The 57,671-nt window shown below is 58.4% G+C and carries 47 protein-coding genes and 1 tRNA gene (1 of these 48 only partly in view); 26 read left to right on the top strand and 22 right to left on the bottom strand.

The genetic code is table 11. The features are described 5' to 3' along the window. Window positions 1-44: 44 nt before the first annotated feature. The 3 genes from fruA to fruB are packed head-to-tail and all read right to left on the bottom strand — an operon-like array spanning window position 45 to window position 3,825. A complete protein-coding gene (gene fruA, locus MKS11_RS14070; protein WP_004201641.1) occupies window positions 45-1,739 on the bottom strand; it encodes a PTS fructose transporter subunit IIBC in 1,695 nt (564 codons plus the stop codon). A 16-nt stretch (window positions 1,740-1,755) separates the two neighbouring features. Next, complete coding sequence (gene fruK, locus MKS11_RS14075) at window positions 1,756-2,694, bottom strand: 1-phosphofructokinase (protein WP_002912941.1); 939 nt, start codon at window positions 2,692-2,694, stop codon at window positions 1,756-1,758. Next, entirely contained in the window at window positions 2,695-3,825 is a 1,131-nt protein-coding gene (gene fruB, locus MKS11_RS14080) for a fused PTS fructose transporter subunit IIA/HPr protein (RefSeq protein ID WP_004201642.1), read from the bottom strand. It lies immediately after the preceding gene. 336 nt (window positions 3,826-4,161) lie between these two features. On the opposite strand from fruB, the gene setB reads away from it, so the two are divergent. After that, window positions 4,162-5,343 carry a sugar efflux transporter SetB gene (gene setB, locus MKS11_RS14085; RefSeq protein WP_165708034.1) on the top strand — a complete coding sequence of 394 codons (1,182 nt, stop codon included), beginning with the start codon at window positions 4,162-4,164 and terminating at the stop codon, window positions 5,341-5,343. A gap of 34 nt (window positions 5,344-5,377) precedes the next feature. Here the strand turns inward: setB and MKS11_RS14090 are convergent, their stop codons facing one another. Further along, a complete protein-coding gene (locus tag MKS11_RS14090; protein ID WP_211773127.1) occupies window positions 5,378-6,514 on the bottom strand; it encodes an HlyD family secretion protein in 1,137 nt (378 codons plus the stop codon). Window position 6,515: 1 nt separating this feature from the next. Further along, on the bottom strand, window positions 6,516-6,860 hold the full coding sequence (locus tag MKS11_RS14095; protein WP_017899321.1) for a DUF3302 domain-containing protein: 345 nt from the start codon (window positions 6,858-6,860) through the stop codon (window positions 6,516-6,518). A gap of 213 nt (window positions 6,861-7,073) precedes the next feature. On the opposite strand from MKS11_RS14095, the gene MKS11_RS14100 reads away from it, so the two are divergent. After that, entirely contained in the window at window positions 7,074-8,006 is a 933-nt protein-coding gene (locus MKS11_RS14100) for a LysR family transcriptional regulator (RefSeq protein WP_032456409.1), read from the top strand. A 2-nt stretch (window positions 8,007-8,008) separates the two neighbouring features. Here the strand turns inward: MKS11_RS14100 and MKS11_RS14105 are convergent, their stop codons facing one another. Further along, window positions 8,009-8,263, bottom strand: a complete 255-nt coding sequence (locus MKS11_RS14105) for a YkgJ family cysteine cluster protein (RefSeq protein WP_004201647.1) — start codon at window positions 8,261-8,263, stop codon at window positions 8,009-8,011. A 147-nt stretch (window positions 8,264-8,410) separates the two neighbouring features. Here MKS11_RS14105 and yeiP point away from each other — a divergent pair, with 147 nt between their 5' ends. Next, complete coding sequence (gene yeiP, locus MKS11_RS14110; RefSeq protein ID WP_002912951.1) at window positions 8,411-8,983, top strand: elongation factor P-like protein YeiP; 573 nt, start codon at window positions 8,411-8,413, stop codon at window positions 8,981-8,983. Between the two features lie 71 nt (window positions 8,984-9,054). Here yeiP and uxuA read toward each other — a convergent pair whose 3' ends face one another. Next, window positions 9,055-10,245 carry a mannonate dehydratase gene (gene uxuA / locus MKS11_RS14115; RefSeq protein ID WP_094334362.1) on the bottom strand — a complete coding sequence of 397 codons (1,191 nt, stop codon included), beginning with the start codon at window positions 10,243-10,245 and terminating at the stop codon, window positions 9,055-9,057. A gap of 207 nt (window positions 10,246-10,452) precedes the next feature. Between uxuA and MKS11_RS14120 the strand changes: the two genes are divergently transcribed. The 9 genes from MKS11_RS14120 to yejF all read left to right on the top strand — a co-directional run bounded on the left by MKS11_RS14120 (window position 10,453) and on the right by yejF (window position 22,109). Next, entirely contained in the window at window positions 10,453-11,919 is a 1,467-nt protein-coding gene (locus tag MKS11_RS14120; RefSeq protein WP_048295214.1) for a mannitol dehydrogenase family protein, read from the top strand. A 120-nt stretch (window positions 11,920-12,039) separates the two neighbouring features. Beyond that, entirely contained in the window at window positions 12,040-13,017 is a 978-nt protein-coding gene (locus tag MKS11_RS14125; RefSeq protein WP_043520310.1) for a GTP-binding protein, read from the top strand. 37 nt (window positions 13,018-13,054) lie between these two features. Continuing rightward, entirely contained in the window at window positions 13,055-13,768 is a 714-nt protein-coding gene (locus MKS11_RS14130; protein ID WP_004201651.1) for a phosphatase PAP2 family protein, read from the top strand. Between the two features lie 427 nt (window positions 13,769-14,195). Further along, the gene (gene mepS / locus MKS11_RS14135) at window positions 14,196-14,765 is read left to right on the top strand and encodes a bifunctional murein DD-endopeptidase/murein LD-carboxypeptidase (protein WP_004201653.1); all 570 of its coding nucleotides are present in this window, start codon (window positions 14,196-14,198) and stop codon (window positions 14,763-14,765) included. A gap of 187 nt (window positions 14,766-14,952) precedes the next feature. Then, window positions 14,953-16,515 (top strand): cyclic di-GMP phosphodiesterase, encoded by a 1,563-nt coding sequence (locus tag MKS11_RS14140; protein WP_017899315.1) that lies wholly within the window; start codon window positions 14,953-14,955, stop codon window positions 16,513-16,515. Window positions 16,516-16,583: 68 nt separating this feature from the next. Continuing rightward, on the top strand, window positions 16,584-18,389 hold the full coding sequence (locus MKS11_RS14145) for an extracellular solute-binding protein (protein WP_211773126.1): 1,806 nt from the start codon (window positions 16,584-16,586) through the stop codon (window positions 18,387-18,389). A gap of 9 nt (window positions 18,390-18,398) precedes the next feature. Then, entirely contained in the window at window positions 18,399-19,493 is a 1,095-nt protein-coding gene (locus tag MKS11_RS14150) for a microcin C ABC transporter permease YejB (protein ID WP_211773125.1), read from the top strand. Continuing rightward, window positions 19,493-20,518: a microcin C ABC transporter permease gene (locus MKS11_RS14155; protein WP_048325169.1), complete on the top strand. Its 1,026-nt coding sequence runs from the start codon at window positions 19,493-19,495 to the stop codon at window positions 20,516-20,518. The genes MKS11_RS14150 and MKS11_RS14155 overlap by 1 nt, the downstream gene beginning before the upstream one ends. 1 nt (window position 20,519) lies before the next feature. Beyond that, entirely contained in the window at window positions 20,520-22,109 is a 1,590-nt protein-coding gene (gene yejF, locus MKS11_RS14160; protein ID WP_211773123.1) for a microcin C ABC transporter ATP-binding protein YejF, read from the top strand. A 3-nt stretch (window positions 22,110-22,112) separates the two neighbouring features. Here yejF and MKS11_RS14165 read toward each other — a convergent pair whose 3' ends face one another. The 3 genes from MKS11_RS14165 to rsuA form a co-directional block, all read right to left on the bottom strand. Beyond that, window positions 22,113-22,457 (bottom strand): YejG family protein, encoded by a 345-nt coding sequence (locus tag MKS11_RS14165; protein ID WP_002912974.1) that lies wholly within the window; start codon window positions 22,455-22,457, stop codon window positions 22,113-22,115. A gap of 330 nt (window positions 22,458-22,787) precedes the next feature. Beyond that, the gene (locus MKS11_RS14170) at window positions 22,788-23,984 is read right to left on the bottom strand and encodes a Bcr/CflA family multidrug efflux MFS transporter (protein ID WP_004201661.1); all 1,197 of its coding nucleotides are present in this window, start codon (window positions 23,982-23,984) and stop codon (window positions 22,788-22,790) included. Then, complete coding sequence (gene rsuA / locus MKS11_RS14175; protein WP_004201662.1) at window positions 23,981-24,700, bottom strand: 16S rRNA pseudouridine(516) synthase RsuA; 720 nt, start codon at window positions 24,698-24,700, stop codon at window positions 23,981-23,983. The genes MKS11_RS14170 and rsuA overlap by 4 nt, the downstream gene beginning before the upstream one ends. Before the next feature lie 147 nt (window positions 24,701-24,847). Here rsuA and MKS11_RS14180 point away from each other — a divergent pair, with 147 nt between their 5' ends. Both MKS11_RS14180 and rplY read left to right on the top strand, forming a co-directional pair. Beyond that, window positions 24,848-26,605, top strand: a complete 1,758-nt coding sequence (locus MKS11_RS14180; RefSeq protein ID WP_017899311.1) for a DEAD/DEAH box helicase — start codon at window positions 24,848-24,850, stop codon at window positions 26,603-26,605. Between the two features lie 136 nt (window positions 26,606-26,741). Continuing rightward, the gene (rplY, locus tag MKS11_RS14185) at window positions 26,742-27,026 is read left to right on the top strand and encodes a 50S ribosomal protein L25 (protein WP_004201664.1); all 285 of its coding nucleotides are present in this window, start codon (window positions 26,742-26,744) and stop codon (window positions 27,024-27,026) included. A 58-nt stretch (window positions 27,027-27,084) separates the two neighbouring features. Here the strand turns inward: rplY and MKS11_RS14190 are convergent, their stop codons facing one another. Then, the gene (locus tag MKS11_RS14190; protein ID WP_017899310.1) at window positions 27,085-27,972 is read right to left on the bottom strand and encodes a LysR family transcriptional regulator; all 888 of its coding nucleotides are present in this window, start codon (window positions 27,970-27,972) and stop codon (window positions 27,085-27,087) included. Between the two features lie 103 nt (window positions 27,973-28,075). On the opposite strand from MKS11_RS14190, the gene MKS11_RS14195 reads away from it, so the two are divergent. Next, entirely contained in the window at window positions 28,076-29,362 is a 1,287-nt protein-coding gene (locus tag MKS11_RS14195) for a serine hydrolase (protein ID WP_064187880.1), read from the top strand. Between the two features lie 19 nt (window positions 29,363-29,381). Here MKS11_RS14195 and MKS11_RS14200 read toward each other — a convergent pair whose 3' ends face one another. Then, window positions 29,382-29,978 (bottom strand): NUDIX domain-containing protein, encoded by a 597-nt coding sequence (locus tag MKS11_RS14200; RefSeq protein WP_211773122.1) that lies wholly within the window; start codon window positions 29,976-29,978, stop codon window positions 29,382-29,384. 81 nt (window positions 29,979-30,059) lie between these two features. Here MKS11_RS14200 and MKS11_RS14205 point away from each other — a divergent pair, with 81 nt between their 5' ends. Further along, the gene (locus tag MKS11_RS14205; protein ID WP_211773121.1) at window positions 30,060-30,827 is read left to right on the top strand and encodes a DeoR/GlpR family DNA-binding transcription regulator; all 768 of its coding nucleotides are present in this window, start codon (window positions 30,060-30,062) and stop codon (window positions 30,825-30,827) included. A gap of 14 nt (window positions 30,828-30,841) precedes the next feature. Here the strand turns inward: MKS11_RS14205 and yejK are convergent, their stop codons facing one another. Then, entirely contained in the window at window positions 30,842-31,849 is a 1,008-nt protein-coding gene (yejK, locus tag MKS11_RS14210; RefSeq protein WP_004144267.1) for a nucleoid-associated protein YejK, read from the bottom strand. A gap of 186 nt (window positions 31,850-32,035) precedes the next feature. On the opposite strand from yejK, the gene MKS11_RS14215 reads away from it, so the two are divergent. The 5 genes from MKS11_RS14215 to eco all read left to right on the top strand — a co-directional run bounded on the left by MKS11_RS14215 (window position 32,036) and on the right by eco (window position 36,155). Next, complete coding sequence (locus MKS11_RS14215) at window positions 32,036-32,263, top strand: YejL family protein (RefSeq protein WP_004195346.1); 228 nt, start codon at window positions 32,036-32,038, stop codon at window positions 32,261-32,263. An 18-nt stretch (window positions 32,264-32,281) separates the two neighbouring features. After that, window positions 32,282-34,042: an LPS biosynthesis-modulating metalloenzyme YejM gene (gene yejM / locus MKS11_RS14220; protein WP_048295224.1), complete on the top strand. Its 1,761-nt coding sequence runs from the start codon at window positions 32,282-32,284 to the stop codon at window positions 34,040-34,042. A 76-nt stretch (window positions 34,043-34,118) separates the two neighbouring features. After that, window positions 34,119-34,195 (top strand) — tRNA-Pro (locus tag MKS11_RS14225). Window positions 34,196-34,380: 185 nt separating this feature from the next. Beyond that, window positions 34,381-35,490: an AI-2E family transporter gene (locus tag MKS11_RS14230; protein WP_211773120.1), complete on the top strand. Its 1,110-nt coding sequence runs from the start codon at window positions 34,381-34,383 to the stop codon at window positions 35,488-35,490. A 173-nt stretch (window positions 35,491-35,663) separates the two neighbouring features. Continuing rightward, window positions 35,664-36,155, top strand: a complete 492-nt coding sequence (gene eco, locus MKS11_RS14235) for a serine protease inhibitor ecotin (protein ID WP_004201671.1) — start codon at window positions 35,664-35,666, stop codon at window positions 36,153-36,155. A 55-nt stretch (window positions 36,156-36,210) separates the two neighbouring features. On the opposite strand, the gene mqo is transcribed toward eco, so the two are convergent. Then, a complete protein-coding gene (gene mqo / locus MKS11_RS14240) occupies window positions 36,211-37,845 on the bottom strand; it encodes a malate dehydrogenase (quinone) (RefSeq protein ID WP_049093638.1) in 1,635 nt (544 codons plus the stop codon). A gap of 280 nt (window positions 37,846-38,125) precedes the next feature. Between mqo and MKS11_RS14245 the strand changes: the two genes are divergently transcribed. Further along, a complete protein-coding gene (locus MKS11_RS14245; RefSeq protein WP_227686111.1) occupies window positions 38,126-39,364 on the top strand; it encodes a SulP family inorganic anion transporter in 1,239 nt (412 codons plus the stop codon). Here the strand turns inward: MKS11_RS14245 and mgtE are convergent. The 6 genes from mgtE to MKS11_RS14275 form a co-directional block, all read right to left on the bottom strand. Beyond that, complete coding sequence (gene mgtE, locus MKS11_RS14250) at window positions 39,327-40,763, bottom strand: magnesium transporter (protein ID WP_004201674.1); 1,437 nt, start codon at window positions 40,761-40,763, stop codon at window positions 39,327-39,329. The two genes, MKS11_RS14245 and mgtE, sit on opposite strands and share 38 nt — an antisense overlap. Before the next feature lie 148 nt (window positions 40,764-40,911). Then, window positions 40,912-42,555, bottom strand: coding sequence for a multidrug ABC transporter permease/ATP-binding protein (locus MKS11_RS14255; protein WP_017899303.1), 1,644 nt, complete (start codon window positions 42,553-42,555; stop codon window positions 40,912-40,914). A 74-nt stretch (window positions 42,556-42,629) separates the two neighbouring features. After that, window positions 42,630-43,283, bottom strand: a complete 654-nt coding sequence (alkB, locus tag MKS11_RS14260) for a DNA oxidative demethylase AlkB (protein ID WP_117131131.1) — start codon at window positions 43,281-43,283, stop codon at window positions 42,630-42,632. Next, complete coding sequence (gene ada, locus MKS11_RS14265; protein WP_153650832.1) at window positions 43,283-44,347, bottom strand: bifunctional DNA-binding transcriptional regulator/O6-methylguanine-DNA methyltransferase Ada; 1,065 nt, start codon at window positions 44,345-44,347, stop codon at window positions 43,283-43,285. Before ada ends, alkB begins: the two co-directional genes overlap by 1 nt. Before the next feature lie 73 nt (window positions 44,348-44,420). Beyond that, window positions 44,421-45,473 (bottom strand): FAD:protein FMN transferase ApbE, encoded by a 1,053-nt coding sequence (gene apbE / locus MKS11_RS14270; RefSeq protein ID WP_004201678.1) that lies wholly within the window; start codon window positions 45,471-45,473, stop codon window positions 44,421-44,423. Between the two features lie 103 nt (window positions 45,474-45,576). Next, window positions 45,577-46,680 carry an OmpK36 porin gene (locus MKS11_RS14275; RefSeq protein ID WP_032453553.1) on the bottom strand — a complete coding sequence of 368 codons (1,104 nt, stop codon included), beginning with the start codon at window positions 46,678-46,680 and terminating at the stop codon, window positions 45,577-45,579. A 772-nt stretch (window positions 46,681-47,452) separates the two neighbouring features. Here MKS11_RS14275 and rcsD point away from each other — a divergent pair. After that, the gene (rcsD, locus tag MKS11_RS14280; RefSeq protein ID WP_211773118.1) at window positions 47,453-50,110 is read left to right on the top strand and encodes a phosphotransferase RcsD; all 2,658 of its coding nucleotides are present in this window, start codon (window positions 47,453-47,455) and stop codon (window positions 50,108-50,110) included. A gap of 15 nt (window positions 50,111-50,125) precedes the next feature. Beyond that, window positions 50,126-50,776, top strand: a complete 651-nt coding sequence (gene rcsB, locus MKS11_RS14285) for a response regulator transcription factor RcsB (RefSeq protein WP_004201684.1) — start codon at window positions 50,126-50,128, stop codon at window positions 50,774-50,776. A 45-nt stretch (window positions 50,777-50,821) separates the two neighbouring features. Here the strand turns inward: rcsB and rcsC are convergent, their stop codons facing one another. After that, a complete protein-coding gene (rcsC, locus tag MKS11_RS14290) occupies window positions 50,822-53,662 on the bottom strand; it encodes a two-component system sensor histidine kinase RcsC (RefSeq protein WP_064178368.1) in 2,841 nt (946 codons plus the stop codon). A gap of 131 nt (window positions 53,663-53,793) precedes the next feature. Then, on the bottom strand, window positions 53,794-56,427 hold the full coding sequence (gene gyrA / locus MKS11_RS14295; protein WP_065903297.1) for a DNA topoisomerase (ATP-hydrolyzing) subunit A: 2,634 nt from the start codon (window positions 56,425-56,427) through the stop codon (window positions 53,794-53,796). A 146-nt stretch (window positions 56,428-56,573) separates the two neighbouring features. Between gyrA and ubiG the strand changes: the two genes are divergently transcribed. Both ubiG and nrdA read left to right on the top strand, forming a co-directional pair. After that, window positions 56,574-57,302, top strand: coding sequence for a bifunctional 2-polyprenyl-6-hydroxyphenol methylase/3-demethylubiquinol 3-O-methyltransferase UbiG (ubiG, locus tag MKS11_RS14300; RefSeq protein WP_004201690.1), 729 nt, complete (start codon window positions 56,574-56,576; stop codon window positions 57,300-57,302). A 344-nt stretch (window positions 57,303-57,646) separates the two neighbouring features. Next, a protein-coding gene (gene nrdA, locus MKS11_RS14305; protein WP_004201691.1) for a class 1a ribonucleoside-diphosphate reductase subunit alpha crosses the window boundary here: on the top strand, window positions 57,647-57,671 show its 5' portion. It continues 2,261 nt past the right edge of the window; the window shows 25 of its 2,286 coding nt (coding positions 1-25); the start codon lies at window positions 57,647-57,649; its stop codon lies beyond the right edge, outside the window.

A 57,671-nucleotide genomic window follows, 5' to 3' on the forward strand; every position in this document is an offset into this window, starting at 1 on the left:
TAAAAAAAGGGCCGAACAGTCGGCCCTTTTTTATTGCGGAGAGATTATGCCGCTTTTTCGACTTCCGCTACCTGCGCTTCCGGGCGTTTCAGCACCGCGTAGGAGAGGCCCGCCACCAGCGTCCCGGCGACAATCGCCAGCAGGTAGCCCAGCACTGGCGTAATCGCCCCCGGGATCAGCAGAACAAACAGCCCGCCGTGCGGCGCCATCAGTTTTGCGCCAATTGCCATCGAGATAGCGCCGGTTACCGCGCCGCCGACGATACAGCAAGGCAGCACGCGCATCGGGTCACGGGCGGCAAAAGGAATCGCCCCTTCAGAGATAAAGCACAGGCCGAGAACCAGCGCGGCTTTGCCCCCTTCCCGCTGCCCTTTGTCGAACTTATTGCGGGCAACCAGCGTCGCGACACCCATCGCCAGCGGAGGCACCATACCGGCCGCCATGATCGCCGCCATCGGCGCGTAAGTCTGGGTACTCAGCAGGCCAACGCCGAAGGCATAGGCCGCTTTGTTCACCGGGCCGCCCATGTCGGTACACATCATCGCGCCGAGGATCGCGCCCAGCAGAACCGCGTTGGCGGTGCCCATGGTTTGCAGCCAGTGGGTCAGCCAGGCAAGGATACCGGCGACCGGTTTACCGATCAGGTAGATCATCGCCAGGCCCACGATCAGGCTGGAAACCAGCGGAATGATCAGGATTGGCTTCAGCGCTTCCATACTCTGCGGCAGTTTCAGCTTAGTGCTGATGGCTTTCGCCACGTAACCGGCAAGGAAACCGGCGATGATCCCGCCGATAAAGCCGGAGCCGCCGCTGACCGCCAGCATACCGCCGATAAGACCCGGGGTCAGACCCGGACGGTCGGCAATAGAGAAGGCGATAAAGCCCGCCAGCACCGGCACCATCAGCGCGAAGGCCGAGCCGCCGCCGATTTGCATCAGCGCCGCCGCCAGGGTGTCTTTTACTTCAAACGCTTTGATCCCGAAGGCAAAGGAGAGCGCGATACACAGGCCGCCCGCCACCACCATCGGCAGCATGTAGGAGACGCCAGTCAGCAGGTGGCGGTAGGCGCCCGCCGACTCTTTTTTACCTTCGCCAGCAGCCTGAGGTTTCCCGGAAGGCTGGTACGGTTTGGCTTCCACCACCGCTTTGTCCAGCTCCTGGGCGGTTTTCTTCAGCGCCAGACCGGTGGTAGTGCGATACATCGGCTTGCCGGCGAATTTCGCCAGGTCGACTTCGATATCAGCGGCGACGATCACTAGATCCGCCTCGGCCACCTCTTCCGGGGTGATAGCATTGCCCGCGCCGACGGAGCCGCGAGTTTCCACTTTCACCCACCATCCGCGTTTTTTCGCTTCGGTTTCAATGGCTTCAGCGGCCATAAAGGTATGGGCAACGCCGGTCGGACAGGCGGTGACCGCGACAATACGTTTCGGTCCGCTGGTGGCCGCCGGGACTGCCGCGGCGGCAGGCGCCGCGTACGGCGTCGCATGGCCCTTGGCTTCGCTCAGGAACAGCTCCGGGTGCGCCACGGCGCGATTAATATCGCCGAGGAAAACCTGTTTGCCGTTCAGCGCGCTGTCAGTGGGCAGCGCCGACCCGAGAACAATCACCAGTTCGGCGTCGTTGGGGTTATCAATCAGTTCAAGGTGCGCTTTTGGCGCGGCGGCGCCCAGCAGGGTTTTCGCCATATAGGCGCGCGCCTGTCCGAGTCCGGCATCAATAATCAGCAGCGTTTTCATTATGCCTCTCCTGCTGTCAATTAAAGGGTTGTAAGTCGACGCGCGCCATCATCGCGGCCAACTGGGTACGGTCGGTGATCCCTACATTGCTCTGGCTGACGGCCAGGGCAGCGACAGCGGTCGCCAGGCGCAGGGTATGTTCGCTGGATTCACGCATCAGCAGGCCGTAAATCAGGCCGCCGACCATCGAATCGCCGGCGCCAACGGTGCTGACCACTTCGACTGAAGGCGGCTTGGCAATCCACTCGCCGGAGGCGTTCACCCACAGCGCGCCCTCTTCGCCCAGGGAAATCACTACGTGAGCGATCCCCTGCTCGCGCAGCGCATGGGCGGCGTCGATAACGTCTTTCATCTCCGGCAGCTTACGGCCAGCCCAGATTTCCAGCTCACGACGGTTCGGTTTCACCAGCCACGGCGCCGCTTTCAGTCCGGCAACCAGCGCTTCGCGGCTGCTGTCGAAAATGATGCACGGGCACTGGCTGCGCAAACGGGTCATCCAGTCGGTAAAGGCCTCCGGGCTGACGCCGGACGGCAGACTGCCGCTGACGCAGACCATATCGAACTGCCCGAGCCAGCTCAGGGAGTCGTTGACGAAGCGTTCCCAGTCGCCCGGGGTCACTTCAAAGCCGGAGAAGTTGAAATCGGTCACTTCGCCATCTTTTTCCGTCAGCTTAACGTTGATGCGGGTCCGGCCCTGCACCACCTGGAAACGGTTGGCGATCCCCAGCTCGCTGAACAGCTGCTGAAAGCCATCCTGGTTGTCTTTCCCCAGGAAGCCGCCGACGGTGACGTCAATGCCAAGATCTTTCAGCACTTTCGCCACGTTGATGCCTTTCCCGGCGGCGTGCAGGCCGGTGGTACGCACCAGGTTCACTTCACCGCGCTCGATCTCCGGGGTGAAGCCCACCAGATCGTACGCCGGGTTTAAAGTAATGGTTGCTACACGTCTGCTCATTTATGCGCCCTCCCCAAGGCCTGCGGCGATCGCTTCGCCAATCGCATCCAGCGCTTGTTGCGCATCTTCACCCTGCGCGGTAAAGCGCAGACGGTGACCTTTTTTCACACCCAGCGCCACGACCTTCATCAGGCTACGACCGTTGGCCGGCTTGCCGGAACCGTCGAGGTTAGTGACGGTGACGTCACTGGAAAATTGTTTAATGGTGTTGACCAGCATGGTGCCCGGACGGGCATGCAGGCCATGCTCATTGCGCACCACAAATTCGGCGCTCAGCACATCTTCGGCAATCGCGTCGTCGCTGGTCAGCAGCGCCAGCACGGTGGCGGCGTCGGCTTTCAGCAGATGGTCAGCTTTCTTGTCCAGCAGCAGCTTGCTCAGGCGGTTCAGCACCGCGGTTGGCTGCTCGTCGGTCATCGCCACCGTGACCAGCAGGGAAACCGGCTGATCGTCGCGGGTGAAGGCGGTGGCGGCGCGGCTGACCGCCACGGCGCTGCGCAGATTGCCTTCAGCGCTGTCGTTCAGCCAGATGCCCTGACCGAGGTTCAGCGGCGTATCGTTAATGACGTGGCTAACGAAGGCGGAATCCACCGCGCCTGCTTCTTTCAGACGCGCGGCGTTCAGCGCCTGCAGGGTCAGCAGATCGCTGGCCGCGACGTCGAGACTGAGGGTCTCGTTGTCCAGCTTCAGCGCTTCGCTCTGTTTCTCTCCCATCAGCAGCGCACGCAGCTCTTCCGCGGTGGTGGCGGACTGCAGCTGGGCGGCGACGGCGTCATCGCTCAGCACGTGGGTCAGCTGACGCAGCAGGCCGAGGTGTTCATCTGAGCTGGCGGCAATCCCGATCGCCACATAGGCGGTCTGCCCTTCGCCCCAGGTGACGCCCTGCGGGAACTGAAACACCTGAACGCCGGTCTTCAGCACCTGATCACGCGTATCCGTCGTGCCGTGCGGGATCGCGATCCCGTTGCCGAGGAAGGTCGAGGTCTGCTGCTCGCGCGCCAGCATGCCGTTCACGTAGCCATCGGCCACGTTGCCGGCGCTGACCAGCGCGGCGGCGACCTGCCGGATGGCCTCTTCTTTATTACCGGCCTGCTGGCCGGGATGAATATCCTGCACAGATAACTGGAACATGGTTCTCCTCTCCTGCTGAATTGAATCGTTTCAGCTAACTTGAGAAAAAAGGCGCCATCTGACGGTGAACGATATGTCGAATGACGCTGAAAAGTTTCAAGAATTTTGTACCTTTCTTGCTCAATGCGCAAGGTACGTCAGCGACTTGATTGCAGAACTTAGAGGTACTGCACACTTTTGCTGAAGCCCTGGCGCCTGGCTGGGGTAAGCGTCAGCTTTTTGCTGAACCTTGTATTTTGAAACGCCTTTTTAATTATTCGTGCCATACTACTGTTTATTTTCAGCCAGCAGGCGTAAACTCCGCGCCGTCTCCTGAAACTACAGAAAACCAAACACATGGAAAACCGAAGCGCCGCCCTTCCCCGACGCGGATTCGATGTCATCTCTTCCGCCTTCCTGATCGTCGCCTTTCTGACGGGCATTGCCGGGGCGTTGCAGACGCCGACCCTGAGCCTGTTTCTGACCAATGAAGTACACGTCCGCCCGGCGATGGTGGGTTTCTTTTTTACCGGCAGCGCCGTCATAGGCATTCTGGTCAGTCAGTTCCTCGCCGGACGTTCTGACCGTCAGGGCGACCGCAAGCAGCTGATTGTCGTCTGCTGCCTGCTGGGAGTGCTGGCCTGCGTGCTGTTTGCCTGGAACCGGAACTACTTCATTTTGCTGTTCGTCGGCGTCTTCCTCAGCAGCTTTGGTTCGACCGCCAACCCACAGATGTTCGCCCTCGCGCGCGAGCATGCCGACAAAACCGGCCGCGAAGCGGTGATGTTCAGCTCCATTTTGCGCGCCCAGGTTTCCCTGGCATGGGTGATTGGTCCCCCGCTGGCCTATGCGCTGGCGATGGGGTTTGGCTTTACCGCGATGTACCTCAGCGCCGCGGCGGCGTTTATCGTCTGCGGGATAATGGTCTGGCTGTTCTTGCCCAGCATGCGCAAAGCGAAGGCGGTGGCGACCGGCCGGCTGGAAGCCCCGCGCACGCACCGCCGCGATGCGCTGTTGCTGTTCAGCATCTGCACGCTGATGTGGGGCACGAACAGCCTGTACATCATTAATATGCCGCTGTTTATCATTAACGAGCTGCATCTGCCGGAGAAGCTGGCCGGCCTGATGATGGGTACCGCCGCCGGGCTGGAAATCCCCACCATGCTGATTGCCGGTTACTATGCCCGGCGCTTCGGTAAACGCTTTCTGATGCGCCTCTCCGCGGTGGCTGGGGTGCTGTTTTATGTGGGCATGCTGACGGTGCATACGCCGGGGCTGCTGCTGGCGATGCAGGTGCTGAACGCCATCTATATTGGGATCCTCGCCGGGATTGGCATGCTTTATTTCCAGGATTTGATGCCCGGGCAGGCAGGCGCTGCCACCACCCTCTACACCAATACCACCCGCGTCGGTTGGATCATCGCCGGCTCACTGGCGGGCGTGGTGGCAGAGATCTGGAGCTATCATGCGGTGTTCTGGATTGCGCTGGTCATGGGGATCGCCACGCAGGCCTGCCTGTGGCGGATCAGGGACGTCTAGATAAGGTTGCCCGGCCGGAGCCGGGCAATGGGGATTAATGATCCAGATAGAGATAATGCAGCCAGCTGGTCATGCGCAGCAGCACTTTGCGCATAATCGACACATGGGCAAAATAATCGGTATACACCGCCGCCTGGGCGCTGACCCCGTCCGGTAAATGTTCCACTTCCGGATGGGGATCGAGGTCGATCAGCACGTAAATGCCCTCTTTCCCTGCCCCGGCGTTCAGTCCTTGCAGCGCGCCGCTGGCCTGGTAGCTGCCGTCCGGGACGGTCGGCAACACCCGCGATACCTTACCGCTGTAGACGCTGCCCGGCAGACCGTTAAACACCACCTCCGCGCTATCCCCGGCCGTCAGACGCAGGACCGAATTCTGGCGGAATACCGCCACCACCTGGCGCTTTTGCTGGGGAATAAACACCAGCACCGGCTTGAAGGGCAGACGCACCGCGGTCATCCCCGGCCGCGCCAGAAGCTGGGTGACGTAGCCGTCGCTCGGCGCGCGAATCACGGTTTGCGCCAGATTATACTCCGCTTCAAGGATCTGCGATTTCAGGCTGGCAAGATTGGCATCCAGCCCGTGGTAGCGTCCGGATACCTGCTCTCGGGCGTTTTGTAATTGCGCTTTCGCCGCCTGCAGTACCGCCGACTGGATCTGCACCTGCTGCCTGGCATGGGTCACATCCTGTTCCGAAAAAGGATTCACCGGCATGGCCGCTCCCTGGGCATAGCGCTGGTAGTCGCGGGTGACCCGGTCGTACTCCGCCTGCGCCTGCTGTACTCTGGCGCTGGCATCGTCAATGGTTGCCTGCTTCGCCCGCAGCGTGGCCTCCTCGGCCGCCAGATCGGCTTTCAGCTTGTTCAGCCGTGCGCGGTAGCGGGTATCGTCGATGCGAAACAGCAGTTCGCCCTTCTTCATTAACACATTGGTTTTACTGGTCACCTCCACCACCTCGCCTGATACCTGCGGCACCATCGGAATGGAGACGACAATTTTTTGCGCTCGCATCGTATAGGGGTGGTTATAGTTCATCGTTAATATTAGTGCACCGACGATCACTATTCCGCCTAATATAGCGGTGGGGATCGTCCATTTATTTACTGGAATGCGAAATATTTTAAACACGCCCCAGGCAATGGCGACATAGCAAAGGATAATTAACAGATCCATATTATTTCTCGCTATTCTCCACCGACGCCTGCTGGCTGTTTTTTAATGCCGCTTCAAGTAACGCAATGCGTTTCTCCAGCTCCGCTCGCTGCTGATGTCCTTCGGTCTGTGAGGCCATCCCCCAGCCACGATCAGGCCGGTACAACGTGGCCCAGATCCACAGAAAAGGCCAGATAGCATGCAGGGTAAACAGGCTTATCCAGCCTGCTACATGAATCGCGTCCTGATGGGGATGCTGGCGTTTTTGCGCGATGTGATAGGGAATATCGTGGATAATAATAACTCCATAAAACAATATGAGAAATACCAGTATTAATACAAACAAAGCAAAATAATTAAGCAGCATGGTGCATATATACTCAGTAAGCCAGCGGGAAGATCGTTATTTTTAATCACGTCGAGAACCACAAAAGAAGCAATAAAACGCACAGATTTCCTTAAATAAACGACTGTTCAACGCAAAGGCCATCATACGTTCAGCGGATCAATAAATCACATGGCAATTCAGCCAAACTGGTATATCATTTTTGATATACTATTAATATCAGGCAGCGATAAGATGTTGAAAGACTTTAAAATGGACGAGCTGAGGATCCTCTGCGCCATCGCCGAAACCGCCAGCGTAAGCCGGGCAGCCCAGCGCCTGAATATGCCCCAGTCTAACGTCTCACGGACGCTGACCAGCGTGGAGCGGAAAGTCGGTCTGGCTATTTTTCTGCGCACCGCCAGGGAACTGGTGCGTACCGAGTTCGGCGAGCAATTTATTCACGCCAGCAGCGCCGTTCTTGCGCAGCATGAGCAGCTTATCAACCTCGCCGACCGTTATAAGAACACACTGCAGGGCGTTGTCACCCTTGGCGCGCCCATCGGCATCCACCAGTTTCTCGGGCGCTATATTCTGCCAGCGCTAAGAAAAACGCTGCCGGAGCTGCAGATCAATCTGGTCACCCGCAACGCCAGCGAGCGGGAACAGAAATACGGCGCCATTTTCAATAGCGACTGCGATCTGCTGATAAGCCCCTTTAAGCCACAGAATGAAAACCTCATCGCCCGCCCGTTTACCCGCTTTCGTACCGGCGTCTTCGCCTCCCCGGATTACCTCACGCAACACCCTATCGCCGAACCGGAGGCGCTGGTGGATCATGAGTGCATCACCCTGCGTATGCTGGGCGGCAGCGACAATATCTGGACCTTCAAAAGCAAAAACGGCAAACCGCTTAATCTCACGGTAAAGGGGGGATTCGTGTGCGATAACACGCTGCCGGCGGTGGAGCTGGCGAAGCTGGGGATGGGGATCGTTTATGCGCCCTACTATTCACTCGCCACCGAGCTGGCGGCAGGACAGTTGGTTCCCTGTCTGAAAAAGGAGCGCTGTATCGATCTGCAGGCCTGGCTTATCTACCAGCGACGGGACATTCTTCCGCTGCGCGTCCAGGCGCTGCTGGACGGCCTCAGCGTCCATATCAAAAACCTGTCTCATTTGCTGCTTTAAGCTCAGGGCGCGGTGGCCAGCTCAAGCGCCAGCAGCCAGGTAATGGCTTCATCACGATGAGTCAAGCACATCTCCGGCGAGGGCTGCAGGCTGGCGCACACCTTCGGGCGCAGTGGGGAACCGAAAATGAGGCACAGATTGTGCTCGGAGAGCTGAATACAGCGAGTGTTGGCCGGCTTGCCCTGCGGCATGCCGGGGATCGGCGATGATATAGAGGGGGCGATGCAACATGCGCCACAATCAGTACGACATTCCACAACCCAGCTCCCGAACGCTCATTTTGCGCCACAGCCTAAACGTTTTGCCAGAAGATAGCAAAACTCGCGAATTCCACTTGCCTGAACGCCCGGGCGCGAGTAGTTTTACGCGATATTTTTGACTCGTTAAGTGACAGGATTACTGCAATGCCAAGAGCGAATGAAATTAAAAAAGGTATGGTGCTGAATTACAACGGCAAGCTGCTGATTGTGAAAAATATCGATATTCAGTCACCCAGCGCCCGCGGTGCTGCGACACTGTATAAAATGCGCTTCTCCGATGTGCGTACCGGCCTGAAAGTAGAAGAGCGCTTCAAAGGCGACGATATCGTCGATACCGTGACCCTGACCCGCCGTTTCGTTGACTTCTCTTATGTCGATGGCAACGAATACGTGTTCATGGATAAAGAAGACTACACCCCTTACACCTTCACAAAAGAGCAGATCGAAGAAGAGCTGCAGTTTATTCCGGAAGGCGGCATGCCGGATATGCAGGTGCTGACCTGGGATGGGCAACTGCTGGCGCTTGAGCTGCCGCAGACCGTGGACCTGGAAATTATCGAAACCGCGCCGGGGATTAAAGGGGCATCCGCCAGCTCCCGCACCAAGCCCGCCACCATGAGCACTGGCCTGGTGATTCAGGTGCCGGAATACCTGACCACCGGTGAGAAAATCCGCATTCATATCGAAGAGTGCCGCTATATGGGCCGCGCGGATTAATCTTCCGTGACGAGTTGACCAGAAAAAAGGACAGCCGCTGGCTGTCCTTTTTATTATCCCCATTGCCGCGATTACAGCAGTTCAGGGTATTTGGTCATCTTCAGCGCCAGCTCCACGCCGCGTACTTCCGCCATCCCCTTGAGACGGCCAATCGCCGAATAGCCTGGGTTGGTTTTCTTGCGCAGATCGTCGAGCATCTGATGACCATGATCCGGACGGAAGGGGATCGGGCGCAGATCGCCGGCCTGTTTACGCCGCTGCTCTTCACGCAGAATCGCATCCACCACCGCCACCATATTAACGTCGCCGCTAAGGTGCGCCGCCTCGTGGAAGGTTTTCGGGTTCGCTTCACGGCAGGTGGAGCGCAGATGGGTAAAGTGAATGCGATCGCCAAAGGTCTCCACCATCTTCACCAGATCGTTATCGGCGCGGACGCCATAGGATCCGGTGCACATGGTAAAGCCATTATTAATGCTGTCCACTGTCTCTTTCAGCCACTGCATATCTTCAATGGTCGAGACGATACGCGGCAGGCCAAGGATCGGCCGCGGCGGATCGTCCGGATGCACAGCCAGACGGATCCCCACCTCTTCGCACACCGGCACGATGGCCCGCAGGAAATAGGCCATATTTTCGCGCAGCTGCGCTTTATCGATGTGGTCATATTCCGCCAGACGCGCGCGGAACTGGTCGAGGGTGTAACCCTCTTCCGCTCCCGGCAGGCCGGCGATGATATTGCGGGTTAGTTTCTCAATGTCCGCTTCGCTCATCGCCTTGTAATACGCCTCGGCCTGGCGCTGCTCTTCTTCGCTGTAATCCGCTTCCGCCCCCGGGCGTTTGAGGATATGCAGTTCAAAGGCGGCGAAGGCGATCTGATCGAAACGCAGCGCCCGGGAGCCATCCGGCAGCTCATATTCCAGATCGGTGCGCGTCCAGTCGAGGATCGGCATAAAGTTGTAGCATACGGTATCGATGCCGCAGGCCGCGAGGTTGCGGATGCTCTGCTGATAGTTGGCAATCCAGGTCGCATACTGCCCGCTGTGGGTTTTAATATCCTCGTGCACCGGAATGCTTTCGACCACCGACCAGGTCAGCCCTTTCGCCGCTAACAGCGCCTGACGCGCTTTAATCTCGTCGACCGGCCAGACCTGACCGTTTGCAATATGGTGCAGCGCAGTGACGACCCCGGTCGCTCCTGCCTGCCGTACATCATCAAGCGATACCGGATCGTTCGGCCCATACCACCGCCAGGTTTGCTCCATCGCTATGCCCTCACAAAAGTTGTTATACCAATAATGGCGACACTCATGACGACTACCATACATGTTTCTCAGCAGGCTGCAAACAGTGCCGGCGCATTGATTGATCCAGCTCACAGTCAGCGGATAATTTCGGCTTACCAATTTAATTTCCTGTCATATAACTTTAGACTGGCAATGTTAATAAGCAGTTAAACAGGTGTGTAAAGAATGACAACAATTGCAACCGCTACGCTACCGGAAAACGTGCAACGTCCTCAGTACGATCGCAGCCAGCTCCGCTCGCGTATTGTCCATTTCGGCTTTGGCGCGTTTCATCGCGCGCACCAGGCGCTGCTGACCGATCGCGTGCTGAATAACATCGGCGGCGACTGGGGGATCTGCGAAATCAGTCTGTTCAGCGGCGATACGCTGATGAGCCAGCTGCGCGAACAGGACCACCTGTTTACCGTACTGGAAAAAGGCGCCGACGGTAATCAGCCCATTATTATCGGCGCAGTGCACGAATGCCTGAACGCCAGGCTCGATTCGCTGGCGGCGATTATCGAGAAATTCTGCGAGCCGCAGGTGGCGATTGTCTCGCTGACCATCACGGAAAAAGGCTATTGCATCGATCCGGCGACCGGCAAGCTGGATCCGACGCATCCGCGCATCGTTCACGATCTGGAAAATCCGACGCTCCCGCAGTCGGCTCCCGGTATTTTAGTTGAAGCGCTGGCCCGCCGCCGGGAACGCGGCCTGCCGCCCTTTACCGTGCTCTCCTGCGATAACATTCCCGATAACGGCCACGTGGTGAAAAATGCCGTCCTCGGCATGGCGGAAAAACGCAGTCCGGCGCTGGCGAGCTGGATCGCCGACAACGTTAGCTTCCCGGGCACCATGGTGGATCGCATTGTTCCCGCCGCCACCGCCGAGTCGCTGGCAGAAATCGCCGCCGTGCTGGGAGTGGAAGATCCCTGCGCCATCAGCTGCGAACCCTTCATTCAGTGGGTAGTCGAAGACCACTTTGTCGCCGGGCGCCCCGCCTGGGAGACGGCAGGCGTGCAGATGACCGACGACGTGCTGCCCTGGGAGCAGATGAAGCTGCGGATGCTCAACGGCAGCCACTCTTTCCTCGCCTGGCTTGGCTATCTGGCAGGTCATGCGCACGTCAGCGACTGCATGCAGGATGAGGTCTTCCGCCGCGCCGCCCGCCAGCTGATGCTTGACGAACAGGCCCCGACGCTGACCATTACCGGCGTCGACCTGGCGGCCTATGCCGACAGCTTAATCGCGCGCTTCAGCAACCCGGCGCTCAAACACCGTACCTGGCAAATCGCCATGGACGGCAGCCAGAAGCTACCCCAGCGCATGCTCGATGGTATTCGCGTGCATCTTGAGCGCGGCAGCCGCTGGCCGCTGCTGGCCCTCGGCGTGGCCGGCTGGATGCGCTACGTCAGCGGCACGGACGATGCCGGTCAGGCCATCGACGTGCGCGATCCGCTGGTGGACAAGATCCAGCAGCGGGTGGCGCAGAGCGATGAGCAGCAGCGTGTTGACGCCCTGCTGGGTTTGGAGGAAATATTTGGCCGCGACCTGCCGCGCAACGCCCTGTTTGTCGCCGGGATCCGCGCCGCCTGGCAGCAGCTGGCGATGCACGGCGCCCGCGAGGCAGTTGCCCGCGCGCTCGATTCTTAACAATATTTGCGCTTATGCGGACAGAATTCCCTTCTGTCCGCCTCAGGACTTCTCTTTTCCCTCTTTTTTCGTCAGGATAGGCATAACTGTTACAACATTACATTTATCCTGGAGAAAAGAGTGACCAGAACCAATTTGATCACCGGCTTTCTCGGCAGCGGTAAGACGACCTCGATTCTTCATCTGTTGGCGCAGAAGCCTGCGGATGAAAAATGGGCCGTACTGGTTAACGAGTTTGGCGAAGTCGGGATAGACGGCGCGCTGCTGGCCGACAGCGGCGCCCTGCTCAAAGAGATCCCCGGCGGCTGCATGTGCTGTGTCAATGGCCTGCCGATGCAGGTCGGACTGAACACCCTGCTGCGCCAGGGGAAACCCGATCGTCTGTTGATCGAACCTACCGGACTTGGCCATCCAAAGCAGATCCTCGATATTCTCACCGCGGCGGTGTATGAACCCTGGATCGATCTGCGCGCGACCCTGTGCATCCTCGATCCGCGTCAGCTACTGGACGAGAAAGCGGTCAACAACGACAACTTTCGCGACCAGCTGGCGGCGGCGGATATCATCGTGGCCAATAAAAGCGATCGGGAAACGCCCGAAAGCGCTCAGGCGTTTGCCGACTGGTGGCAACGCTGGGGCGGCGAGCGCCGCCAGGTGTCGGCGACCCAGGGGAATATCGACCTCGCCCTGCTTGATGAACCCCGGCGCAACACCGCCCCACTGCCGGCGAGCGCGGAGCACGCCCATCGCCATCCTCCAACAGCCGGTCTCGCCGCCCTTAGCCTGGCGGAACACCAGCGCTGGCGCCGCCACCTTAACAGCGGCCAGGGCTATCAGGCCTGCGGTTGGATCTTCGACGCGGAAACGGTCTTTGACACCATCGCCCTGCTGGAGTGGGCCCGGCTGGCGCCGGTGGCGCGCGTCAAAGGTGTGCTGCGCATTGCCGAAGGGGCGGTGCGGATCAACCGCCAGGGTGAGGATCTGCATATCGAGACCCTCAGCGTTGCCCCGCCCGATAGCCGCATCGAGCTTATCTCCGCTAATGAAGCCGACTGGAACGCGCTCCAGACCTCATTGTTGAGGCTTCGTTTAAGTTAAGGCGGCTAAGGTTGCCGCCGACTGTCACAAAATCGCAATGGCTATGATGAAAAACCGAATTCCTTTAATCTTGTTGCTAAACATCGCGGGTGTGGCGCTATTTTGCTCCTGGTATCTGCCAGCCAACCACGGCGCGTGGGCGCCTGTTGACTCCGCGATCTTCCATTTCTTTAACCATGGCGTCAGCGTCAGCCGCGCTTACGCCTGGCTGCTGGCGATCATCAACAATCGCGCCTTCGACGCCTGCTCGCTGCTGGCGATGGGGTGCCTGATGCTTAGCTACTGGCTCAAGGCGCCAGCGGCAGGCCGTCGTCAGATCGCCATTATGGGCCTGGTGATGCTGCTGGCGGCGGTGATCATCAACCAGCTGGCGCAGCACCTGATGCCGGTTCAGCGCGCCAGCCCGTCGCTGTTTTTCAGCGATGTGACCCGCGTCAGCGACGTCGTTAACTTCCCCACTAAGGATGCTTCCAAGGACAGCTTCCCCGGCGATCATGGGATGATGCTGCTGATCTTCGCGAGCTTTATGTGGCGCTATTTTGGTCGCCGCGCGCTGGCTGTGGCGCTGGTGATATTTGTGGTCTTTGCTTTCCCGCGGGTGATGATTGGCGCCCACTGGTTCAGCGATATTGCCGTCGGCTCGCTGACCGCCGTGCTGATTGGCGCGCCCTGGGTATTGATGACTCCCCTGAGCGATAAACTGATCGCCTTTTTCGATCGCTACTTACCCGGTGGAATATCAGCCAAATAATGTCTCCGGCAGTCGCCAGACTCATTATCTATAAGGGGACCTTTTGGGTCCCTTTTTTTCAATTGTCCTTTTTTTCTACATCACGTTCATCTTCTTGTCACATTAATCCCGTGACAAATGAAGGAATTGTCTGTTTTTTGCCCGATATTGTCGCTATTTTGGCCTTTCCCGATGATTCACTTTTTGTCACCAAAATACTTATAAGAAATCGCGCAAAACCGCTCGCCATGCGGCGTTTGATAGGGTAATCTCGTTCTCGTTTTGCCTTTTCCGCAACATTAATTCAAGGCGTGAATAAAATTGTGCGTGACTGCACAAATTTAAGCTTAAGGAATTGTCTCATTGCGGATGGGTATTTAGGCTCTAACACGTTTGGCATTTTTTATAACGACATTGTCGTTAAGGACAACAAGGGAAAATAAACAGCATGGTCAAATCTCAGCCGATTTTGAGATACATCTTGCGGGTAGCCCCCGCGATTGCAGTAGCGGTTCTGCTTTCCGCGTGTAGTTCAACAAGTACCGCCAGGAATATGCATTCTGAGACGCATGCTGTGGGTAGTGGCGATTTATCATCACTGCAAGCCTCTCAGGATGAATTTGAAACGATGGTCCGTAACCTGGACGTGAAGTCCCGTTTAATGGATCAGTATGCCAGCTGGAAAGGCGTGCGTTACCGCCTCGGCGGCAGCACCCGCAAAGGTATCGACTGCTCGGCGTTCGTGCAGCGCACCTTCCGCGAACAATTTGGTCTGGAACTGCCGCGTTCAACTTCTGAACAGCAGGAAACCGGAAAATCGATTTCCCGTACCCAGCTGCGTACCGGCGATCTGGTTCTGTTCCGTGCCGGTTCTACCGGCCGCCATGTAGGGATCTACCTCGGCAACAACCAGTTTGTTCACGCCTCTACCAGCAGCGGGGTGACTATCTCCAGCATGGATGAGCCATACTGGAAAAAGCGCTACAACGAAGCGCGTCGAGTCCTGAGCCGCTCGTAAACTGTCCTCTACCGCCGCCGGTTATCCCTTGGCTGGAAGCGGGATAAAAAACACTGCCCCGGCAGTGTTTTTTTTTGCCACCTGATTCTGAACGACGCAAAATAAGCTATGTCTTTTAAGTGGGAATGAGAAAAACGACGACTGACAACCCGTTGCTGCGCATCAATAACACGGAAAGACTATAGCTATGCTGACTCGCTACTTTTCGCCCCAGCGTAAAACCTGGATAACCAGCTTGTGCGTGGGAGTTATCGTCGCGCTACTGGCCGGCAGCATTCAGTTTATGGTGATTTACCATAACCGGGCGGAGCGTTTCGACGCCATTATCAACAACGTTAATACCTATCTGAAGAGCTACTTTCACGACCTGCGGCAGACCATCGACGGCCTGCAGCCGCTGGTGGACCAGCCCTGCGAGAATATTGACTCCGGGCTCACCTCCCATGCCGCTTTCAGCCCTAACGTCCGCGCCTTTCTGCTGGTCAAAAACGGCGTGGCCTTTTGCTCCTCGGCAACCGGCGCCATGGATACCCCCCTCACCCAGCTGATCCCGGCCATTGATATCCGTAAACCCCTTGATATGGCCATTTTGCCGGGCACGCCGATGATGCCGAAGAGCGCGGCGCTGGCGTTGTGGGTAGGAAAACCTGGTGATAAAAACAGCGGCATTTTCGTGTCGATTAACGCCAATCTCACACCGTATATCCTCTATTCTGCACGGCAGAATGATTTCAGCGGCATTGCGCTGGCCATCGATCACACCGCCATCTCCACCTTCAGTAACCGGCTGGTGGATCCGCAAACGCTGCATAACGCGCCGATCCGCCAGACACAGATCGAGGGTTTACCGCTGAAGGTCTACCTGTATGCCAACAGCTGGCTGGCGGAAAATACGCAGTTTGCTCTGCTGCTCGGAGTGGTGTGCGGCCTGCTGGCGGGGCTACTCTGCTATTACGTGCTGACGATCAAATCGGATCCGCGAAAATCCATTCTCCTGGGGATCAAAAACAACCAGTTCTACGTCGTCTATCAGCCGGTGGTGAATGCCCAGACTCTGCATATCAGCGGTGTCGAGGTCCTGATGCGCTGGCGCCATCCGGTGGTGGGCGAAATCCCGCCCGACGTTTTTATTAACCTGGCCGAAACCCAGCAGATGATCGTGCCGCTAACCCATCATCTGCTGGCGCTGATCGCCCGCGATGCTGCGGTGTTGAAGCGTATTCTGCCGCGCGGCGTCAAGCTGGGGCTGAATATATCTCCTGCCCATCTGCAGGCCGACAGCTTCCGCGACGATATGCTGCGCTTCGCCGCCGCGCTGCCCGCCGGCCATTTTCACGTGGTGCTGGAGGTGACCGAGCGGGCGATGATTGATAAAGAAAAATCGATGGCTAACTTCGCCTGGCTCCACCGCCAGGGATTCGAAATCGCGATTGATGATTTTGGCACCGGGCATAGCGCGCTGATCTACCTTGAGCGCTATAACTTCGACTATCTGAAGATCGATCGCGGTTTTGTGCAGGCGATCGGCACCGAAACAGTTACCTCGCCAGTGCTGGATGCGGTACTGACCCTCAGCCGCCGGCTGAAATTAATGACCGTCGCCGAAGGGGTGGAGACCCAGGAGCAGGCGGAGTGGCTCCGCGCTGAGGGGGTTCATTTCCTGCAGGGGTACTGGATCAGCCGGCCGCTGTCGCTGGCGGCGCTGGTGGCCGCGCACGATGAACCCGCGAACTATTTCACAACGCGTTAAGTCTCACTTATGATGCGGGAACAGAAGTCGGCCATGGGGGCCGGCTATGACGGGGTATTCTGCCGCCTATGTATGCGCGACTTTTTCTGCTTCTGCTTGCTCTGTTTAGCCTGAGCGCTAACGCGCAATCCATTCAGGAAAGCGTCGCCTTCGCGATTATCGGCGAGCCCAAATACGCCGCCGGTTTCAGCCATTTTGATTATGTCAATCCACAGGCGCCGAAAGGTGGCACGCTCACCCTGGCGGCAATCGGCACCTTCGACAACTTCAACCGCTACGCGCTGCGCGGCAATCCCGCGGTACGAACTGAGGCGCTCTACGATCCCCTGTTCACCACTTCGGATGATGAGCCCGGGAGCTATTATCCGCTGATTGCCGAGCGGGCGCGCTACGCCGGGGACTATTCATGGATGGAGATCGCTCTCAACCCCCGCGCCCGTTTTCACGACGGCACGCCAATCACCGCCCAGGATGTCGCTTTTACCTTCAAGAAGTTTATGACCGAAGGGGTGCCGCAGTTCCGCCTCTTTTATAAAGGCACCACCGTGAAGGCCATCGCGCCGTTGACTGTGCGTATCGACCTCGGCCAGCCCGGTAAAGAGAATATGCTGAGCCTGCTGAGCCTACCGGTGATGCCCGAGGCGTTCTGGCGCCATCACAAACTTAGCGACCCGCTGTCAAAGCCACCGCTGGCCAGCGGACCCTATCGCATCAGCGCCTGGCGGATGGGACAGTATATTACCTATTCCCGGGTCACCGACTACTGGGCGGCCGACCTGCCGGTCAACCGCGGTCGCTGGAACTTCGATACGCTGCGCTATGACTATTATCTTGACGACAACGTCGCTTTTGAAGCCTTTAAAGCCGGGGCCGTTGACCGCCGGGAAGAGACGGTCGCCAAAAACTGGGCTACCCGCTACGTTGGCCGCAACTTCAGCCGCGGCTACATCATCAAAGAGGAGTATGCCAACACCTCGGCGCAGGATACCCAGTGGCTGGCGTTCAATATCCAGCGCCCGGTATTCGCCGATCGCCGGGTGCGGGAGGCCATTACCCTGGCATTTGATTTTGAATGGATGAACAAAGCGCTGTTCTACAGCGCCTATCAGCGCGCCAATAGCTATTTCCAGAACACCGAATATGCCGCCCGCAGCCTGCCCGACGCGGCCGAACTGGCCCTGCTGACGCCGATGAAAAACGAACTGCCCCCCGAGCTCTTCAGCCAGGTTTACCAGCCGCCGGTCTCCCGCGGCGATGGCTTTGACCGCGCCAACTTACTCAAAGCCGACGCCCTGCTCAACGCGGCAGGCTGGACGGTGAAGAACCAGCGCCGGGTTAACGCCGCCACCGGCAAGCCGCTGCGCTTTGAGCTGCTGATGCCGGCCGGAAGCAATGACCGCTGGGTGCTGCCGTTCCAGCACAACCTGCAGCGCCTGGGGATCGTCATGGATATTCGTCAGGTGGATAACTCGCAGTACAGCAACCGCCGCCGCAACCGCGATTACGACATGATGCCAAGCCTGTGGCGTGCCATGCCCTGGCCGGGGACCGACCTGCAAATCTCCTGGGCGTCAGACTATATTCACTCCAGCTACAACGCGCCGGGGGTGCAGAGTCCGGTGGTAGATAAACTGATTGCGCAGATCCTGCAGTGGCAGGGTAATAAGCAGAAGCTGATCCCGCTCGGCCGGGCGCTGGACCGCGTCCTCACCTGGAACCACTATATGTTGCCGATGTGGTATATGGCGCAGGACCGCACCGCGTGGTGGAATAAATTCTCGTTCCCGAAAACCCGCCCCATTTATTCGTCCGGCCTTGATACCTGGTGGTATGACGCGAACAAAGCGGCCACCCTCCCCGCGGACAGACGCTAAGGACATACCATGGGCAGTTACCTGATCCGCCGTTTGCTGTTAGTGATCCCCACCCTGTGGGCCATCATCACCATTAACTTTTTTATTGTGCAGATCGCCCCCGGCGGCCCGGTCGACCAGGCCATCGCCGCCATCGAATTTGGTCAGCGCGGCGGAATGCCAGGCGCCGGCGACGGCGGGATGGGCGCCAGCCATGCCCGCACCGGCGCCGGCAATATCAGCGAGGGGCACTATCGCGGCGGGCGCGGCCTCGATCCGGAAGTCATCGCCGAGATCACCCACCGCTACGGCTTCGACAAACCGCTGCACGAGCGCTACCTGAAGATGCTGGGCGATTATCTGCGCTTTGATTTTGGCGACAGCCTGTTTCGCAGCGCCTCCGTGCTGCAGCTGATTAAAGACAGCCTGCCGGTCTCGGTGAGCCTCGGGCTGTGGAGCACGCTGATCATCTATCTGGTCTCCATTCCGCTGGGCATCCGCAAAGCCGTCAGCAACGGCAGCCGCTTTGACATCTGGAGCAGTACGCTGATTATCATTGGCTATGCGATCCCCGCCTTTCTGTTCGCCATCCTGCTGATCGTGATTTTTGCCGGCGGCAGCTATTTCGACCTCTTCCCGCTGCGCGGTCTGGTCTCGCCAAACTTCGACACCCTGCCGTGGTATGAAAAGATCCTCGACTATCTGTGGCACATCACCCTGCCGGTGCTGGCGACGGTGATCGGCGGCTTCGCCGCCCTGACCATGCTGACCAAAAACAGCTTCCTCGACGAGATCCGCAAACAGTATGTGGTTACCGCCCGCGCCAAAGGGGTCGGGGAGAAACAGATCCTCTGGGGACACGTGTTCCGCAACGCCATGCTGCTGGTGATCGCTGGTTTCCCGGCCACCTTTATCAGTATGTTCTTTACCGGCTCGCTGCTGATCGAAGTGATGTTCTCGTTGAATGGTCTGGGGCTGCTGGGCTATGAAGCGACGGTCTCCCGCGACTATCCGGTGATGTTCGGGACGCTCTATATTTTCACCCTGATCGGCCTGCTGCTTAATATCGTCAGCGATATTAGCTATACGCTGGTCGACCCGCGTATTGATTTTGAGGGCCGCTAATGTCGTTCTTCAGTCCCGTTAATCAGGCCCGCTGGGCGCGCTTTCGCCACAACCGTCGCGGTTACTGGTCGCTGTGGCTGTTTTTAATTCTCTTCCTCTGCAGCCTGGGGGCTGAGCTGCTGGCTAACGATCGGCCGCTGCTGGTGCAGTACCGGGGCCAGCTGTACGTCCCGGTATTAAAAAACTACACCGAGCAGACCTTCGGCGGCGCATTCGCCACCGCCGCTGACTATCAGGATCCGTGGCTGCAGCACCAGCTGGCCAGCCACGGCTGGGCGCTTTGGCCGCCGGTGCGCTTCGGCGCGACGACGATCAATTTTGCCAGCACGGTTCCTTTTCCCTCGCCGCCCTCAGCCAGCAACTGGCTCGGCACCGACGCCAACGGCGGCGATGTGCTGGCGCGGATCCTCTATGGGACGCGCATCTCGGTACTCTTTGGCCTGCTGCTGACGCTGTTCTCCAGCGTGCTGGGGGTGCTGGCCGGGGCGATCCAGGGTTATTACGGCGGTAAAATCGACCTCTGGGGGCAGCGTTTTATCGAAGTCTGGTCCGGCATGCCGACGCTGTTTCTGATCATTCTGCTCTCCAGCGTCGTGCAGCCGGGCTTCTGGTGGCTGTTGGCGATCACCGTCCTGTTTGGCTGGATGACACTGGTGGGCGTGGTGCGCGCTGAATTTCTCCGCACCCGCAACTACGACTACATCCGGGCGGCGCAGGCGTTAGGGGTCAGCGACCGGCAGATCATCCTGCGGCATATGCTGCCCAACGCGATGGTGGCGACCCTCACCTTCCTGCCTTTTATTCTCTGCAGCTCTATTACCACCCTGACGTCGCTGGATTTTCTCGGCTTCGGCCTGCCGCTTGGCTCGCCCTCACTCGGCGAGCTGCTCCTGCAGGGCAAAAACAACCTGCAGGCGCCCTGGCTGGGTATTGCCGCGTTTCTTTCCGTCGCCATGCTGCTGACGCTGCTGATTTTCATCGGTGAAGCGGTTCGCGACGCCTTTGACCCCAGTAAGGCGGTGTAATATGACCCACCCGCTGTTAGCTATCGACAATCTCTCTATCGCCTTTCGCCAGCAGGGCGAGACGCAGACCGTCGTGCATAATCTGTCGCTCGAAGTGGCGGTCGGCGAAACGCTGGCCCTGGTGGGAGAATCCGGCTCCGGTAAGAGCATCTCCGCCCTGTCGGTGCTGCGGCTGCTCCCTACCCCGCCGGCCAGCTACCCCAGCGGCGATGTCCGTTTTCATGGCCAGTCGCTGCTGCATGCTGATGAGGCGACCCTGCGCGGCGTGCGCGGCAACCGGATCGCGATGATCTTTCAGGAGCCGATGGTGTCGCTCAATCCCCTGCACACCCTGGAAAAACAGCTCTACGAGGTGCTGTCGTTACACCGGGGAATGCGCAAAGAGGCGGCGCGCGGGGAGATCCTCGACTGCCTGGAGCGAGTCGGGATCCGTCAGGCGCCGCGGCGGCTGGCGGACTATCCGCACCAGCTCTCCGGCGGCGAGCGCCAGCGGGTGATGATCGCCATGGCGCTGCTGACGCGCCCTGAGCTGCTGATCGCCGACGAGCCGACCACCGCCCTCGATGTGTCAGTGCAGGCGCAAATTCTGCAGCTGCTGCGCGAGCTGAAGCGGGAGCTGAACATGGGGATGCTGTTTATTACCCATAACCTGAGCATCGTCCGCCAGCTGGCTGACCGGGTGGCGGTAATGCAGAACGGCCGCTGCGTGGAGCACAATCACTGTCGGGCGCTGTTCAGCGCGCCGGCTCATCCCTACACCCAACGCCTGCTGGATAGCGAACCGGACGGTGAGCCGGTGCCGTTGGCCGTCGATGCCCCGGTGCTGCTGCAGGTGGACGATTTAAACGTGGCATTTCCTGTTCGCAAAGGGATCCTGCGCCGGGTTGTCGATCACCATCGGGTGGTCAACAGCCTCAGTTTTCAGCTACGCGCCGGCGAGACGCTGGGGCTGGTGGGCGAATCGGGATCGGGGAAAAGCACCACCGGTCTGGCGCTGCTGCGCCTGATCTCATCCGAGGGCAGGATAACCTTTACCGGTCAGCCGATTCAGGGGCGTAACCGTCGACAGCTGCTGCCGCTGCGCCGACAAATGCAGGTGGTTTTTCAGGATCCGAACTCGTCGCTCAATCCGCGCCTGACGGCGCAGCAGATTATTGAAGAAGGATTGCGCGTCCACCAGCCGACGCTGACGGCAGTCGAACGCGAACAGGCGGTAATTTTTGCCATGCAGGAGGTCGGGCTCGATCCGGCCAGCCGCCAGCGCTACCCGGCGGCATTCTCCGGCGGCCAGCGCCAGCGTATCGCCATCGCCAGAGCGTTAATCGTCAAGCCGCAGCTGATCGTCCTCGACGAGCCGACTTCCTCGCTGGATAAAACCGTTCAGGCGCAGATCCTGAATCTGTTGAAAGCATTACAGCTGAAGCATCAGCTGGCCTATATTTTTATCAGCCATGATTTAGGCGTGGTGCGCGCGCTGTGTCACCAGGTGATGGTGCTGCGGCAGGGAGTGGTGGTTGAACAGGGCGAGTGCCAGTCCGTCTTCAGCGCGCCCCGGCATGAGTATACCCGCCAGCTGCTGGCGCTAAGCTGACGGTCAGAAAGGGTTATTGCCGGAGAAGGGCTCGGCGATCGCCACGCCAAAATTTTTCAGACGACAGGTGGCGGCAAACTCATCCTGCAGATTAACGAACAGGCAGGGTTCGCCTTCGCACTCAAGAACGGAACAGTCGACTTCGATGTCGCTTAACGCCTGGCTGAGCTTATGCATCACCGGCCAGGCTTTTTCACCGTCCGGACTCAGCAGTTTCAGGGCGACGAGACTGTTTTCGTTCTGCGCGCCGTTTTGCGGAATCGGTTCAACTCTGGAACCCGCAAAACCGGCCAGCCAGCGATAGCTCTGCGGCAGACGGTGTACGATAGAGAGTTGTTGTGTATTCACGTGGTTTCCCCGGAAGCAAAAGGCTTCACAATAAATTTACATCAATATTAACACACTGTTGACAAATAGTCCTGCTCAGACGCAGAAAACGTTTACAGCCGCGTCGGACCAGGGTTAAGCGCTTATATTCCAGCGTGTTATTTTTTAACCCGGCAAGCCGATTGGCGCTATATGTACCCGTTTCTGTGATCCAAAACAACTTTTTTATCGCAACAATGCGACTTTTTACACTAATTGATTTTACATAAAGGAAACAAATCACAGAACCCTGAAGCCCATTGCGGTTGACATGCATCAAGAAAGGGGCGATTTCGCCCCTGAAAATGTGACCTAGCGTGCGATTTTTCGCCGGCGGGAAGCGTAAAGCGAGAAGAAAATAGAGCTGGTGGCGCAGAAGGCGATAGAGATCAGCATCGGCCAGGCGGTGGTAAAGGTCGCCATCGACAGCAGCGCGCCGATAATCGCCCCGATACCAAAGCGGAAAGTCCCCGCCAGCGACGAAGCGGTGCCCGCCATATGCGGAAACTCATCGAGGATCACCGCCATAGCGTTAGACGACACCATCGATACGCAGCCAACGAAGGCCGCCACGCCGATCACCAGCGACCAGAAACCGACGTCGAGCAGCGCGCAAACCACCATCCACACCGCCATGGCAAACTGGATCCACAGCCCGGCGCGGAACATGCGCAACGCCCCTACCCGCCGCACAAACCGGCTGTTGAACATGGTCATCAGGAACAAAAAGACAATGTTCAGCGCAAAATAGTAGCCAAAGTGCTGAGGCGCAACGTGGTTAATATTGATATAGACGAAAGGCCCGGCGCTTAGGAAAGAGAACATGCCCGCGAAGCTAAAGCCACTCGCCAGCATATAGCTCAGGACCCGCTTATGGCGGAACAGGGTGGCAAAGTTACCCAGCGTGGTGCGCAGGTGGAACGGCTGACGCCTTTCAGCCGGTAGCGTTTCGCGGATAAACAGGCCGATCATCAGCGAGGCCAGCAGGGCCACCAGGGCAAGGATCCAGAAAATGGCATGCCAGCTGAACCAGACCAGCACCGCCCCGCCGACCATCGGCGCCACCAGCGGCGCAATGGTCGTCACCAGCATGACAAACGACATCATCCGCGAAAACTCATCTTTCGGATAGATGTCGCGCATCAGGGCGTTAATCACCACGCTGGCCGCCGCGGCCGCCAGACCGTGGAAGAAGCGCATGGCGATCAGCATCTCGATGGTCTGCGACAGGGCGCAGGCCACCGCGGCCGCCGCGAAGACCAGCGTTCCGCCGAGGATCACCGGCTTGCGGCCGAGGCTGTCAGCCATCGGACCGTACAGCAGCTGACCCAACGCAAAGCCGAGGATATAGGTGCTGAGGGTCATCTGCGCGCTGCCGTCCGGCACGTGGTACTGGGCAGCGATCACCGGCAGGGCCGGGAGGTACATATCGATCGACAGCGGCATCAGCATGGCCAGCAGGCCAAGGATAAACACAATCCCCAGTGAAGAATTCTGCTTCAGCGTCACGTTTTACTCCGTGGCTGCGGGGCGCCCACGCTGGCGATTTCCGCTTCCGTCAGCGGACGATATTCACCCGGCGCCAGCGATTCATCCAGCTGGATGTCGCCGATGCGTTCCCGATGCAGGCCAACCACGTGGTTACCCACGGCGGCGAACATGCGTTTCACCTGATGGTAGCGGCCTTCGCTGATGGTGAGGCGCACTTCGGTCGGAGTGATAATTTCCAGCACCGCCGGTTTGGTGAGATCTTTTTCGTTATGCAGCTGGACCCCTTTGGCGAACAGCTCCGCGGTCCCTTCCGCCAGCGGGCTTTCCAGCGCCACCAGATAGGTTTTTTCACAATGGTGGCGTGGCGAGGTAATGCGGTGCGACCACTGGCCGTCATCGGTCATCAGCACCAGTCCGGTGGTGTCGATATCCAGCCGTCCGGCGGCGTGCAGCTTATGCGCCACCGGCTCGTCGAGGAAATAAAGGATAGTCGGATGATCGGGATCGTCGGTGGAACAGACGTACCCTTGCGGCTTGTTGAGCATAAAATAGCGCGGGCCGTTCTGCTGGGTCAGCGTGTTCCCGTCATACTCCACCTCGTGCTCCGGCTGAAGCTTAAAGGAAGCATCTTTTACAATGTCGCCGTCCACGGTAACGCGGCTGCCGCGGATTTCACGCCCGGCAATAGCCCGGCTGACGCCAAGCTGCTGAGCGATAAACTTATCAAGTCGCATGAGATTTTTTTAGCCTGTCAAAGTGCTGGAGCGGGCAAATCGCCCGAAAAAGAAGAATTTCACTGGCTAGTATAACGGGCTCTTAACACCACTCAAGGGAAAAGATTCATGGCATACTATTCGCGAGTTAATTAGCCCCGTGAATTCATGACTTTTACATTACGTCCTTACCAACAAGAAGCCGTCGATGCCACCCTCGCCTGGTTCCGTCGCCATACCGAGCCGGCGGCGATTGTCCTGCCCACCGGCGCGGGCAAAAGCCTGGTGATCGCCGAGCTTGCCCGCCTGGCCCGCGGCCGCGTGCTGGTGCTGGCCCACGTCAAAGAGCTGGTGGCGCAGAATCATGCCAAATACTGCGCCCTTGGCCTTGAGGCGGATATCTTTGCCGCCGGTCTGCAGCGAAAAGAGAGCCACGGCAAAGTGGTGTTCGGCAGCGTACAGTCGGTGGCGCGCAATCTCGACCAGTTTCGCAGCGAATTTTCGCTACTCATCGTCGATGAATGCCACCGCATCAGCGATGATGACGACAGCCAGTATCAGCAGATCATCGGCCACCTGCGGCAGGTTAATCCGCAGATCCGGCTGCTCGGCCTGACGGCCACTCCGTTCCGCCTTGGCAAGGGCTGGATCTATCAGTTCCACTACCACGGGATGGTGCGCGGCGATGAAAAGGCCCTGTTCCGCGACTGCATCTATGAGCTACCGCTGCGCTATATGATTAAGCACGGCTACCTGACGCCGCCGGAGCGCCTCGATATGCCGGTGGTGCAGTACGATTTCAGTCGCCTGCAGGCGCAAAGCAACGGCCTGTTCAGCGAAGCCGATCTTAACCATGAGCTGAAAAAACAGCAGCGTATCACCCCACATATCGTCAGCCAGATCGTGGAGTTCGCCGAAAGCCGCAAAGGGGTGATGATCTTCGCCGCCACCGTGGAGCACGCCCGGGAAGTGACCGGCCTGCTACCGGCAGGCCAGGCGGCGTTGATCACCGGGGAAACCCCAGGTCCGGAACGGGATCGCATCATCGAGGCGTTTAAAGCGCAGGAGTATCGCTATCTGGTGAACGTCGCGGTGCTGACCACCGGCTTCGACGCCCCGCACGTCGACCTGATCGCCATCCTCCGCCCCACCGAGTCGGTGAGTCTTTACCAACAGATCGTTGGCCGCGGCCTGCGCCTGGCGCCGGGAAAAACCGACTGCCTGATCCTCGACTACGCCGGCAACCCGCACGACCTGTACGCCCCGGAAGTGGGAACGCCGAAGGGTAAAAGCGACAACGTGCCGGTGCAGGTCTTCTGCCCGGCCTGCGGCTTCGCCAATACCTTCTGGGGCAAAACCACCGCCGACGGCACCTTGATTGAACACTTTGGCCGCCGCTGCCAGGGGTGGTTCGAAGATAACGACGGCCACCGCGAACAGTGCGACTTCCGCTTTCGCTTCAAAAACTGTCCGCAGTGCAACGCGGAAAACGATATCGCCGCCCGCCGCTGCCGGGAGTGCGACACCATTCTGGTTGACCCGGACGATATGCTGAAGGCGGCGCTGAAGCTGAAGGACGCGCTGGTGCTACGCTGCAGCGGCATGGCCCTGCAGCACGGCGGCGACGAGAAAGGCCCGTGGCTGAAAATCACCTACTACGATGAAGACGGCGCCGACGTCAGTGAGCGCTTCCGTCTGCAGACGCCCGCCCAGCGTACCGCCTTTGAGCAGTTGTTTATTCGCCCGCATACCCGCACGCCGGGGGTGCCGCTGCGCTGGATAACGCCGGCGGATATCGTGGCCCAGCAGGCGCTGCTGCGCCATCCGGACTTTGTCGTCGCCCGCATGAAAGGCCAGTACTGGCAGGTGCGGGAAAAAGTGTTCGATTATCAGGGGCGTTTTCGCCGCGCCAACGAGCTGCGTTAATCACCCGAAAGCTGAGGTTTTGATTGCCCGGGTGTCGTTTGGCGGCTATAATGCCGCCCGCTTTTGCATTCGCAAAGCAGATAATCCGCCTGTTGCTGGGTCGCCTGTAGCAGGCTTTATATATAGAGAGACATCAATGTTTACTATCAACGCAGAAGTACGTAAAGAGCAGGGTAAGGGTGCGAGCCGCCGCCTGCGCGCAGCTAACAAGTTCCCGGCAATCATCTACGGTGGCGAAGCTGCTCCGGTTGCTATCGAACTGGACCACGACAAAGTTTGGAACATGCAGGACAAAGCTGAGTTTTACGGCGAAGTTCTGACCGTCGTGGTTGATGGCAAAGAAGAAAAAGTCAAAGTTCAGGCTGTTCAGCGCCACGCGTTCAAGCCGAAACTGACTCACATCGACTTCGTTCGCGCGTAATCGCCGATAGCAAGTTGTATGGCAAGCGCCCCGGGGTCTTCGGCTCCGGGGCGTTTTGTTATCCGCGCCGCCAAAGCTCCGGCGCCTTGTCCACGATGTCGCTAAGCATCCGGTGCTTATTCATTCCGGGCAGCCAGAGCATCACCATGGTGACGTTCAGCCCCTGACTGCCGACCTCCGTCGCGATTTCACTGACTCCCTGCCACTCGCCTGGCCGCAAATGGTCCGGTAAAAACCCCCAGCCCCTCCCCTGCTCCAGCGCATGGCGCAGCAGAGTAATTTCGTTCATATACAGCGTATGGCCGGAGATCTGCAGCCGGCGGGCAATCTGATCGTCACTGCGCCGGTGCATCACTAACTGCGGCGTCAACGAAAGATTCAATAGCGTCAGCGGCCGCGGAGCGTCGTGGAACAGGCTGTCCGCCGCGTAGAAACGCAGATCCACGGTGCCGAGCGCCCGCCACTCCATTTCGCTCCCCAGCGTGCGGTTGTTAGCCTGGCACAGCGCCATATCCGCCACGCCATCGCTCAGCGCCTGCTCGGCTTCGCGCCGCGAGGCGCTCCAGCAGCTCAGGCGGATCTGCCGCCGGGCCAGCGTATCGGCCAGCGCGCAGAGAAAATCACGTGGGATAAAGGGATCGTACACCAGACGCAGCGCCTGTCCGGTGGTTTGCGGCAGCGTTTGCGCAAAAGACTCGAAAGCCTGCGCCTGGCGCAACAGCAGATGCGCCTGACGAAAAAGCTGCTCGCCTTCGTCGGTTAAGGTCAGGGTACGCCCTTCCCGGCTGAACAGATGGTAACCCAGCGCGTCTTCCAGATAGTCCAGCAGATCGCGCAGCGTGGTTCGGTCTTTACCTAACCGAATGGCCGCCCGCGACAGGCTGCCGGTCTCGGCGATGGTGGCGAATGCTTCAATCTGCGCGAAAGAATATTGCAGGGTTTTCATCCTTCTCTCCCTTACGGGGGAAAATCCCCCCTGTGCTGATTTTAGCCGGCGCGCGCCGATTTATATACTGCGCAGCGAATCTATGGCAAACGAGGAAAGGAAGATGATAAGAAAACCACTGGCCCTGGCGTTAATCCTGGCGGCGCTGCCGGCGGCGGCAATGGCGCAAAACTGCGGCGGCCTGACGCTGGATGTCTGCCCAACGCCTTACGATCAAACGCTACCCGCGGCCAAAGACATGCTCAGCTGGGATCAGACTTCACGCGTGATTGGCTTTCGCAATGACTATCGCAACTATGCCGGGGATGTCTTCCGCCACGGCGCCTCAGTGCCGCTGGAACGCGCTGAAAAACAATTGACCGATGCCCGCTATACCCTTAACGGCCATACCTGGACCCTGCAGGATTACCTGAAGCGCGAGAACGTCAGCGGTATGCTGGTGCTGAAAGACGGCAAAGTCGCCTGGAAATATCTTGGCGACGGCAACACCGATACCACCCTGTGGACCTCACGCTCGGTGGGAAAATCGGTGGTCTCGACGCTGGTGGGTATCGCCATTCAGCAGGGTAAGATCCACTCCCTCGATGATCTGATTACCGTTTATGAGCCCGAACTGAAAGGCACCGCCTGGGACGGCGTGACGCTGAAGCAGTTAATTCAGCACACCAGCGGTGTGGAATGGAATGAAGACTACACCGACCCGCAGTCGCACTTCGCCCGCCTGACCCAGTGCGAGGCGCAGCCCGGCGCCTATGCCTGCGTGCGCAAGATCGTCACCGGCCTGGCGCGCCAGCATCCTGCGGGCGAGCAGTGGTCCTACTCTTCCGGCGGCGCCTGGCTACTGGGCGATATCCTGGAGCGCGCCACCGGTATGCCGCTGGCCGCCTGGCTTGAGCAGTCGCTGTGGCAGCCCGCCGGGATGGCCCACGACGGCGTATGGCATGCTTATCAGCAAGGGAAGCATGATGTTGGCGCCCACGGCTTTAACGCCACCCTTGAAGACTGGGGCCGCTTCGGCGAATTCGTCGCCCGCGATGGTCGGTTAAGCAACGGCAAACAGCTGGTGCCTGCGGGCTGGTTCGATCAGGCCGCAAGCTGGACCACAGCGCTGAACTCGGTCTCGGCGGCGCATCCGCAAGGTATCTACGGTTATCAGTGGTGGAATAACGCCATTCCGGCGAATGCGCAAAACGTCCAGCCGACGCCGCAGGAAGGGCTGAAGGACTCGCTGTGGGCGCTGGGGATCTACGGCCAGGTGATCATGGTGAACCGCGCGGAACACCTGGTGATCGTCCAGTGGTCGACCTGGCCGCAGGCGGAACCCTCCTTTAACGCCCAGCCGCTGGAAGCGGCGCTGATGTACAGCGCCATTGCCCGCGAGCTGCGTTAACCCCCCAGCTCCTTGCCGCTCAGCCGGCGAGGATCGTGTCGGCATTCAGCGCAAGGTGCTGCAGCAGGATAATGGTTTTGGCATCCATGATCTCGCCATCGCGAATGGCCTGCAGCGCCCGCGCCAGCGGCCACTCCAGCACTTCAATGTCCTCACCTTCCGCCGCCAGCCCGCCGCCCTCTCCCTGCCGGTCATCGGCCTGATATTCGGCGATAAAAAAGTAGAGTTTTTCGGTGACAGATCCGGGGCTCATAAAGACGGTGAAGGCGGGCTCGATGCGCGTCACCCGAAAGCCGGTCTCCTCTTCCGCTTCGGCAACGATCCTCGCCTCCGGCGAGGCGTTATCCAACAGCCCGGCCGCCGCTTCAATGAGATATCCGTCGTGACCGTGAGTAAACACCGGAAAACGGAACTGACGAGTCAGGACCACCGTCCGCTTTTCCCGGTTGTAGAGTAAAATGACCGCGCCGTTGCCGCGATCGTAGGCCTCGCGGCTCTGCTCCTGCCAGCGTCCGTCCCGGCGCTGCAGTTCAAAGGTATATTTTTTCAGCGTGTACCAGTTATCAGAGAGCAGCGTCTCGCGAATGTGGCGGACGTGCGGTGCATGAGTTTGCATGTTGTATCCTCTTTAAGATGACAGCAGGCACCATAACATGCATAATCGCGCACAAACAAGATCACTCGTGAAGGAAAAATCATGCTCGCCAGTCAACGAAAACAGCAAATCCTGCAGATCCTTGCGGAGGAAAAACAGGTGATGTCCGGGGAGCTGAGCCAACGCTTTAACGTCTCAGAGGACTCCATTCGCCGCGACCTGCGCGAGCTGGCAGCGGAAGGAAAACTGCAGCGGGTCCACGGCGGGGCGCTGCCGGTCTCCGCTGCCATCGCCCCTATTGAAACACGCAAAAGCGTGCAAATCGCCTCCAAGCAGGCGGTGGCGCGCGCCGCCGCCGCCCTGATCCAGCCTGGACAGGTGGTGATTGTCGATGGCGGCACCACCACCGCGGCGATGATCGGCTTCTTACCCGCCGACCTCAGCTGCACGGTGGTCACCCACAGCCCCGGCATCGCCGTGGCGCTGGTCGATCACCCGCAAATCGAGGTGATCCTGCTTGGCGGCAAAGTGTTTAAGCATTCAGTTGTCGCCGTCGGCCCCGAAACGCTGGAAGGAATGGCGCGGATCAACGCCGATGTGTTCTTTATGGGGGTGACCGGCGTCCACCCGCGTGCGGGTTTTACCACTGGTGATTATGAAGAGGCAGGCATCAAGCGCGCGCTGGCGGCCAGGGCCGCGGAAACCGTGGTGATGGCCTCCCGGGAAAAGCTCAACGCCGCGTCGGCCTTTGCCATCGGCGAGCTGAACCTCGCCAGTACGCTTATCGTCGATGGGGATCCCGACGCCGCGCTGCGCCAGCAGCTGGTGCAGCACGGCGTGGAGATCGTCCCCGTTCAGCGGTCGCGCTGAACGGGGCGCGGCGCTTAGTTGCCGCCGGAGGTCCGGCGCTGCAGCTGGTCGCGCAGGTTCGGCGGGGTGCCCTTAATGGTCAGAGTATCGGTGGCGGGATCCCAGAATACGCGTTCGCCCAGCAGCATCGCGTCGAAGTTAATGGTTAAACCGCCGCCGCTGCCGGCAAACTTGGTCAGCTGACGTAAGGTGCTGCGATCCGCCGGGAAGCTCTCTTCCAGTTCGTAACCCTGTTCGGCGGTGAATTCCTGGAAGCTCTTTTCGCTGACGCCGGCCAGCTCTTTGGACAGCGATTCCAGCTCAATCTCTTCCCCGGCCTGCAGCTGTTCGTTGCAGTACGCATAGACCTGCTGACGCACATTCTGTCGCTCGGATTTATCAAGCTGCGCGTCGGCGGCGAAGTCGTCCACCGCCTGCAGCAGGCCGCGGTTCTGCGCTTTGGCGTTGAGGCCTTCGCTGGCCCCGAGGAAATCCATAAAGAAATCGGCCACTTTGCGCCCCACCCGCCCTTTCAGGAAGGTTAAGTAGCGGGTCGACTCCGGGTTGGTTTCCCACTCGGTCAGATCGATGCGCGCGACGATATCGGCATGGTTAATATCCAGATAATGGGTCGAGCGGATATCCAGCTCTTCGTTGACGCGCATACTGCTCAGGTTATTGAGCACCGCCACCAGCAGATACTCGACCGCCAGGTAACGATACTGGCAGAAGAGGACAATGCCCCCTTCGGCGAACGGGTATTTCGCCAGCTCATCGCGTAGGCGGCCGGTCGCCGCGCGGCTGAACGCCAGAAACTCCTCTTCGCCCTGACGCTGCAGGCGCAGCGCCTGCGCCAGTTCGCTCTCTTCATTGAACAGCCCATAGGCTTTGCTTTTGGCGCTATAAACCCGGTGCAGTTCAGCCATCATCTCGACGACCGTCGCGTTCGGCTCCAGCAGTGACTCGCGCAGCACCAGCTCCAGATTTTGTTCATCACGTTTGATTAACTGATGCAGGGCAATCTGGTCGATATCCAGACTCATGTTAAACTCTCCTTTTAGACCGGGCGGTATTCAACCACCGCCGGGTAGCCGACGCAACTGGCGCCACACATTTCGACGTCATGACTGACGATCGGTGCGCTTTTGCGCCGCGGCGAAAAAATGCGGAAAAAAAGCTGCTGCTACGGTAATATGTTGCCCTTTCACGAACAAACAGATTTTGAGTTTATGCCGCAAATTTCCCGCTATAGCGATCAACAGGTCGAACAGTTGCTCAGCGAGCTGACGAACGTCCTGGAATCACACAAAGCCCCGGTTGACCTTTCACTGATGGTGTTAGGCAATATGGTGACCAACCTGATCAACAGTAGCGTCGCGCCGGCGCAGCGTCAGGCCATCGCCCGTTCTTTCGCGCAGGCTTTGCAATCTTCGATTAACGACGATCCAGCGCATTAAGGATAACAGCAACAGTATATGGTGACTCTACGTCAGCCCTACCGAGAAAAAGTCTCCCAGATGGTTAGCTGGGGGCACTGGTTCGCCCTGTTCAACATGTTGTTGGCCATGGTGCTCGGCAGCCGCTACCTTTTTGTCGCCGACTGGCCGACGACGCTTGCCGGACGACTCTTTTCGTACGTCAGTCTCGTCGGGCACTTCAGCTTCCTGGTGTTTACCAGCTATGTGCTGATCCTCTTTCCGTTGACCTTTATCGTGGTCTCGCAGCGCCTGATGCGCTTCCTGTCGGTGATCCTTGCCACCGCCGGGATGACGCTGTTGCTGATAGACAGCGAGGTCTTTACCCGCTTCCATCTTCATTTAAATCCGGTGGTCTGGGAGCTGGTCATCAACCCTGACCAGAATGAGATGGCGCGCGACTGGCAGCTGATGTTTATCAGCGTCCCGGTCATCTTTTTGATTGAAATGCTCTTCGCCACCTGGAGCTGGCAAAAGCTGCGCAGCCTGACGCGCCGCCGCCATTACGCCCGCCCGGTGGCCTGGTTCTTCTTTTTGTCGTTCGTCAGCAGCCACCTGGTCTATATCTGGGCGGATGCCAACTTCTATCGCCCGATCACCATGCAGCGAGCGAATCTACCGCTTTCCTATCCGATGACCGCCCGTCGTTTCCTTGAGAAACATGGCCTGCTCGACGCCCAGGATTATCAGCGTCGCCTGGTGGAACAAGGGGCGCCGGAGGCGGTATCGGTCCAGTATCCGCTCAGTAACCTGCGCTACCGCGACCTCGGCGCGGGCTATAACGTGTTGCTGATCACCGTCGACAACCTGAACTACTCGCGGTTTGAAAAGACGATGCCGGCGCTGGCGGCGTTTGCCAAAGAAAACGTCAACTTTACCCAGCATATGAGCTCGGGCAATACCGCCGACAGCGGCCTGTTTGGCCTGTTCTACGGCATTTCGCCAGCCTATATGGACGGTGTCCTCTCGGCGCGTATTCCCGCAGCGCTGATCACCGCCCTCAACCAGCAGGGCTACCAGCTGGGGCTGTTCTCTTCCGATGGGTTTAGCAGCCCGCTGTATCGCCAGGCGCTGCTCTCCGACTTCTCGCTGCCGAGCGCGAAGACCCAGAGCGACGAGCAGACCGCCAATCAGTGGATCAGTTGGCTGGACCGTTACGCGCAGGATGAGAATCGCTGGTTCTCGTGGATCTCGCTGAATGGCACCACTCTCGACGACACGCAGCAGCAGAACTTTGTCCGCCGTTATAGCAAGGCGGCAGGCGACGTTGATGCCCAGATCGATCGGGTGCTGAACGCGCTGCGCGAAGCCGGCAAGCTCGATAATACGGTGGTGATTATCACCGGCGGCCACGGCAAGCCGCTTAACGTCAAACACGACTCATTCGACTGGTCGCGCGAGCAGCTGCAGGTGCCGCTGGTTATTCACTGGCCGGGCACGCCAGCCCAGGAAATTGCCACCCTGACCGATAACAAAGATGTGATGACCACGCTGATGCAGCGCCTGCTTCACGTTTCGACGCCGGCCAATGAGTATTCGCAGGGTGAAGATCTGTTCAGCGCCGCGCGGCGTCGGAACTGGGTCACCGCGGCCAACGGCGATACGCTGGCCATTACCACCCCGACCATCACCGTGGTCCTCAACCATAACGGCACCTACACCACCTGGAGCCGCGACGGCGAGAAAATCAAAGATCAGAAACCGCAGCTCAGCCTGTTGCTGCAGGTCCTGACCGACGAAAAACGCTTTATCGCTAACTGATTGATTAATTATGAATCAATCGCGCGCGACCCGCTTGCATTCGCCTGGGGAACGGGTAATATTGTTCCCCACGCGTCGGCACGTAGCGCAGCCTGGTAGCGCACCGTCATGGGGTGTCGGGGGTCGGAGGTTCAAATCCTCTCGTGCCGACCAAAAATCCCAGAGAAACCAGCCTTTTAAGGCTGGTTTTTTTATGTCTCTCTTTTACGCCCGTCCCCCACCTCGTTGAATTTGTGCCCTTTCCGCGCCACAGCGTATAGAGTACGACTATCCTGATGGTAAATTACGTCGTAGCATCTATTATTCGACCGTATGACTCATAAGCAGGAGCGGATGACATGAGAGTTAATGGACTTACCAAAGGATTTTTCATCCTTATCGTCTTCATTGTAACCCTGGCCTTTTTTGATGTTCTCTCACCCTACTATTCCGCCATTCTCTGGGCCGCGATCCTCGCGGTGATTTTTAATCCGGTCAAAAACAAAATTCGCACCCGCCTCGGCGAGCGTAATGGCCTCGCGGCGCTGATGACCATCGTCATTATCTGCCTTATCGTGTTTACGCCGCTGGCGATTATCCTGTCGTCACTGGCCTACGAGCTGAACGTGGTGTACAGCAAACTGCAGCATAAAGATACCCAGTTCCCGACGGTGGTCGCCAGCCTGATTGCCCACCTCCCCGGCTGGGCCAGAAGCTTCCTGGCAGAACATAACCTTGATAGCGCGCAGCAGATCCAGCAGCAGCTCTCCGATGTCGCCCTGAAAGGTGGCCAGTATCTGGCCGGCAGCGCGTTTCTGATTGGCAAAGGGACCTTTGGCTTTACCGTCAGCTTCGGCATCATGCTGTACCTACTGTTTTTCCTGCTGAAGGATGGACCTTACCTGGTGCTGTTGATCCTCGAATCTCTGCCGTTATCCAGCTATGTGAAGCAGCACCTGTTCGCTAAGTTCGCCGCAGTGGCCCGCGCCACGGTAAAAGGCACCGTCGCCGTGGCGCTGGCGCAGGGGGCGCTGGGCGGCTTAGCCTTCTGGATCGCCGGTCTGGACGGCAGCATTCTCTGGGGGGCGCTGATGGCGTTCCTGTCGCTTATCCCGGCGGTGGGCTCGGCCATTATCTGGGTGCCGGCGGCTATTTACCTTTTTGCTACCGGCCAGTTGTGGCAGGGCGCCTTTATCGTGGGCTTCTTTGTCGTTGTGATTGGTCTGGTGGACAATATTCTGCGTCCGCTGCTGGTGGGCAAGGATACCAAGATGCCGGACTACCTGATCCTGATCGCCACTTTAGGCGGCATGGAGATCTACGGTATCAATGGATTCGTGATCGGGCCACTGATCGCCGCCTTGTTTATCGCCTGCTGGAATTTGCTGTCGGGACGGGAACATGCTGGCAACACCGATGAAATCGATGAAGAGTTTATTGAGGAAGCGAAAAATAGCCGTACTGAATAGCTTCTCCGGCAGGCGTCTGGCGGCCCGCCAGCGCCTCTGTCGCGCTCTGAACGCTGCCCTTTTGCCAGTAGATAACACTGTTCACTTTGCAAAAAATGGTAAATAAATCTTAACATTCAGCTAAGTGATGATAGGCTATCCCTGTCAGGAACGAAAATAAAGGATGATCAACCGTGAAAAAAATCACTACGCTAGCCGTTTCTCTGCTCACCGCCGCCTGCATGTCTGCCGGTGCCCTGGCTGCAGACCAGCCGCTGGAAAAAGTCGCGCCGTTCCCGAAAGCGGAAAAAGGCATGAAGCGTCAGGTTATTCAGCTGCCGCAGCAGCAGGATGAGTCGGCGTTGAAGGTTGAGCTGATGATCGGCCAGACGCTGGAAGTCGACTGCAACCACCATCGTTTTGGCGGGCAGCTGGAAAGCAAAACCCTGGAAGGCTGGGGTTATGACTACTATGTCTTTGATAAGCTGAGCGGCCCGGTATCCACCATGATGGCCTGCCCGGACGGCAAGAAAACGAAGAAATTTGTTACTGCCGGCCTCGGCGATGACGCTATGCTGCGCTACAACAGCAAGCTGCCGATCGTCATCTACACGCCGACTAATGTCGATGTAAAATATCGCATCTGGCGCGCCGACGAGACTATCGGCAACGCCGAGATCCGCTAAGGCGCGCAATTAAATCAGCAATAAAACAACGGCAGCCCGCAGGCTGCCGTTTTTGTCAGAGCGCGATGTCCGCCATCGGTTTGCCGCCGCTCAGCGGCTTCAGCTCCGCCTGCGGAGCTTCATCCGCCGCCGCGGCCGGCTCATATTTAAGCTCCAGCACTTCACTGGTCCACGCCAGAGTTTTCTCAATCTCCGCCGGGTTGCCATCAAGGCGAATACCGTAGGTCGGGATGATCGCCTTCAGCCTGGCCTGCCATTCCGGCGAATTCACTTTGTCTTTAAACACTTTTTCCATCAGCTGCAGCATGATAGGCGCCGCGGTGGAGGCGCCTGGCGATGCGCCGAGCAGCGCCGCGACGGTGCCTTCGTCATCGCTGACCACTTCGGTGCCCAGGCGCAGTACCCCGCCCTTCTTCGCATCGCGCTTGATGATCTGCACACGCTGACCGGCCTGCCACAACCGCCAGTCCTCTTTCCGCGCTTCCGGATAGTATTCGCACAGCGCGGCCAGACGATCTTTATCTTTCTGCATCACCTGGCTAATCAGGTATTTCACCAGATCGAAGTTGTCCAGGCCGACGTTGAGCATCGGCAGGATATTCGAGGTATTGGTCGAGGCCAGCAGATCCCACAGCGAACCGTTCTTCAGGAAGCGGGTCGAGAAGGTGGCGAACGGCCCGAACAGCACCACGCGTTTACCGTCGATAATACGGGTATCGATGTGCGGCACCGACATCGGCGGCGCGCCCACTTCGGCCTGGCCGTAAACCTTCGCCAGATGGTGGTTTACTACCTCCGGATTTTCGCAGACCAGGAACTGGCCGCCGACCGGGAAGCCGGCATACTCTTTGGCCTGCGGAATGCCGGTTTCCTGCAGCAGGGTCAGCGCTGCGCCGCCGGCGCCAATAAAGATAAATTTGGCTTTAATGACCCGCTTCTGACGACGGTTGTCGGCATCCGCGAGGGTCACCGTCCAGCTCTTGTCGGCGTTGCGCTTGAAGCGACGCACCACGGTGCCCAACTGCAGGGAGAAATTATCATGCTTTTGCAGGCTGGCGATCAGCTGGCGGGTGATTTCCCCATAGTTGACGTCGGTTCCCATTTCCGTACGGGTGGCGGCCACCTTTTGCAGCGGGTCGCGGCCTTCCATCACCAGCGGCGCCCAGGCTTTGATCTGCTGATGGTCTTCAGAATAACGAATGCCGCGGAACAGTTCGCTCTGCTGCAGCGCCGCATAACGTGCGCGCAGGAAGTTGACGTTATCTTCGCCCCACACAAAGCTCATGTGCGGCACGCTGTTAATGAATGATTTTGGTTTGTTCAGGACGCCGCGCGTCACCTGATGCGCCCAGAACTGACGCGAGATGTGGAAGGCTTCGTTGATGTCGACCGCTTTGTCGATATTGATGCCGTTGGCGGTCTGCGGCGTATAGTTCAGCTCCATCAGCGCCGCGTGGCCGGTACCCGCATTGTTCCACCCGTTTGAGCTCTCTTCCGCCACGCTGGACATCTGCTCAACCATGGTAATAGACCAGTCTGGCTCAAGCTCCTGCAGCCAGGTTCCCAGTGTGGCGCTCATAATGCCGCCGCCAATCAACAATACATCCGTCTCTTGCTCATGGCGGGTGTTGGTCCGAGTGCTGTTGGGACCAACCGCCTGTGAGCGTGGTACGGCCATCTTTTTATTCATCGGATTTGAGCCTTACTTTACTCGCTGTTTTATTTAGCGCAGGTGATACGATTGTCACCCCTCACGTTACCACCGAAGCTCAAAAATTTAAATATTGTTTAAATTTTAAGTTCTGTTTTGAGATCCGTTATAAAAATGTTTAATAAATGTATACACCAAATCACTTTTTGTACTGGTGCCCTGGCAGATTCCGCGCTATCATCCCTGGTTTTGTGACAGACCGCACGGAAGCAGGGCCTGACACCGCTCCTCCTTTTTTTATAATCTGCGAACTTTTTTTATGCCCCCAGTTTCAGACCCCGCCGCTTCCGGCAACCTGCGTCCAATCCTTCGTTCTCCGTCGCTGCTGACGCGCGAAGTCCTGGCCGGCGTGCTCACCGCCCTGGCGTTAATTCCTGAAGTGATTTCATTTTCGGTTATTGCCGGCGTTGACCCGCAGGTGAGCCTGATTGCTTCCGTCGTGCTCTGTCTGGCGATGTCGCTACTCGGCGGACGCCCGGCGATGGTCACCGCCGCCGCGGGATCAGTGGCGCTGGTCATTGGCCCGATGGTGCATCAGCACGGCGTGGGTTACATTCTGCCAGCCGTCATTCTGGCGGGTATGATTCAAATTTTGTTTGGTCTGTGCGGCATGGCGCGCCTGATGCGCTTTATTCCCCCGGCGGTGATGACCGGGTTCGTCAACGCCCTCGGGATCCTGATTTTCTTCGCCCAGGTGCCGCACTTCTGGAGCCGCCAGCCGCTGATCGTCGGCCTGTTCGTCCTGACGCTGCTTATCGTTCTGTGGGCGCCGCGCTTAATTAAGACTATCCCGGCGCCGCTGATCGCCATCGTCGCGCTCACTCTCTATACCGCGACCACCGGCCAGCTGCTGCCGACCGTGGGTGATGAAGGGTCAATGAGCGGCGGCCTGCCGGGGTTCACCGCCCTGACCGTTCCCCTGAACCTGACCACCCTGCAGATAATCTGGCCGTGCGCCCTCAGCATCGCCTTTGTCGGCCTCATGGAGTCTCTGCTGACGGCTAAGCTGGTGGATGACCTGACCCATACGCCGTCGAATAAATCGCGGGAGAGCGCCGGGCTGGGGATCGCCAACATCCTCGCCGGCTGTTATGGCGGTATCGCGGGCTGCGCGATGATCGGCCAGACTATCGTTAACGTGGAAATGGGCAAAGCCCGTAGCCGTCTCTCAACGGTTATCGCCGGCCTGGTGCTGCTCCTGCTGGTGACAGCGCTCAGCCAGGTGATGGCGAAAATCCCGATGGCGGTCCTGGCCGGGGTGATGGTGATCGTGGCGGTGAAGACCTTTAGCTGGCACAGCATTCTCCCGGGCGAGCTGGCGCGCAATCCGTGGCCGGAAACGCTGGTGATGCTGGTGACCGTCGCCGCGACGGTGGGAACCAGCAATCTGGCGATTGGCGTGCTGGCGGGGATTGTCGCGATGGCGATCATCCCCCGCCGCCTGCGGGCAAAAGCGCAGGCTACATCAGAAACAGCGTCGCCAGACCCAGAAAAATAAAGAAGCCGCCGGTGTCGGTGATAGCGGTAATCATTACGCTGGAGCCGACCGCCGGGTCACGCCCCAGCTTCACCATGACCATCGGGATTATCACGCCCATCATCGCCGCCATCAGCAGGTTGAGCATCATGGCCAGCGTCATCACCCCGCCAAGCTGCGGATCGTCATACAGCCACCAGGTGATGGCCCCCATGATCCCGCCCCACACCAGGCCATTAATCAGCGCAACGCCCATTTCACGCAGGATCAGAAAGGTAAAGCTGCCGGGCTGGATCTGCTGCAGCGCCATCGCCCGAACGATCATGGTGATCGTCTGGTTGCCGGTATTGCCGCCGATCCCGGCGACGATCGGCATCAGCGAGGCCAGCGCCACCAGCTGTGAAATGGTATGTTCGAAGCCGTCGATGACCCTGGAAGCGATAAACGCCGTACACAGGTTCACCGCCAGCCACGCCCAGCGCGTTTTCACCGCTTTGCTGACCGGGGCGAAGACATCTTCTTCATCGCTCAGGCCGCCCATCCGCCGCAGATCGTTGTCGGTCTCTTCATAGACCACATCGACGATCTCATCGATGGTCAGACGGCCGATCAGTTTGCCATCGGCATCGATAACGGCGGCGCTGAGCAAGTCATCACGCTCGAAGGTGCGCGCCACCTTCTCCGCTTCTTCATGCGGCTGAAAGGTGACCGGATCGCCCTCCATCACCTCCCCCACCCGCTTCTGCGCATCGTTGAGCAGAATGGTCTGCAGCTCCAGCTCGCCGAGCAGCAGCTTATTGCGGGTGGTGACGAACAGTTTATCGGTGTTCTCCGGCATTTTCCCGAGACGCCGCAGATAGCGCTGGACCGCCGCCAGGGTGGCCTCCGGCCGCACCGTAATGACCTCAAACTCCATGATCGACCCGACGCTGTTGTCGGCATAGCGCATAATCTGGCGAATACGGGCGCGCTTCTCAGCCGGCAGGGTCGCCAGCAACCGTCCGGTCAGATTGCGCGGCAGATGCTGCAGCAGGTAAACCTGTTCATCGATATCCAGCGGCTGCATCGCCTGCAGCAGCTCGTGGTCGCTCATCTTATCGATGAGGTCGCCCCAGACGTTTTCTGAAGCTTCCAGCAGCACTTCGCCGCGTTTATCGTCGGGCACCAGGCACCACAGCGCGGTGCGGGCGTCATAGGGGAGCGCTTCCAGCGCATCGGCGAGATCCGGCGGCGGCAGATGCGAGACCAGCATTTCCACTTCAGCCAGGTCATCGGCCAGCGTCCCTTCATCGTAACGTTCGGCCAGCGTCAGTTTGCCCAGCAGCGCGGAGGTCACCGCTTTATCGGTGCTCAAGAGCCAAATCAGACGGGCGCGCTCTTCGTCACGCAAGCGGGCGCTTTTTTTATGCAAAACGGACATCGGTCAGGCAATCCTTTTGAGAATAGTGAGCCGGCCTGCGGGCCGGAAGCCTTAAGCATAGCGCGAGGAGGGGGAAATAATAACCGTCAGCACTGTAGACGCTGAAAATTTCAGCGGCGCCCGGCTTTCCCCGGGCGCGCAGCGTGAATCAGGCCGTGCGGGCCACCGCATCGCGGGAGGCCTGCGCCCGCTCTTCGCCAGTGAGCTCGGACAGCTGCCCGGCACGCATCTCCAGCAGGCGATCGGCGTGCTGGAAGTAGTGATCGTCATGGCTGATGGCAAACACGGTTTTCCCCATCTGCTTCATCAGCGGCAGCAGGACCTGGTAGAACTCGCGGCGGAAATGCGGATCCTGATCCGCCGCCCATTCATCCAGCAGAATGATATCCCGGGACTCGGCCAGCGCCAGCAGGAGCGCCACGCGCTTCTTCTGCCCTTTCGACAGCCGAAGGTCGCCGATCTTACCGTTTTCCAGCTGCAGCTTGTGGGCCATTTGCAGACGCTCCAGCCACGTTGCCACCAGCGCCGGATCGGCCTCCTCGCCCTGCGGCCCGAGCAGACGGTCGAACAACCAGACGTCAGTAAACACCGCGGAGAACAGTTTGCGGTACGCCTCCGGTTTATCCGCCGCCAGCGGCTGGCCGTCCACCAGAATCTGACCGGAAACCGGCTGATACAGGCCGGTCAGGAGCATCGCCAGGGTTGATTTGCCGCTGCCGTTGCCGCCGATGAGAAACACCAGCTCGCCGCGTTTTAGCGTCAGATTAAGCGGCCCTACCGCAAAGCGCTGGTCCGGATAATGGAAGGTGACATCGCGCAGCTCCAGCGTCTGCCAGTCAGCCTGCGGCTGCGGCCGGGGGAAATCCGCCCGGTAAGGGGCGAGCGAGAACTGGCGCAGCTTGTTGAACGCCACCTGGGCGCTAAGCAGCGTGGGCAGCGCGCCGACGGCGGAGAGCAGCGGCGTGCGCAAAAACAGCAGCGTCAGGGAGTAGGTCGCCGCCACGGCGGTATCGGCCCAGCCGAGGCTGTTGGCCATCCAGAACACCAGCCCGATGGCGCCAAGCATCATAATATTCGACCAGTTGACCGCGCTGAGATGGAAGGTATCGGCGCGAACGATGTGGTGCCGGTAGTCGCGGGCGTCCGGGAGATAGAGCTGATTAAACACATACTCCGCGCGCTCCCGGTTGAGGGTCAGCTCTTTACGCCCTTCCAGCACCGTCTGGTAGTCGTGATAGAGCTTATCTTCCGTTTCGCGCAGGCTGGCCATATGTTTGTACACCCGCGACACCAGCACAAAGCCGCCCCAGATGGTGAGCGCCATCCACAGCGCCGTCACCAGCATCATTTTTCCTGACAGCCAGGCCAGATAAGCGGCGGAGCCGAAGGTGAGAATGATCCCCTGCACCAGCTCAGGGAGGCGTACAAAGGCGATGGTAATATTGCGGATATCGCTGGTCAGCCCGGCAAGCAGCGACGCGCTGCCGATCTTCTCCACCTGTTCAATCTGGGTATCGAGGATGCGTTTCACAAACTCGCCGCGCAGGCGAAAAACAAAATGGTGGCCGAGGGTGGTCAGCGCCAGCTGCGAGCCCAGGGTCACCGCCATTAACAGCCCCAGCAGGCCAAGAAATTCCGGCAGCACCCGCAGCGAGGTATCGACAGTGGCGATCAGGCGCATGTTAATAAAAGCGATTAAGCCGATACCCAGCGCGGCGCTGAGCAGGCTAAGGGCAATAACGCCCAGAAACGGCCAGCGATACTGGCGCCAGACGAGAGAAAGAAGTTCCATAACAGGCTATCCGGAAAAGCAAAACAGCCAGCAGTTTAAACGGCTCGCCGGTGACATCAAGAATAATTCTTATTTTAATCGCCGGGACGGCCCGCCTGCCGAAAGGTGAGGTTATATCGACAGTCGCCGGTCTCGGGATGATGGCCCGCTTTCAGCGGCTGAATGCCATGATAAAACAGGCGCGACTCCCCGCCCCAGACCACCACATCGCCATGCTCCAGCAACAGCCGCCGCAGCGGGTCGCTGCGCTGCAACCCGCCAAACTGAAAGATGGCCGGCAGGCCCAGGGAGACCGAGACGATCGGCGCCCGCAGATCCTGTTCATCTTTATCCTGATGCAACGACAGCTTTGCGCCGGGCTGGTAGCGGTTAATCAGACAGGCGTCGGGGGAAAAGCCCGGATAGCCGCCGGCCGCGGCTGCCGCCAGCGCCAGTTCATGGAACACGGCCGGCATCGGCGGCCAGGTGTGACGGGTGACCGGATCGACCGGGGCGTAGAGGTAGCCGTGGCGATCGGTGGTCCAGCCCAGCCGGCCGCAGTTGGTCATCGCCACCGACATGGTGTACCCGCCCGGCGTGACCATCTGGCGAAACGGCGACTGGCGGGCGACGTCGGCAATCGCCTGCAGCAGCCCTGGGGCACGCTCGCGGGCAAAGCGGCGAAGCACCACCGCGCCGGGGGCCAGCGGCTCCTGCCACGGTGGGGTATCGCTAAACAGATCGAGCATTACTCCTCCTCTCGTTGCGCCTCGCGCGCCAGCAGCTGCGCTTTTCGCGCCGTTCCCCAGCGATAACCGGATAGCGCGCCATCTTCACGCACCACCCGATGGCAGGGAACGATCACCGCCAGTGAATTCGCCGCGCAGGCGCCGGCCACGGCTCTTACCGCCCGCGGCTGGCCAATATGCTCGGCCACCTGGCGGTAGCTTCGGGTCTCCCCCGCCGGGATCTGCCGCAGCGCCTGCCAGACCTGCAGCTGGAACGCGGTGCCCCGCAGATCCAGCGGCAGCGACACCGGCCGCCGGCTGTCGTCGAGGTGGGCGAAAATCTCCGCCATCTGACGACGGAACTCAGGGTCGCCCTGACGCAGCTCGGCGCGGGGAAAGCGCTGACGCAGATCGTCGAGCAAAGCAGCATCGTTATCACCCGGCAGCACAGCGCAGACGCCGCGTTCACTTTGCGCCACCAGGCAGCGGCCCAGCGCACAGTCGCCCGTCGTCCAGGTCACCACGGTGGCGGCGCCGCCGCGGCGAAACTGGCTGGCGGTCATCCCTAAGGCGGCATCGGCCTGGCGATAATAGCTGCTGCTGTCGGGAAAGCCGGCCGCCAGCGCGGCGCGGGTCACCGGTTTCCCCTGCTCCAGCGCCTCCCGCAGGCGTCGCGCGCGCCACGCCTGCTGCCAGGCTTTCGGGGTCATGCCGGTGACGGATTTGAATAAACGGTGGAAATGAAACGGGCTGACCGCCAGCTCGCGCGCCAGCGCCTCGAGGGTCAGGGGCGCCTCCTGCTCCAGCAGCCGACAGGCCTGCGCCACCTTGTCGATCCTTTGCTGCTGCGGAGAGTCTTTATCCGGCTGGCAGCGTTTGCAGGGGCGGAATCCCGCCGCCACGGCAGCAGCGACGTCAGCAAAAAAGCGCACGTTTTCCCGCCGCGCGCGCCGTGAGCGGCAGGAGGGACGGCAGCAGACGCCGGTGGTCAGTACCGCAAAGACGAACTGACCATCGGCCCGGGTATCACGCTCGCAGACCGCCTTCCAGCGGCGGTCATCGGTATCGGCAACTATCGGTTTCATCACGGGTCTCCTGCTGTAAGTGTATCCTCAGTCTGCGGTAAAGCCCGCAGCAAAAAACCCGCAATCTTGCTTTTTAATTTTTTTCGCCGACGAGAAAGGTACGGAACTGCGGCGACATCCAGGTTTTAAAGCCCTCCCCCTCTTTGACGATCATGTAGACCGCCAGGCCCTGCTCGCGCACCACCTGCTGCGCTTTTTCCGGCCCCAGCACCATCAGCCCGGTATCCCAGCCGTCCGCCTCCAGCGCCGTTGGCGCAATGACGGTCACGGAGACCAGCTTATGGGTTATCGGCTGCCCGGTCTGCGGATCGATGACGTGCGAGATACGTTTGCCATCGAGTTCATAGTAGTTGCGATAGCTGCCGGAGGTGCTGATGCCGTGACCATTGATGTCGACAATCGCCTGAACGGCGTTTTCCCGGTCGGTCGGTTTCTGGATCGCCACCCGCCAGGGCTTGCCTTCGCCGTTCATCCCGCGGCTCACCAGCGCCCCGCCCACCGACACCAGATAGCGGGAGATCCCCTCCTGCTCCATCAAGCGCGCAAGGTGGTCGGCGGCATAGCCTTCCCCCACGGTGGAGAGGTCGACAAACAGATCGGGAATATCTTTTTGCAGGAACTGCCTGCCGCTCTGATTGATAACCTGCAGATGCTGCAGGCCGGTGCGCGCTTTCGCCGCGGCGATCGCCTGCGCATCCGGAGTGGCGACCGGCTGTTTATCCGGGCCAAAGCCCCACAGATTGACCAGCGGCCCGACGGTGATATCCATCGCGCCATGCGTTTTGGCGCCAATCCGCAGCGACAGGGTCACGATGTCCGCCATCGCTTCGCTCACCGGCCAGGGCCGGGTATCCGTCGCGTGGTTGAAACGCATCAGCGCCGAGTCGTTTTTCCAGGTCGACAGCAGGCGATCGTCGGCGTCCAGCTGGGCCTGAACCTTGGCGCGCAGCGCCTGCGCCTTTGCCTCATCCACGCCGATAACGCTGACCCGCCAGAAGGTGCCCATTGTTTTGCCATCCAGCACGGTGGCCGTTGATGCGGGTGTCGCGGGAGTGGTGGCTGAATCGCAGCCAGAGAAGAGTACGCAGGCGCCCAACAGCGCGGCGCGAAAGAAAGTCATATCCATTAATCGAGGCTCCTCTTACCAGGGCGACAAGAGTATACCAGCGAGGTTAAACCAGACATAAAAAAAGGCGCCGGAGGCGCCTTTTTGTTATGCAGCTTGCGACTTAGAACTGGTAAACCAGGCCCAGTGCAACCACGTCGTCGGTAGAGATACCGGCGTTGCGGGTGAAGCTGTTGTCGTCCAGCAGGTTGATTTTGTAGTCAACATAGGTGGACATGTTTTTGTTGAAGTAGTAGGTCGCGCCCACGTCAACATACTTCAGGATGTCCTGGTCGCCGTAGCCTTCCAGATCCTTACCTTTAGACTGCAGGTAAGCCACGGACGGACGCAGACCGAAGTCGAACTGGTACTGAGCAACCACTTCGAAGTTCTGCGCTTTGTTAGCAAAGCCCAGAGAACCAGCGCGGGTCGCGTTGTAGGTCTGGGTGTACTGAGTGGCCAGGTAGATGTTGTTCGCGTCGTATTTCAGGCCGCCGGTGTAGGTTTCAGCGTTGTCGCCACGACCCAGTGCCAGCTTGCTGTTCTGGTCGCCAAGACGTTTGGAGTTAGAGTATGCGAAACCAGCACTGATGCCATCAAAGATGTCATAGGTCAGAGAGGTACCGTAACCGTCGCCGTTCTGTTTCAGAGCGGTACGACCGTTGTTGGTCGGAGACAGAGCGCCTTCACCGCTCGGGCTGCCGTTTTTACCCTGGTACTGCAGAGCAAAGTTCAGGCCGTCAACCAGACCGAAGAAGTCAGAGTTACGGTAGGTTGCAACGCCGTTAGCACGGGACTGCAGGAAGTTGTCAGAACCGTAGGTGTCGCCGCCGAATTCCGGCAGAACGTCGGTCCAGGACGTTACGTCGTATACTACGCCGTAGTTACGACCGTAGTCGAAAGAGCCCGCGTCGCCAAATTTCAGGCCTGCGAATGCCAGACGAGTCCATGCCTGATCGCTGGAGCTTTCAGTGTTGTTCGCCTGAACGTTGTATTCCCACTGGCCGTAACCGGTCAGCTGGTCGTTGATCTGGGTTTCGCCTTTCACGCCTACACGCATGTAGGTCTGGTCGCCGTCGACGCTCTTGTCGTCAGAGAAGTAGTGCAGACCGTCAATTTTACCGTACAGGTCTAATTTGTTGCCGTCTTTGTTATAAATTTCAGCCGCATTTGCTGCGCCTGCTACCAGCAGAGCCGGTACCAGGAGGGACAGTACTTTAACTTTCATGTTATTAACCCTCTGTTTGTTATATGCCTTTTATTATGCCACTGCTTACTGATTACCCTTCTAATCAGTCGGCTATTTCATTGTGCTGCAAAATGCAGAATAATCCAACAAGAATATGATACTAAAACTTCTAAGATGTTTCAAAGTTCCCACAAGATGTTTCAATTTGTAAATATGGCGGAACTTTTTTTTACCCCAAAATGGCCAAGGAAATACGCACTAATAATCAAAAAAATTATTTAGCCATTTAAAATCAACATGATATACAAAACCAAGCCTATAGCACTGAATGGTAAAACAAAATGATCATCGGTGACTAAAATAACAGTCGCTATCATCATTAACTTTATTTATTACCGTCATTCAGTTCTGAATGTCTGTTTACCCCTATTTCAACCGGATGCCTCGCATCCGGTTTTTTTTACCCTTCTTTACACAACTTTAATTTACCTGTGCTACAGCCAATGATTCCCTAACGACTATTAATCAATCAATTAGGCCGTCTTTTGCGCTTATTCTGCCAATGTCTTGTTATTTCGTGCGATTCCTGGCTTTTGTTTCTGTCAATATCGTCACTGGTCAGTCTTGCGGACGCGGTTTCATTTACGCTTCGTTTCTAAGATAATTCCTGGGCGGTATCGCGCCGCTGGCACCAATCTGTAGTATGGATTTACGCCATTAGCCTTTATACTGCCTGCAGCATCTGCTTTGTTGCCAGTTACTCTGGCGCTACATCCTGTTTACAAACAATGATGAGTCGTTCAGCCACAAGATGACCCCGAAAAAATTCTCTCTGATCCCCGGCAACATCAGCCGCTTCTTCATTTTGATGGTTATTGTCCTGCTGGCGACGATGGGGGTGATGATTCAAAGCGCCGTCAATGCCTGGCTGAAAGAGAAGAGCTATCAGGTAGTTGATGTCTCCCATGCCCTGCACCAACGCATTGATACCTGGCGCTATGCCACCTGGCAGATCTACGACAATATCGCCGCCACCTCCGCCAACACCGCCAGCGGCGGTCTGCAGGAGACGCGTTTAAAGCAGGACGTGTACTATCTGGAGAAGCCCCGGCGTAAAACCGAAGCCCTGATCTTTGGCTCCCACGACAGTTCGACCCTCGAGATGACGCAGAAAATGTCCGATTATCTCGATATTTTGTGGGGCGCGGAGACCATTCCGTGGTCGATGTACTATCTCAATGGGCTGGACAATAGCCTGATCCTTATCTCCACCCTGCCGTTGAAGGACCTCTCCTCAAGCTTTAAAGAGTCAACGATCAGCAGCGTGGTGGAATCCCGGCGCGCGGAAATGCTGCTGCAGGCCAATACCCTTGATGAGCGCGAGACCTTCTCGCCGCTGCGCCATCTTGCCTGGCAGAACGCGCACTACTTCACGTTACGTACTACCTTCAATCAGCCAGGACACCTGGCAACGGTGGTCGCCTTCGACCTGCCGATTAACGATCTGATCCCGCCGGGCATGGCGCTGGATAGCTTTCGTATCGAGCCTGATCCCACGCAAAATGTGGCCGCCAGCCCCGAGAAAGAGGCTAGCGATCATATCGGGATCACCTTCAACGGCATGCAGATTGACATCGCCACCGACATCAGCACCACCGGTATGCAGTTAGTGTGGACGGTACCGATGAGCACCATGCTGCTGGAATCCCTGCAAAACATTCTTCTGCCGCTGCTGCTTAACATTGGCCTGCTGGCGCTGGCGCTGTTCGGTTTCACGACCTTCCGGAATTATAAAGGTCGCAGCAGCACCTCGGGCGCCGGGCTCCCCTCCGCCGCCAATAGCGAACTGCGTTTACTGCGCGCCCTTAATGAAGAAATTGTTTCTTTGCTGCCGCTGGGGCTGCTGGTCCACGATCAGGAAGCCAACCGAACGGTGATCAGCAACCCGATTGCCGACCATCTGCTTCCGCACCTGAATCTGCAGAACATCACTAACATGGCGGACCAGCATCAGGGGGTGATCCAGGCCACCGTCAACAACGAACAGTATGAGATCCGCCAGTATCGCAGCCAGGTCGCGCCGCGCACGCAGATCCTGATTATCCGAGACCAGGACCGCGAAGTGCTGGTCAATAAAAAGCTCAAACAGGCCCAGCGCTTGTATGAGAAAAACCAGCAGGGCCGGACGACCTTTATGCGGCATATCGGCAGCGCCCTGAAGCAGCCAGCCCTTAACCTGGCGGCTGAGGCAGCGGCGCTCGACGGCGCGGAGAGCCGGACGCTGGCGCAGCATGCCGATGAGCTGGTCAAACTGATCGATGATATTCAGCTCGCCAACCTGCTGGAAAGCGATGCCTGGAAAACCAGCCAGTCGCTGTTCTCGGTGCAGGAGCTGATCGACGACGTCGTACCGGAGGTGCTGCCGGCGATGAAGCGCAAGGGTCTGCAGTTGCTTATCAATAACGCGCTGCCTGCCGGCGAGCAACGCTATGGCGACCATGAAGCCCTGCGGCGCACGCTGGTACTGCTGATCCAGTATTCCATCACCACCACGCCTATCGGCAAGATCACCCTCGACGTCTGCCAGGAAGAGTCGGCCAGCGATCGCCTGACCTTCCGCATACTGGATACTGGCAACGGGGTCTCGGCAAACGAGATCGACAATATGCACTTCCCGTATCTCAATGAGACTCAGAGCGATCTGTACGGCAAAGCGAACGCCCTTACCTTCTGGTTATGTGACCGTATGACGCGCAAGCTGGGCGGGCAGTTGACCATCAAAGCGCGGGAGTCGCTGGGGACTCGCTATAGCCTGCATCTGAAAATGCCGGCCAGCGAAGAGGCGCCAGAGGCGGGAGAACATCTGCTGGATGACGTTATCGTCCTGCTGGATGTGACCTCCAGCGAAGTACGGCGGATTGTCACCCGCCAGCTGGAGAGCTGGGGGGCGTCCTGCATCACGCCGGACGATCGAGCGACAAGTCAAGCGTTCGATCTGTATTTAACGGATAATCCGTCTAATCTTACTGCTTCGGGCTTGCTTTTAAGCGATGATGAGGTTGGGATACGCAAAATCGGCCCGGGCCAACTGCGGGTCAACTTTAATATTAGCACGGCGATGCAGGAGGCTATCCTGCAGCTTATTGAGCAGCAGCTGGCGGAGGAGGCGGTTCAACCCGCCACCTCAGGAAACGAGAGTAACGCCGAACTCCATGCCAGCGGCTATTACGCACTGTTTGCCGATACGGTACCGGATGATGTTCAGAGATTGTATACTGAAAACGAAGCGGGTGATTTTGCTGCTCTGGCGCAAACCGCCCACCGCCTCAAAGGGGCATTTGCTATGCTTAATCTGATACCCGGCAAGCAGTTATGTGAAACGCTTGAGCATCTGATTCGCGAAAAGGATGCGCAAGGCATAGAAAAATATATCAGCGACATTGACGCTTACGTCAAGAGTTTGCTGTAGAAGGTAGCCTTATACATGAACACTATGAACGTAATTATTGCCGATGACCATCCGATCGTACTGTTCGGTATTCGTAAGTCACTTGAGCAAATTGAGTGGGTGAACGTCGTTGGCGAGTTTGAAGACTCCACGGCCCTTATCAACAATCTTCCGAAGCTGGACGCCCATGTGCTGATCACCGATCTGTCCATGCCCGGTGATAAATACGGCGACGGGATCACGCTGATCAAATACATCAAGCGCCACTTCCCGGATCTGTCGATCATTGTTCTGACCATGAACAATAACCCGGCAATCCTCAGCGCGGTGCTGGATCTGGATATCGAAGGGATCGTCCTCAAGCAGGGGGCGCCGACCGATCTGCCTAAAGCGCTGGCCGCGCTGCAGAAAGGGAAGAAATTCACCCCGGAAAGCGTCTCTCGTCTGCTGGAAAAAATCAGCGCCAGCGGCTATGGCGATAAACGTCTGTCGCCGAAAGAGAGCGAAGTGCTGCGTCTGTTCGCCGAAGGCTTCCTGGTGACCGAGATCGCCAAAAAGCTGAACCGCAGCATCAAAACCATCAGTAGCCAGAAAAAGTCGGCGATGATGAAGCTGGGCGTCGAAAACGACATCGCCCTGCTGAACTACCTCTCCTCCGTCTCGCTGAGCTCGACGGACAAAGAGTAATCCCGACGCGCTCTCCGTCTCGCCCCGGCGAGACGGAGCTCCCGATTATTCCCGCCCTTTACGTACCCGCGCCGCATATACCGTCAGCGTTTGCTTCAGCACGTCAAGCGTCACCGGCTTGGACAGACAGCTGTCCATCCCCGATTCCAGACAGCGCTGCTTCTCTTCCGCCAGGGCATTGGCCGTTACGCCAATCACTGGCAGCGTCAGGCCAAGCTGACGAATGCGCTGCGTCAGGCGATAACCATCCATATTAGGCATGTTGACGTCGCTGAGCACAATATCGATGTGCTGCTTGCTGAGGACGTTGAGCGCGTCGACCCCGTCGTTGGCGGTCACGCACTGGTAGCCGAGCGATCCCAGCTGATCCGCCAGCAGGCGGCGGTTGATCGGATGATCGTCGACCACGAGAATCATCATGTCGTCGTTATTGCCGGCCTGCGCCTCCGGCGCCATCAGCGCCCGGCTATTCTCCGCACTGGCCAGCGCGACGTGGAAAATACGTCCCAACAGCGGCAGCAGTTCATGCGGCGTCGTCACGCTATGCAGCCACTCGCCGGCGGCCCGCTCCTGCGGAATACCGATATGACGACGGCAGAAGATGACCATCGCCCTTCCCTGCCAGCCGCTCAGCGCTTCATCGTCAGTGAGTAAGACATCCTCGGCGTCCGGGGTTTCTCCGGCATGGCGGCGTACCGTCAGGCCGTGATAGCTGAGCAGCGAGGTGACGAACATCGCCAACGAGGTGTTGTGGATGGCCAGCCAGCAGGTCTTGCCAGCGAAACCGTCCGCCGTCACCTGCGGCGTGTTCTGCACGCCATACAGCGGGATGCGGATGGTAAAGCGGCTGCCCATTCCCGGCTCCGTTTCCACGGCGATATCGCCATCCATCATGCTGATCAGTTTTTCGCAGATCGCCAGGCCAAGGCCGGTGCCCTGGAAGTTGCGCTGCACGCCGGTCCCCACCTGGAAGAAAGGGTCGAAGAGGCGCAATACCTCTTTCGCCGGGATCCCCTCCCCGGTGTCGCGGACGCTAATCTGCAGATAATCTCCCGCGCACTGAACGTGGAGGATAATGCAGCCGGTGTCGGTGAACTTGATCGCATTGCTCAGCAGGTTTGAGATCACCTGCTGCAGACGCATCGGGTCGCCTGACATCTGTTCCGGAACGTCCGGTTCGATAAAGCAGTACAGACCCAGCTGCTTGCGCACCACCAGCGGCAGATAGTTGGCGGAGATATGGTTCATGACCTCGCGCGGGGAAAATTCCCGCGGCTCGATCTTCAACTGCTCGGACTCGATTTTGGAGAAATCGAGAATATCGCTGATGATTTTCAGCAGCAGGCTCGAGGAGTTGTTCATCGCCGTCACCAGGCGATCGACGCCTTTCGGCAAGGCTTTAGTCTGCAGCAGATCGAGGTTACCGATGATGCCATACAGCGGGGTACGCAGCTCATGGCTGACGGTGGCAAGGAACATCGATTTCGACTGGCTGGCCTGCTCCGCCGCCTGGGCCATCTCCTGCAGCGACTCCTCCATCTTCACGCGGGCGGAAACGTCCACCAGCACGCAAATCGCCACGTTTTCATTGCGATAGCGCGAGTGGACAAAGCTAATCTGCAGGTTGGTATGGTTGCTGGTCAGCACATCGACAAAGTTGACCTGCTGGCCGCAGATAATCTGCGTCAGCCGCTGGCGGTCCTCGTGGGTCAGCATGTTCAGATAGTTGTGCGCCAGCTCGTTACTGAGAATGTTGGTCCCGTCGAGGGTGCGCAGAATACAGATCCCCACCGGGGCGGAGGCCACGATTTTGCGGTTGAACTGCTCATGCTCTTCCAGCCGTTGAGCGTCATTTTCCGCCGGGATAAAAATGCGCCGCTCATACATCCGCGCCAGCGCAAACAGCATCGCGCCGCTGAGGATATTGAGAACGATGGCGTTGATGATCAGCATGCGGATCCGCTCCAGCACCTGGTCTACCGAGACGGAATAGACGATGCTCAGGGAGGACGGCGCGAGGCTTTTCTTCAGCACCAGCTCGCGGAAACCCGTGCTGTAGCCAAACCACATTCGCTCCTGCATCCACTTCGCTTCGCTCTGGACTTTGCCTTCCGCGCCGGCCAGCGAGATCAGCGGCTGGCCGTTATCGTCGAAGATCGTCACGCTCATCGGCAGGCTGCCCGGCGTAAAGAAGCTTTCCATGCGGATGGTCTGCTCCACGCCGAGCATCGCCTGCAGGCGATTGGCCATATAGATCGGCGTCAGGGCGTAAAAGTAGCCCACCCCGGGGCGCACGCCCTGACTTATCCAGAACAGGTTGTTGCCGCGCTCGTTTTGCGGCGCATTGCGGTATTGCTCAATGCGTTGATGCAGGACTTTCAGCGCCTGATCGCGCTCAATCGGCACGTCCCTCAGGCCAAAGTTGGCCATACAGAGATTATCGCTGCCGATGAGAAAGATGCGGTTAAGGTCGTAGGCGGCGGTAAAATTATCCCGCCAGTAGCGCATAAACCACGCCAGCGATTGGAGCGAATTACGCCAGGCGCTACTCATTGCGCTGCAGTCGGAGTCAGGATACAGGGGTTCAAAGCTGGGGATCGCAATATCGCCGCTTTGCCCTTGCGCTACCGCATCCCCTGCCGACAGCCGGTTACCGGCGACATACTTGAGCTCTTTAATCACGTCCGCCGTACGCTGAATGTAGCGCTGCGCCTGATCGGCATTGAGATTGAGCTCCTGATGGATCTCGGCTTCCCGCTCGTGTAGCGCGTTGACGATATAAAACACAGAGACAAACGCAATCAGCAGCCACAGCAATACCGCCAGCGCTCTGAACAGATAACGTGAAACCTTCAGGGTTGTGTGGAAAGAGGCAAGATATTTCAATGTGGCGATGCTCGGCCGTCAGGGACTCAACAGAATGGGGTTAAAGTAGCGGTAAACCGGCTTTGCCGCAATGTTAATGCAAAAAGGGCCGGGAGAATACCCGGCCCTTTCAGAACATTTACCTGGGACGATTACTCTTCGTCTTCGGCGATGTCGTCATCGGTATCTGTTTCCGGGGCGATATCATCATCGCCTTCCGCCGCGCTACCGTCGATGGCGTCCAGTTCTTCGTCGTCTACCGGCTCAGCGACGCGCTGCAGACCCACCACGTTTTCATCTTCCGCGGTGCGGATGAGGATCACGCCCTGGGTGTTACGGCCCACGATGCTCACTTCGGAAACGCGGGTACGCACCAGCGTCCCGGCGTCGGTGATCATCATGATCTGATCGCAATCATCCACCTGTACGGCGCCGACCACGGAACCGTTACGCTCGGTGACTTTGATCGAGATAACGCCCTGGGTGGCACGCGACTTGGTCGGATACTCAGCCGCGGCGGTACGTTTACCGTAACCGTTTTGCGTCACCGTCAGGATCGCGCCTTCGCCGCGCGGAATAATCAGCGAGACGACGCTGTCGTTTTCCGCCAGCTTAATGCCGCGTACGCCGGTGGCGGTACGGCCCATGGCGCGAACGGCATCTTCTTTGAAGCGCACGACCTTGCCGGCCGCGGAGAACAGCATCACTTCGTCCTGACCAGAGGTCAGATCGACGCCGATCAGCTCATCGCCTTCGTTCAGGTTCACCGCGATGATGCCAGCGGAACGCGGACGGCTGAACTCGGTCAGCGCGGTTTTCTTCACGGTACCGCTGGCGGTGGCCATAAAGACGTTAACGCCCTCTTCGTACTCGCGGACCGGCAGGATAGCGGTGATACGCTCATCGGCTTCCAGCGGCAGCAGGTTGACGATCGGACGACCGCGCGCGCCGCGGCTGGCTTCCGGCAGCTGATAGACCTTCATCCAGTACAGACGACCGCGGCTTGAGAAGCAGAGGATGGTGTCATGGGTGTTGGCCACCAGCAGGCGGTCAATAAAGTCTTCTTCTTTAATGCGCGCTGCCGATTTGCCTTTACCGCCACGACGCTGTGCTTCGTAGTCGGTCAACGGCTGATACTTCACATAGCCCTGATGCGACAGGGTGACCACCACGTCTTCCTGGTTGATCAGATCTTCGATGTTGATATCAGCGCTGTTGGCGGTGATTTCGGTACGACGTTCGTCGCCGAACTGGTCACGGATCAGCTCCAGCTCTTCGCGAATCACTTCCATCAGACGGTCGGCGCTGCCGAGGATGTGAAGCAGTTCCGCGATCTGTTCCAGCAGCTCTTTATATTCGTCGAGCAGTTTTTCATGCTCAAGGCCGGTCAGTTTCTGCAGACGCAGATCCAGAATCGCCTGAGCCTGCTGCTCGGTCAGGTAGTATTTACCCTCGCGCACGCCGAACTCTGGCTCCAGCCATTCCGGACGCGCGGCGTCATCACCGGCACGTTCCAGCATCGCCGCGACATTACCGAGATCCCACGCCTGGGCAACCAGCGCCGCTTTCGCTTCAGCCGGGGTCGGCGCGCGACGGATCAGTTCGATAATCGGGTCGATGTTGGCCAGCGCCACGGCCAGCGCTTCGAGGATATGCGCCCGGTCGCGCGCTTTGCGCAGTTCGAAAATCGTACGACGGGTCACCACTTCGCGGCGGTGGCGCACGAAGGCGGCGATGATGTCTTTCAGGTTCATGATCTTCGGCTGGCCATGGTGCAGCGCAACCATGTTGATACCGAAGGAGACCTGCAGCTGGGTCTGGGAATAGAGGTTGTTGAGCACCACTTCCCCTACCGCGTCGCGCTTCACTTCAATCACGATGCGCATCCCGTCTTTATCAGACTCATCACGCAGCGCGCTGATGCCTTCCACGCGTTTTTCTTTCACCAGCTCGGCGATTTTCTCAATCAGGCGCGCTTTGTTCACCTGATAAGGAATTTCATGCACGATAATGGTTTCGCGGCCGGATTTGGCGTCCACTTCCACTTCCGCGCGCGCGCGGATGTAGACTTTACCGCGACCGGTGCGGTAGGCCTCTTCAATGCCGCGACGGCCGTTGATAATGGCGGCGGTCGGGAAATCAGGGCCAGGAATATGCGCCATCAGCCCTTCAATGCTGATGTCTTCGTCGTCGACATAGGCCAGACAGCCGTTGATCACTTCCGTCAGGTTATGCGGCGGTATGTTGGTGGCCATCCCGACGGCGATCCCGGAGGCGCCGTTTACCAGCAGGTTAGGAATTTTGGTCGGCATGACGTCCGGAATACGCTCCGTACCGTCATAGTTGTCCACGAAATCGACCGTCTCTTTTTCAAGATCGGCCATCAGCTCATGAGCGATTTTCGCCAGACGAATTTCGGTATAACGCATCGCCGCGGCGGAGTCGCCGTCGATGGAACCAAAGTTACCCTGGCCGTCCACCAGCATGTAACGCAGCGAGAACGGCTGCGCCATACGGACGATGGTGTCGTATACCGCGGAGTCGCCGTGCGGGTGGTATTTACCGATTACGTCACCAACGACACGGGCTGATTTTTTATAGGCTTTGTTCCAGTCATTGCCCAATACGTTCATGGCGTAAAGTACGCGACGGTGTACCGGCTTCAGGCCATCTCGGACATCCGGCAGCGCACGGCCAACAATGACCGACATCGCATAATCCAGATAAGAGTTCTTAAGCTCTTCCTCAATGTTGACCGGTGTAATTTCTCTCGCAAGGTCGCTCATCTAACCGCTATCCCTCTACTGTATCCCGGATTCAAAGGTCGCAAATTATAACACAGCCGCGCTAAGAGAGGTAAAGCAATACGGTTTATTCATGGCGCGCTGCTGATATACTCCCAGGTCTGAACAGAAAAGGAGTAAAAGCGCCCATGAATGCCGAAAAAACGTCGGTAGCCCCTAACGTCGATCATGCTGAAATCGCCAAATTCGAAGCCGTCGCCTCGCGCTGGTGGGATCTGGAGGGCGAGTTCAAACCGCTCCACCGCATTAATCCCCTGCGGCTGGGCTATATCGCCGAACGCTCAGGCGGCCTGTTCGGTAAAAAAGTCCTCGATGTCGGCTGCGGCGGCGGCATCCTCGCCGAGAGTATGGCGCGCGAAGGCGCGACGGTTACCGGACTGGACATGGGTGCAGAGCCGCTGCAGGTGGCGAAACTGCACGCCCTGGAGAGCGGTATTCAGGTGGAATATGTTCAGGAAACGGTTGAGGAACATGCCGCGAAGCACGCGCAGCAATACGATGTCGTCACCTGCATGGAGATGCTGGAGCACGTCCCTGATCCACAGTCGGTAGTCCACGCCTGCGCGCGGCTGGTGAAGCCTGGCGGTCAGGTCTTCTTCTCCACCATCAACCGCAACGGTAAAGCGTGGCTGATGGCGGTGGTCGGCGCGGAATATGTCATGAAGATGGTGCCCAAAGGCACCCATGATGTGAAAAAGTTTATCAAGCCGGCCGAACTGCTGGGCTGGGTAGATCAGACTACTCTGAAAGAGCAGCATATCATCGGTCTGCATTACAATCCGTTGACCAACACCTTCAAGTTGGCGCCGGGGGTTGATGTTAACTATATGTTGCATACCAGCGCCAAAAAAGCGTGACGTCAGCAGCTGCGCTTATGATGATTGCGCGGCATCAAGCCGCGTGATTATTTCTTCCGATGAAGAAATCAGCACTCGATCAAATTTTCATTTTTTTTTCTGTTTTATTGACTTCTTCTCCAGGCCTTATGCGACGTGGACTTGCGGATTATTACCCTTCCGCAACCTCAATTTAACGTCAAAATCAACCCTTGTACTCAAAAGATTCCTTACTAAAATACTCACCATATAGCGTTCCTTTTATCGACAACCCCCTACATATAGTATTTATCCACAGAGTTAGTCACAACGGCCTTCTGTGGATAAACGGGGGATATTTTCTTTCACGGACAGGTAAAATCCACATGAATCAGAGTCTGCTGGTGACAA

The sequence above is a fragment of the Klebsiella sp. K5-45 genome, assembly GCF_030128605.1.
Classification (GTDB): Bacteria; Pseudomonadota; Gammaproteobacteria; order Enterobacterales; family Enterobacteriaceae; genus Klebsiella; species Klebsiella quasipneumoniae.

Coding starts and splice junctions, on each gene's coding strand:
- fruA (WP_004201641.1), bottom strand. CDS start 1,739: ATGAAAACGCTGCTGATTATTGATGCCGGACTCGGACAGGCGCGCGCC.
- fruK (WP_002912941.1), bottom strand. CDS start 2,694: ATGAGCAGACGTGTAGCAACCATTACTTTAAACCCGGCGTACGATCTG.
- fruB (WP_004201642.1), bottom strand. CDS start 3,825: ATGTTCCAGTTATCTGTGCAGGATATTCATCCCGGCCAGCAGGCCGGT.
- setB (WP_165708034.1), top strand. CDS start 4,162: ATGGAAAACCGAAGCGCCGCCCTTCCCCGACGCGGATTCGATGTCATC.
- MKS11_RS14090 (WP_211773127.1), bottom strand. CDS start 6,514: ATGGATCTGTTAATTATCCTTTGCTATGTCGCCATTGCCTGGGGCGTG.
- MKS11_RS14095 (WP_017899321.1), bottom strand. CDS start 6,860: ATGCTGCTTAATTATTTTGCTTTGTTTGTATTAATACTGGTATTTCTC.
- MKS11_RS14100 (WP_032456409.1), top strand. CDS start 7,074: ATGTTGAAAGACTTTAAAATGGACGAGCTGAGGATCCTCTGCGCCATC.
- yeiP (WP_002912951.1), top strand. CDS start 8,411: ATGCCAAGAGCGAATGAAATTAAAAAAGGTATGGTGCTGAATTACAAC.
- uxuA (WP_094334362.1), bottom strand. CDS start 10,245: ATGGAGCAAACCTGGCGGTGGTATGGGCCGAACGATCCGGTATCGCTT.
- MKS11_RS14120 (WP_048295214.1), top strand. CDS start 10,453: ATGACAACAATTGCAACCGCTACGCTACCGGAAAACGTGCAACGTCCT.
- MKS11_RS14130 (WP_004201651.1), top strand. CDS start 13,055: ATGGCTATGATGAAAAACCGAATTCCTTTAATCTTGTTGCTAAACATC.
- mepS (WP_004201653.1), top strand. CDS start 14,196: ATGGTCAAATCTCAGCCGATTTTGAGATACATCTTGCGGGTAGCCCCC.
- MKS11_RS14140 (WP_017899315.1), top strand. CDS start 14,953: ATGCTGACTCGCTACTTTTCGCCCCAGCGTAAAACCTGGATAACCAGC.
- MKS11_RS14145 (WP_211773126.1), top strand. CDS start 16,584: ATGTATGCGCGACTTTTTCTGCTTCTGCTTGCTCTGTTTAGCCTGAGC.
- MKS11_RS14150 (WP_211773125.1), top strand. CDS start 18,399: ATGGGCAGTTACCTGATCCGCCGTTTGCTGTTAGTGATCCCCACCCTG.
- MKS11_RS14155 (WP_048325169.1), top strand. CDS start 19,493: ATGTCGTTCTTCAGTCCCGTTAATCAGGCCCGCTGGGCGCGCTTTCGC.
- yejF (WP_211773123.1), top strand. CDS start 20,520: ATGACCCACCCGCTGTTAGCTATCGACAATCTCTCTATCGCCTTTCGC.
- rsuA (WP_004201662.1), bottom strand. CDS start 24,700: ATGCGACTTGATAAGTTTATCGCTCAGCAGCTTGGCGTCAGCCGGGCT.
- MKS11_RS14180 (WP_017899311.1), top strand. CDS start 24,848: ATGACTTTTACATTACGTCCTTACCAACAAGAAGCCGTCGATGCCACC.
- rplY (WP_004201664.1), top strand. CDS start 26,742: ATGTTTACTATCAACGCAGAAGTACGTAAAGAGCAGGGTAAGGGTGCG.
- MKS11_RS14190 (WP_017899310.1), bottom strand. CDS start 27,972: ATGAAAACCCTGCAATATTCTTTCGCGCAGATTGAAGCATTCGCCACC.
- MKS11_RS14195 (WP_064187880.1), top strand. CDS start 28,076: ATGATAAGAAAACCACTGGCCCTGGCGTTAATCCTGGCGGCGCTGCCG.
- MKS11_RS14200 (WP_211773122.1), bottom strand. CDS start 29,978: ATGCAAACTCATGCACCGCACGTCCGCCACATTCGCGAGACGCTGCTC.
- MKS11_RS14205 (WP_211773121.1), top strand. CDS start 30,060: ATGCTCGCCAGTCAACGAAAACAGCAAATCCTGCAGATCCTTGCGGAG.
- yejK (WP_004144267.1), bottom strand. CDS start 31,849: ATGAGTCTGGATATCGACCAGATTGCCCTGCATCAGTTAATCAAACGT.
- MKS11_RS14215 (WP_004195346.1), top strand. CDS start 32,036: ATGCCGCAAATTTCCCGCTATAGCGATCAACAGGTCGAACAGTTGCTC.
- yejM (WP_048295224.1), top strand. CDS start 32,282: ATGGTGACTCTACGTCAGCCCTACCGAGAAAAAGTCTCCCAGATGGTT.
- MKS11_RS14230 (WP_211773120.1), top strand. CDS start 34,381: ATGAGAGTTAATGGACTTACCAAAGGATTTTTCATCCTTATCGTCTTC.
- mqo (WP_049093638.1), bottom strand. CDS start 37,845: ATGAATAAAAAGATGGCCGTACCACGCTCACAGGCGGTTGGTCCCAAC.
- MKS11_RS14245 (WP_227686111.1), top strand. CDS start 38,126: ATGCCCCCAGTTTCAGACCCCGCCGCTTCCGGCAACCTGCGTCCAATC.
- mgtE (WP_004201674.1), bottom strand. CDS start 40,763: ATGTCCGTTTTGCATAAAAAAAGCGCCCGCTTGCGTGACGAAGAGCGC.
- MKS11_RS14255 (WP_017899303.1), bottom strand. CDS start 42,555: ATGGAACTTCTTTCTCTCGTCTGGCGCCAGTATCGCTGGCCGTTTCTG.
- alkB (WP_117131131.1), bottom strand. CDS start 43,283: ATGCTCGATCTGTTTAGCGATACCCCACCGTGGCAGGAGCCGCTGGCC.
- ada (WP_153650832.1), bottom strand. CDS start 44,347: ATGAAACCGATAGTTGCCGATACCGATGACCGCCGCTGGAAGGCGGTC.
- apbE (WP_004201678.1), bottom strand. CDS start 45,473: ATGGATATGACTTTCTTTCGCGCCGCGCTGTTGGGCGCCTGCGTACTC.
- MKS11_RS14275 (WP_032453553.1), bottom strand. CDS start 46,680: ATGAAAGTTAAAGTACTGTCCCTCCTGGTACCGGCTCTGCTGGTAGCA.
- rcsD (WP_211773118.1), top strand. CDS start 47,453: ATGACCCCGAAAAAATTCTCTCTGATCCCCGGCAACATCAGCCGCTTC.
- rcsB (WP_004201684.1), top strand. CDS start 50,126: ATGAACACTATGAACGTAATTATTGCCGATGACCATCCGATCGTACTG.
- gyrA (WP_065903297.1), bottom strand. CDS start 56,427: ATGAGCGACCTTGCGAGAGAAATTACACCGGTCAACATTGAGGAAGAG.
- ubiG (WP_004201690.1), top strand. CDS start 56,574: ATGAATGCCGAAAAAACGTCGGTAGCCCCTAACGTCGATCATGCTGAA.